Here is a 55,176-nt window from a genome sequence, read left to right as displayed (position 1 = left end):
CCCGCGCGACGCCTCGTCCTCGCCTCGCGGTCCCCCGCCCGGCTCGCGCTGCTGCGGCAGGCCGGACTGGCCCCCGCGGTGATCGTCAGCGGCGTCGACGAGGACGCGCTCGACGCGCCCACGCCCGCCGAGTTGGCCCGGGTGCTGGCGGAGGCGAAGGCCTCGGCCGTGGCGGCGCGGCCGGAGGCGGCCGGGGCGCTGGTGATCGGCTGCGACTCGGTGCTGGAGCTGGACGGCGCGGCCCTGGGCAAGCCCGCGGACGCCGAGGAGGCCACGGCGCGCTGGAAGGCGATGCGCGGGCGCTCGGGAGTGCTGCGCACGGGGCACTGCCTGATCGACACCGCCGGCGGCGCCCGCAGGTCCGCGACCGCCGGGACGACGGTGCGCTTCGGGGAGCCGACGGACGCCGAGATCGCCGCCTACGTCGCCTCCGGCGAACCGCTGCACGTCGCGGGCGCGTTCACGCTGGACGGGCTCTCCGGCCCCTTCGTGGACGGCATCGACGGGGACCACGGCAACGTACTGGGCCTCTCGCTCCCGCTGCTGCGCGGGCTGCTGGCCGAGCTGGGCGTCGGCATCACGGAGCTGTGGGCCTGACCGGACCTGTGAGCCCGACCGGCTCCGCGGCCCGCGGGCGGAGCTCAGGCGGGCGAGAGCCGCTCGCCGCCACCGGCCTCGCCGGGGCCGGAACCGCCGCTGCCGGAGCCGCTGCCGGTCGCCGCACCGCGGGCGCCGTCCGGGCCGGCAGCACCGTCCGGCCCGTAGGAGACCAGCGACCAGACGAGCAGCCCGAGCACCAGCATCATGAAGGCGAACGCCGCCCAGCCCACCAGCCCGACGGCGAGGGCCCCCAGCAGCCCGTGCACCACGGCGACGCCGATGAGCAGGAGGCGCGGGAAGCGCCCCGGGGGCCGGTCCCGCAGGGCCGTCCGCGTCAACACGACCGCGCACAGCAGCAGAAAGACGCCGAAGAGCGCGCCCGCGACGACCGCGGCCAGCGTCATCGCGCGCGGCTGGAGACCGGCGAGGGACATCTGCTGGTCGTCCACGACCATGCCGAGGAAGACATGCAGGAGCACGATGCCGATCGCCTCGAGAGCCAGCACCGCCGCGCCGAGCGCGGCCACGGACCTCCGGGCCACCGGCCCTCACCCCCTCGTTGCGCGCGCTTCCTTGGCAGGCCGCACGCTACTCACGGGTAAAGCTTGGGGCAAGAGGAGGACCGGAATGCAAAATTATTGACTGCCGTTCGTAGGGTCCCCACAAATATCGGTGAATTGACCGTTACGAGTTGGACAGAGACCTTAACCACATCCGCGATCGGCGGGCAGCTCACAAATCCCGGCGTACCTTTGGGTGACAAGGGATTACGGGGTGCGGCAGCACCCGGAGCACACTCCGAGTGGGCAAGCTCACGCCCGTGGGCGGCTCGGTGTGTGGTGTCACCACTACCTAAACTCACCTTGTTTCGAGGAGGGAGTCATCGTGCGCAAGGTGCTCATCGCCAACCGTGGCGAGATCGCTGTCCGGGTTGCCCGTGCTTGCCGGGACGCCGGGATCGCCAGCGTCGCGGTCTACGCCGAGCCGGACCGGGACGCGCTGCATGTTCGGGTCGCGGACGAGGCATACGCACTGGGCGGTGACACTCCGGCCACCAGCTACCTGGATGTCACCAAGGTGCTGAGTGCCGCCGCCGACTCCGGCGCGGACGCCCTGCATCCGGGCTACGGATTCCTTTCGGAGAACGCCGAGTTCGCCCAGGCTGTCTTGGACGCCGGGCTCGTGTGGATCGGCCCGCCGCCGCAGGCCATCCGGGACCTGGGCGACAAGGTGGCGGCCCGGCACATCGCGCAGCGCGCCGGCGCCCCGCTCGTCGCGGGCACCAAGGACCCGGTGAAGGGGGCCGAGGAGGTCGTCGTCTTCGCCGAGGAGCACGGCCTGCCGATCGCCATCAAGGCGGCCTTCGGCGGCGGCGGGCGCGGCCTGAAGGTGGCCCGCGAACTCGCCGAGGTGCCGGAGCTGTACGACTCGGCGGTGCGCGAGGCGGTCGCCGCCTTCGGGCGCGGCGAGTGCTTCGTCGAGCGCTACCTGGACCGCCCCCGCCACGTGGAGACGCAGTGCCTGGCCGACCAGCACGGCAACGTCGTGGTGGTCTCCACCCGTGACTGCTCGCTCCAGCGGCGGCACCAGAAGCTGGTGGAGGAGGCTCCCGCGCCCTTCCTGAGCGCCGAGCAGAACGCGGAGCTGTACCGCGCGTCCAAGGCCATCCTCAAGGAGGCGGGCTACGTCGGCGCGGGCACCTGCGAGTTCCTCGTCGGGCAGGACGGCACCATCTCCTTCCTGGAGGTCAACACGCGGCTCCAGGTGGAGCACCCGGTCACCGAGGAGGTCACCGGAATCGACCTGGTCCGCGAGATGTTCCGCATCGCCGACGGCGAGGTGCTGGGCTACGAGGACCCCGTACTGCGCGGCCACTCCTTCGAGTTCCGCATCAACGGCGAGGACCCGGGGCGCAACTTCCTGCCCGCGCCGGGCACCGTCACCTCCTTCGTCCCGCCCACCGGGCCCGGCGTACGGCTGGACGCGGGCGTCGAGAGCGGCTCGGTCATCGGCCCGGCCTGGGATTCGCTGCTCGCCAAGCTGATCGTCACCGGGGCCACCCGCGAGCAGGCGCTCCAGCGTGCCGCGCGGGCGCTGGGCGAGTTCACCGTCGAGGGCATGGCCACGGCCATCCCCTTCCACCAGGCCGTCGTCGCCGACCCGGCGTTCACCGACGCCCCGTTCCGCGTGCACACCCGGTGGATCGAGACCGAGTTCGTCAACGAGATCAAGCCCTTCGCCGCTCCCGGGGCGGAGGAGGACGAGGGCGCGGGCGCCCGGGAGGTCGTCGTCGTCGAGGTCGGCGGCAAGCGGCTCGAGGTGTCGCTGCCCTCCTCGCTGGGCGTCTCATCCGCGCAGCCCGCCCTGGGCGGCAAGAAGCCCAAGCGCAAGGCCGTGAAGAAGGGCGGCGGCGGCGCGTCGGGCGACGCGCTGGCGTCACCGATGCAGGGCACCATCGTCAAGATCGCGGTGGAGGAGGGCCAGCGGGTCGAGGAGGGCGAACTCGTCGTCGTGCTGGAGGCGATGAAGATGGAGCAGCCGCTGAACGCGCACCGCTCCGGCACGGTCAAGAGCCTGGCGGCGGAGGTGGGCGGCTCGCTGTCGGCGGGGTCGGTCATCTGCGAGATCAAGGACTGAGGCCCGGGGGGCGCCCGCCGGGTGCCCCGCCTGGTACACGCGCCGTGCGGCGGCACTTCTGCCTGCCGCACGGCACGGCACGGCACGGCGCGGTGCGGCGCGGTGCGCTTCCTTAGCGCGGCGTGGCGCTCTGCCGCGCGCCCGGGTCAGCTCTGCTGGTCCCGTACGGGCGGGCGGGCGGCGCGCGCGGCCCCGTCGGCCCGGGCCAGCCGCCGCAGCGCGGCCATCGCCGCGTCACCCAGCACGGTGCCCAGCACCGCGCCCTCGACCCGGCCCGCCGGGCTCTTGCGCCGCCCGGCCACCGCCACCTCGGCGGCGGCCAACTCCTCGGCGGCGGCGGCGTACTGGTCCAGCAGCCCGAGCAGGTCCTCCTGCTCCAGGTCACGGAGGGCCGCCACCACCTGGACCAGCGGCTCCCAGCCCGGGCTCCTCGGCCGCACCCGCCAGCCCCGGGCCCGCACCAGTTCGGCCACCTCGGCCTCGGCGCGGGCGTGCTCCGCCTGCTCGCCGTACCGCCGCTGGTGACCGCCGTGGTCGGCGCCCGCCCGCGCGACGGCACCGGGCACTCCGGACGCACCGGGCACGCCGTGCGCCGCGTCCCCGTCCGCACCCGCCCCGTCCAGCTGCGCCGTCACCGCCCGCGCGGCGGCGACGGACAGGCCGCCGACCTCCAGCAGGGCGCGGATCAGCTTGAGACGGCGGACGTGCGCGTCGGCGTACCGCACCTGGTTCGGCCGGGTGCGCTCGCCGGCCGGCAGCAGTCCCTCACGGAGGTAGTACTTGATCGTCGGAACCGGTACCCCGGTACGGCCGGCCAGTTCTCCGATGCGCATCGCAGCAGCATAGGGGCTGTTGTCCCGCGATTCCCAGACATCGACCAGGGGCATCCGGGCTGGGCCGTGCCGGCGGAATATTCACGGATCGGCCCGCAGAGGGAGTCAGGCGCTGGGGTCCCTCCGCCGCGGACAGGGGAGGGATCGCGAGGCGCGAGGACAGGCCCACGCCCTACGGCCCGCGGGGAAGGAGCCGCTCCTCCGTCGCGACCGCGACCGCGCCCGCGCGGGTGTCCACGCCGAGCTTCTCGTAGATCCGGCCCAGGTGCGTCTTGACGGTCGCCTCGCTGATGAACAGCGCGCGGGCGATGTCCCGGTTGCCCAGGCCGCGCCCGAGCTGGCCCAGGATGTCCAGCTCGCGGGCGGTGAGCGTGGGGCGCGGGCTGCGCATCCGCGCCATGACCCGGCTGGCGACGGGCGGCGAGAGCGTCGTACGCCCCTGGGCCGCCGCGTGGATCGCGGCGAACAGCTCCTCGGGCCGCTCGGCCTTCAGCAGGTAGCCGGTCGCGCCCGCCTCGATGGCCCGGGTGATGTCGGCGTCGGTGTCGTACGTGGTCAGCACCAGGACGTGCGGGCCGCCGGGCGGGCCGGTGAGCAGGCGGGTGGCCTCGACGCCGTCCATGCCCTCGCCCAGCTGGAGATCCATCAGGACGACGTCCGGCCGCACCTTGCCCGCCAGCGCGACGGCCTCCGCGCCGCTGCCCGCCTCGCCGACCACCTCGATGCCCCGCTCGCTGCCGAGCAGCGCCAGCAGCCCGGCGCGGACGACCGCGTGATCGTCGCAGAGCAGGACGCGGACCGGGGGCGCGGCGGGCTGCCTCGTCATGAGCGGGTCTCCCTCGTCTCCGGCCTCTCCGAGCTGTCCAGGGGGATCGCGGCGGACAGGACCGTGCCCTCACCCGGCCCCGACTCCAGGGTCAGGGTGCCGCCCAGCTGCCGCGCCCGCACCCGCGCCGCGGGCAGCCCGTGCCCGCGCACCCCGCCCGGCCCGGCGGCGCGGACGGACCCGGCGGGGACCGGCCCGGCACCGGCCGCCCCGGTGTCGAAGCCGCGGCCGTCGTCGGCGATGTCGAGCACCACCTGGTCGTCCAGGTGCGTGAGGGTGAGGGCGGCGTGCGAGGCGCCGGCGTGCTCCCGTACGTTCGCCAGCGCGCCCTGGGCGATGCGCAGCAGTGCCGACTGCACCACGTCGGGCAGCGGCGGCGCGCCGCCGGGCGGCGCCTCGGCGTGGAAGCGGACCTCCAGGCCGGGCGTGCTCTCGCGGGCGGCCAGCGTGCGCAGCGCGGCGGCGAGGCCGCCGGGCACGGCCAGGTCGGCGGGCGCCAGGCCCTGCACGAAGCGCCGCGCCTCCGCGAGGTTCCGCTCGGCGATCCCCTCCGCCGTACGGAGGTGGCCGCGGGCCTTGGGCCGGTCGGACTCCCACACCCGGTCGGCGGCCTGGAGCAGCATCTGCTGGCTGGACAGGCCCTGCGCCAGGGTGTCGTGGATCTCCATCGCGAGCCGCTGCCGCTCGGCGAGGGTGCCCTCGCGGCGCTCGGTGGCGGCGAGGTCGCGCCGGGTGCGGATGAGGTCGTCGATGAGTGCCCGCTGCCGGGCCGCCTGCCGCTGCATCCGCACGAAGACGGCGGTGGCCACGGCGGCGACGGCGGGCGGCGCGAGCAGCAGGTTGGGGTCGAATCCGCCCCGGGAGAGCTGGAGCTGCGCCGTGACGACGAACGCGGTCAGCAGCGCGACCAGCGCCAGCGCGGCACGGTGCGGGAGCGTCTGGAGCCCGGTGTAGAAAAGCGGCACGGCGCACCAGGCGAAGCTGGGGGCGAGCAGCACCAGCACCACCCACACCGCGACCACCACCGCCAGCCAGACCAGCCTGCGCGGGGTCGCCCGGGAGCCGAGCGCGGGGCCCAGCACGTACAGCAGGACCAGGACGACGGAGAGGGCGACGATCCACGGAGTGCGGGGCTCGCCGGGGTGCCGCAGCAGGAAGCGCGCCAGGGACGCGGCGAGCAGCAGGAAGAACGCGCTGTGCATCACGGCGGCGAGCCGGCGGGCGTCCGGGTCGGGGGTCGGGACGAGCCCGTCACCACCCTCCGCCGCCTGCCGCTGGTCCCGCACGGTCACTCTCCCTCGCTCGTCCCGCCTGCCGCGCCTGCCTCACCGGTGGGCGGACGTGCCCGGTCCGGTCCCGACGGGGACCGGTGGAACCGGTGGAACCGGTGGAACCGGGAAACCACTGCCATTGTCGCCCGGCCCCCGCCGACGCGCCGTCATCCGATCGGCTGACCCCCCGCTCGCCCGATCCGCTCCCCATCGGCAGCCGGTGCGGCGACGCCCCGCACCCCGCCGCGGGCCGAGGATCGGTGGAGCAGGCCGCACCGGCCGCACCCGGACCGCACCCCGGCTGAGCCGTATCCCCGGCTGAGCCGCACCCCCAAGGAGCACCCTCATGAAGAGCATGAAGCAGCTGTCCGTCCGCACCCGCCTGCTGACCGGGGGCGTCGCCCTCGCCGCACTCGGCGCGGGCACCTTCGGCGCCGTGACCGCGAACGCGGACTCCCCGGCCGCAGGCGCGCAGAGCACCGCCGCCGCCAAGGGCGGGCCGGGCAAGGGCGGCGCGGGCAAGCAGGACCTGCGCCAGTCCAGCCACCTGACCGTGTCCGCCGCCACCGAGGCGGCGCAGGCCGCGCTCGACGCCGCGCAGCAGGAGGACCAGCGCGTCGCCGTCTCCGTCGTGGACCGCGACGGCAACACGATCGTCACCCTGCGCGGCGACGGCGCCGGACCGCAGGCCCCCGCGTCGGCCGAGCGCAAGGCGTACACGGCCGTCGCCTGGAACGCCCCCACCTCCGAGCTGGCCGAGCGCCTCAAGCAGGCCCCCAACCTCAAGGACATCCCCGGCACGCTCTTCCTGGCGGGCGGCGCCCCCGTCACCGCGAAGGACGCACCGGTCGCGGGCATTGGCGTCGCGGGCGCCCCGAGCGGCACCCTGGACGAGAAGTTCGCCCAGGCGGGAGTCGACGCACTGGGCCGCTGACCGTCCGCCCCCCGGCTCACGCCCGGGGCGGTGCCCCGACGGACACCGCCCCGGGCGTGGACCCCGCACGAGACCGAGGACGCCATGCCCGCCCCCCGCCACACCGACGGCCCTGATCCGGAGCTGCTCGACGCCGCACACCGAGGCGACACCGAAGCCGTACGGGCCGCGCTCGCCGCGGGCGCCCGTACCGAAGCGCGTGACGCGCAGCGCCGTACGCCGCTGCTGCTCGCCGTGCTGGGCGACCACGTCGCCGCCGCCACGGCCCTGGTCGCGGCCGGAGCCGACGCCGACGCGCAGGACGAGCGCGCCGACAGCCCCTGGCTGGCGACCGGCGTCACCGGCAGCGTCACCATGATGCGCGCGCTGCTCCCGGCGCGCCCCGACCTCACGCTCCGCAACCGCTACGGGGGCGTCTCGGTGATCCCGGCCGCCGAGCGCGGCCACGTCGCGTACGTACGGGCCGTGCTGGCGGAGACGGACATCGACGTGGACCACGTCAACCGGCTCGGCTGGACCGCTCTGCTGGAGGCCGTGATCCTCGGCGACGGCGGCCGGGACCATCAGGAGATCGTCCGGCTGCTGCTGGCGGCGGGCGCCGATCCGGGGCTGCCGGACGGCGACGGAGTCACCGCGCTCCAGCACGCAGACCGGCGCGGGTTCTGGGGGATGGCCGAGCTGCTGCGCGCGGCGGAGGACGGGGGCGCGACGGCGGGCGGCCCGGCGACCGGACCGGCGGGCGAGCCGTGAGCCCGGCGGCCCCGCGAAGGCACCCCCGGCGCCGGGCGGCACGCGCGGCGGCGCTGGCGGCGGCCGTGGCGGCGCTGGCCGCCGGCTGCACCTCCGGCGGTGGCACCTCCGGCAGCGGCACCGACGGTGACGGCGGCCGTACGGCCCGCGCCCCCACCCCGTCCAGCACCGCCCCCACCCCCGAAGGGGCGCTGCTCGTCGCCGACTTCGGCGCGGACACCGTCACCTTCGTCGACCCGGGCGGTAAGTCCGGGCGCGGCGGCGGCCCGATCGCCTCGGTAGAGGTGGGCACCGCGCCGTACGGGCTGGCCGTCGACGCCGACGGGCTGGCCTGGGTGGCGACCGCCGAGGGCGTGGCCGTCGTGGACACGCGCACGCGTGAGCGCCTCGCCCGCATCCCGTACCGGACGGACTCCGGGCCCGCCACGACCGGTGAGTACCGCGGCGGCGGGATGGGCATCGCCCTCGCGCCGGACGGCGACCACCTCTACGTGGGCGTCAACGTGCCAGGTGAGCGGGGCACGTTGGAGGTCATCGACACGGCGGAGCGGAAGGTCGTACGCACCGTGCCCGTCGGCCGGCGCCCGTTCGACGTCGACGTGTCACAGGACGGCTCCGAGGCGTACGCGACCGGCCACGACTCCTTCGACGTCACCGTCGTCGGCCTGGGCAAGCACGGCAATGCGGACCCGGGCAGCGCCCCCGGGCCGCGCCGGGTGGAGGTCGCGCCGTACGGCACCGAGGGCGGGCTCGGCTCCTGGCTCAAGCCGCACTACGCCGCCGTACGGCCCTCGGACGGCAAGCTGCTGCTGCCCTTCGAGGGTGAGCGGCTCGTCGTCCTCGATCCGCGCACGGGCCGGTCGGTCATCGAGCCGATGACCGCCGACACGCACCAGCACGGTGCGGTCACCACGGACGACGGGCGGCTGTTCGTCGTCGGCACCGGACCCATCGACCCGGCGGAGGACGAGGGACCGTCGCTGACCGTACGGCAGCCCGGCGGCGCGGAGCGGCGCTACCCGCTGGACGGGCCGCACGAGGACGTGGCCGTCTCCGCGGACGGCGGCACCGCGTACGTGACCGGCGGGTTCACCCGGGACGGCTTCTGGAACGGGATCACCGTCATCGACCTGGAGAGCGGCTCGACGCAGCGCCTCGCGGCGGGCGAACGGCCCCTGGGCGTCGCCGTGCTGGGCGGTCGCGCCTGACGCGCGTCCCCCCGGCCCTGCGGGAGACCCCGCTCCCCGGCCCGGCAACATCCACACGAGAGGCCCTGGGCGCCACGCACCGGACGGCACCCGCTCCCGGGCCCGGACCACCCGACTGCCCCTCAGCGGTACGCCTCCGGCAGCGCCGACGGCGGCGGCGGCGCGCTGCGCAGCTGCGGCGGGCCCGGGGCACCGCCCACGCCGCCCATACCGCCCGCACCGCCCACGCCGCGCGGCGGCCGGTTGCGCCGCTGGCCCGGCAGCGGGCCGTCCCGGCGGGCGTGCCCGGTGCCGCCCTGACCGCCCGGACCCCCTTGCCCACTCGGACCACCCGGCCCGCCCGGCCCGCCCGGCCCGCCGCCCGCGTGGCCCGGCACCGCGAAGTTGATGTGCACGCCCTGGTCGGCCAGCGCCTGCAACTCCGCGGACGCGCGGGTGTCGTGGGGCGGCGGCTCGTCGGTGACCAGCCGCGTCATCACCTCGGCAGGCACCGTCTGGAACATCGTGTCGGTGCCCAGCTTCGTGTGGTCGGCCAGGACGACGACCTCGGCCGCGGCCTGCACCAGGGCCCGGTCGACGCTCGCGGAGAGCATGTTGGAGGTGGAGAGGCCGCGTTCGGCGGTGAGCCCGCTGCCGGAGAGGAAGGCGCGGGAGACCCGCAGCCCCTGGAGGGACTGCTCCGCCCCGCTGCCGACGAGCGCGTAGTTCGTGCCGCGCAGGGTGCCGCCGGTCATCACCACCTCGACCCGGTTGGCGTGCGCCAGCGCCTGCGCGACCAGCAGGGAGTTGGTGACCACGGTCAGCCCGGCCACCCGGGCCAGCCGCCGGGCCAGCTCCTGGGTGGTCGTACCGGCGCCGACGACGACGGCCTCGCCCTCTCTGACCAGCCCCGCGGCCACATCGGCGATGGCGGTCTTCTCGGCGGTCGCGGCGAGGGACTTCTGCGGGAAGCCGGACTCCCGGGAGAAGCCCCCGGGCAGCACCGCGCCGCCGTGCCGGCGGTCGAGCAGCCCCTCGGCCTCGAGCGCCCGCACGTCGCGTCTGACGGTCACTTCGGAGGTCTGGACGACTCGGGCGAGCTCCCGGAGCGATACGGCTCCATTGGCCCGGACCATTTCAAGGATCAATTGGCGACGTTCTGCAGCGAACACGGAACTGACAGTAACCCCGACGACCGTCTGCTTTCACGTGCTTGCGGCAAATATCGGAAATTGTTCACACTCCGCGCCGCCAAGTGGTATAAGGCTGCCCGGAGTCGGCACGGCCCATGCGGCGCCGCGCGGCACTACCGCTGCTCGTCCTCCTTGCGGTTGTGCAACTGCCGGGCCACCTCGGCGATCGAGCCCGTCAGCGAGGGGTACACCGTGAACGCCTTGGCGATCTGCTCCACCGTCAGGCTGTTGTCCACGGCGATCGAGATCGGGTGGATCAGCTCACTCGCACGGGGGGCGACGATCACGCCGCCCACCACGATGCCGGTGCCGGGGCGGCAGAAGAGCTTGACGAAGCCGTCCCGGATGCCCTGCATCTTCGCGCGCGGGTTGCGCAGCAGCGGCAGCTTGACGACGCGGGCGTCGATCCGGCCCTCGTCCACGTCGGACTGCGAGTAGCCGACGGTCGCGATCTCGGGGTCGGTGAAGATGTTCGCCGAGACGGTCTTGAGGTTGAGCGGGGCCACCGTCTCGCCCAGGAAGTGGTACATCGCGATCCGGCCCTGCATCGCCGCGACCGAGGCCAGCGCGAAGATACCGGTGCAGTCGCCCGCCGCGTAGACGCCGGGGGCGGAGGTGCGGGAGACCTTGTCCGTCCAGATGTGGCCGGACTCGTGCAGCCGCACGCCGGCCTCCTCCAGCCCCATGTCGCTGGTGTTCGGCACCGCGCCGACGGCGACCAGGCAGTGCGAACCGCCTATCGTGCGGCCGTCGTTGAGCGTGACCTCGACCCGGTCGCCGACCCGCTTCGCGGAGGCGGCACGGGAGCGCGCCATGACGTTCATCCCGCGCCGCCGGAAGACGTCCTCCAGTACGGCCGCCGCGTCCGGGTCCTCGCCGGGCAGCACCCGGTCCCGCGAGGAGACGAGGGTGACCTGCGAGCCCAGCGCCTGGTACGCGCCCGCGAACTCCGCGCCGGTGACGCCGGAACCGACGACGATCAGCTCCTCGGGCAGCTCGTCCAGGTCGTAGAGCTGCGTCCAGTTCAGGATGCGCTCGCCGTCCGGACGGGCGTCCGGGATCTCGCGCGGGTGCCCGCCGGTGGCGACGAGCACCGCGTCCGCCGTCAGCCGCTCCTCGCTGCCGTCAGCCGCGCGCACCACCACCTCGCGCGAGCCGTCCGGCCCCTGGTGCGGCTCCACCCGGCCGCGCCCGCGCATCACGCGGGCGCCCGCACGGGTGACGGAGGCGGTGATGTCGTGCGACTGGGCCAGTGCGAGGCGCTTGACCCGGCGGTTGACCTTGCCGAGGTCGACGCCGACGACCCGGGCCGCCTGCTCCAGCGGCGGGGTGTCGTCCTCGATCCGGATGCCCAGCTCCTCGTGCGAGGAGTCGAAGTTCGTCATCACCTCGGCCGTCGCGATCAGCGTCTTGGAAGGCACGCAGTCGGTGAGCACCGACGCACCGCCCAGACCGTCGCAGTCCACGACGGTCACCTCCGCCTTGAGCTGCGCGGCCACCAGCGCCGCCTCATAGCCGCCGGGCCCACCACCGATGATCACGATCCGAGTCACGTGCTCCAGTGTCTCGCACCCGGGCCGCGCACGTACGGGCGCCCCTGCCACGCCCCTCCCACGCGCCCGCCGCGCGCCCGCCGAGCACCCGCCGCGCGCCCTCCCGTGCCTGGCCGGAGCGCATCCCCGCGCCCTCCCGCCCCCGGCGCACGGCCGCGCTCGCGACACACCGAGGCTCGCGGGGCACTCCCGTACCCTCGACTCATGTCGCTCTACGCCGCCTACGCCGGCTCCCTCGACGCGCGGCTGATGTCACGCCGCGCACCGCACTCGCCGCTGCGCGGCACCGGCTGGCTGGACGGCTGGCGGCTCACCTTCGGCGGCGAGCACATGGGGTGGGAGGGCGCGCTGGTGACGGTGGTCGAGGCACCGCGCTCACAGGTCTTCGTGGCTCTCTACGACGTCGCGCCGATGGACGAGGAGGCGCTGGATCGCTGGGAGGGCGTCGGCCTCGACATCTACCGGCGGATGCGGATGCGGGTGCACACCCTGGACGGTGACGAGCCCGCCTGGTGCTACGTGCTGAACGGGTACGAGGGCGGCCTCCCCTCCGCCCGCTACCTGGGCGAGATCGCCGACGCGGCGGAGTCGGCGGGCGCCCCGCACGACTACGTGATGGAACTGCGCAAGCGCCCCTGCTGACCTGCCGCCCCGCCGCCCCGCCGAGTGCCGCCCGGAGCGCACCTGTGGGGGAAATGCGCCGGGAACGTGGCGGGAACCTGTGGTTTCCCAGGTACGGACCGATACGCACCGACCACCGTCTACGCGCGTAGGCACAATCAGGCTAGGCTCGAACCGTGAACGCATCTCCTGCTCCGGACCACGCTGACGACGGCCGTTCCCCGGCCCACACCCCGAAGGCGCCGCCCCCGGGCGCGCGCGGGGAGACCCCGGTCCCCCGCGCCCCCGAGGAGTCGCAGCCCGCGCGCCCCGCCGAGGCGGCGGAGGCGGCCGGAGCCGCGGCAGCGCGGCTGCGCGAGCTGACCGGCGTGGAGAGCCACGACGTCGCGCTCGTGATGGGCTCCGGCTGGGTCCCCGCCGCCGAGGCCCTCGGCGCGCCCGAGCGGGAGTTCCCGGTCACCGACCTGCCCGGCTTCCCCGCGCCGACGGTGGCCGGGCACGCGGGCACCGTCCGCTCCTACCAGCTCGGCGAGAAGCGCGCGCTGGTCTTCCTCGGCCGTACGCACTACTACGAGGGCCGCGGCGTGGCCGCCGTCGCGCACGGCGTCCGTACGGCCGTCGCCGCCGGATGCAAGACCCTCGTGCTCACCAACGGCTGCGGCGGCCTCCGGCCGGGCATGCGCCCCGGCCAGCCGGTCCTCATCCGGGACCACATCAACCTGACGGCCGCCTCCCCCATCGAGGGCTCCCGCTTCGTCGACCTGACCGACCTCTACTCGCCGCGCCTGCGCGCCCTGTGCCAGGAGATCGACGACTCGCTGGAGGAGGGCGTGTACGTCCAGTTCACCGGGCCGCACTACGAGACGCCCGCCGAGATCGGCATGGTCCGGGCAATGGGCGGCGACCTGGTGGGGATGTCCACCGTGCTGGAGGCCATCGCCGCGCGCGAGGCGGGCGCCGAGGTGCTCGGCATCTCGCTGGTGACAAACCTGGCGGCGGGCATGACCGGCGAGCCCCTCAGCCACGAGGAGGTCCTCCAGGCGGGGCGGGACTCGGCCAGCCGCATGGGTTCTCTGCTCGCCCGCGTGCTGGGCCGGATCTGACGGGCACCCTTCCCAAGGAGGCTGCGTCCCCCGCAAGCGGGCCGCCGCCCCGTCCGCCCGTCTGCCCGCCCGCCCGTTCTTCGAGAGGCAGGAACCGTGCCCCAGCACCCCACCGCGAGCGCCCCCTCCCCCCGCGAGCTGACCGCGCGGGCCCGCGACTGGCTGGCCGAGGACCCCGACCCGGAGACGCGGGAGGAGCTGGCCAAGCTGATCGAGACGGCCGACCCCGACGAGCTGGCGGCCCGCTTCTCGGGCACCCTCCAGTTCGGTACGGCCGGGCTGCGCGGCGAGCTGGGCGCCGGCCCGATGCGGATGAACCGCGCGGTCGTCATCCGGGCCGCCGCCGGGCTGGCCGGGTACCTGCGGTCCGCAGGGCACGCCGGCGGGCTGGTCGTCATCGGCTACGACGCGCGCCACAAGAGCGCCGACTTCGCCCGCGACACCGCCGCCGTGCTCACCGGCGCGGGCCTGCGCGCGGCCCTGCTGCCACGCCCGCTGCCCACGCCCGTGCTGGCGTACGCCGTGCGCCATGCGGGCGCCGTCGCGGGCGTCACCGTCACCGCCAGCCACAACCCCCCGCGCGACAACGGCTACAAGGTCTACCTCGGCGACGGCGCCCAGATCGCCACCCCCGCCGACGTGGAGATCGCCGCCGAGATCGCCGCCGTCGGCCCGCTCGCCGGGGTGCCGCGCCCCGAGGAGGGCTGGGAGACGCTGGGCGAGGAGATCGTCGACTCCTACCTGGCCCGTACGGGCTCGGTGCTCACCGAGGGCGCCCCGCGCGACGTACGCGTGGTGCACACGGCGCTGCACGGCGTCGGCTGGCGCACGGTGCACGACGCGTTCGTACGGGCGGGCTTCCCGGCCCCCGTCGCCGTACCCGAGCAGGCCGAGCCCGACCCGGACTTCCCCACCGTCGCCTTCCCCAACCCGGAGGAGCCCGGCGCCATGGACCTCGCCTTCGCGACGGCCCGCGCCACCTCCCCCGACCTGGTCATCGCCAACGACCCGGACGCGGACCGCTGCGCGGTCGCCGTCCCCGACCCGGACGCCGAGGCGGGCTGGCGCATGCTGCGCGGGGACGAGGTGGGCGCGCTGCTGGCCACCCACCTCGTGCACAAGCACGCCCGCGGCACCTTCGCGACCACGATCGTCTCCTCCTCCCTGCTGGCCCGCATCACCGAGGCCGCCCGGCTGCCGTACGCGGAGACGCTGACGGGCTTCAAGTGGCTCACCCGCACCGACGGCCTCCGGTACGCCTACGAGGAGGCGCTCGGCTACTGCGCCGACCCCGAGGGCGTACGCGACAAGGACGGCGTCACCGCCGCACTGCTGATCGCCGAACTCGCCGCCGAGCTGCGCCTGGCCGGCCGTACGCTGAGCGACCTGCTGGACGACCTCGCGGTGGAGTACGGCGTGCACGCCACCGACCAGCTCTCGGTGCGCGTCGAGGACCTCTCGCTGATCACGGCGGCGATGGACCGGCTGCGCGCCACCCCGCCCGCCGAGCTGGCCGGGCTCCCGGTCACCGCCGCCGACGACCTGGCCCGCGGCTCCGCCGCGCTGCCCCCGACGGACGGGCTGCGCTACCGGCTGGGCGAGGGCGCGGCGCGCGTGGTGATCCGGCCGAGCGGGACGGAGCCGAAGCTGAAGTGCTACCTGGAGGCGGTCGTCCCGGTTCCGGACGCGACGTCCCTCCCGGCGGCCCGGGCCGAGGCCGCACGCGTCCTGGCCGCACTGGCCCGGGACGTGAGCGCGGCGGCGGGCATCTGAGCACTCCGCACGCCGGTACGTTGCGTGGCAGCAGGGTCACGGCCATGCGCAGGTGGCGCGACGCACCGCGGATCGACGTCGCGCCCCTGCGCGCCGAGGCCGCCGCTTTCCACGGCGACGAGGACCGGACCAGCGACGAGGCAGACCAGGGGACAGGGGCAGACCCGGTCGACAGAGGAGGCTCCAGTGTCCAAGCTGCTGGTTGAAGTCGACGACGAGGCTCTGGAAGCGGCCGCCGCAATACTGGGCACCACGACGAAGAAGGACACCGTGAACTCCGCCCTGGCGGAGGTCGCGAAGCGCCATTCCCGGGCGCTGGCGCTGGCCGAGCTGCGTGAGATGGGCGCGCAGGGCGACTTCGACCTGCGGCTGGACAAGCGGGCATACCGGCGTTGACACCGATGGCCTACCTGGCCGACACCTCAGCTGGCGTCCGGCTCCTGCTGCACGAGCCCCGGACGGCGTCGAGCGGCGCGCGCATGCCGTGCAGGAGATGCTGACCCGGCAAGGCGAGCACCGCTCCGCCGGTGCCGTCGATCTGCTCGTGTCGGAACGGCCGAGCTGAGTGGACTGACGCTGCGCGTGCTCCCGGGCGCGTCAGCGACCCAGCACGTCAGCGCCGCAGCGCCTCAGCGCGTCGCGTACAGCACCGCCAGCCCGATCGCGCCCAGCACGGCCGGGACCAGCAGCTCGTACGCCCAGCGGACCACGACCGGGCCGGGGGTGCTCGGCGCTTCGCCGTCCTCGCCGTGCCGCAGGACCAGCTCGCGCAACTCGTCGATCGCCTGGTCGGAGGTGGCGCGCCGCTCGGCCATGTCGGCCTCCGGGGTGACGGCCTGCTTGCCGAAGCCCAGGAACCCGTTGCGCGGCGGCTGCCCGGCCTGGACCCGCTCGTTGTGCCGGTGTACGCCCTTGCGGGCGCGCAGCGAGACGGGGATCGACCACAGCTGGTACTTGGTGCCGTCCGCGATCACCTCGCTGGTGTACCCGGCCTGGAGCGACTCGACCGAGGTCCACGGCACCGTGATCGTACGGAACGGGTTGCGCACGCGCAGCCGCTCCGTCCCCGCGAACACGGCGGGCCGCAGCGTGAAGGCGGCCACCAGGGGGACGAAGCAGCACAGCCCGGCCAGGGCGACCCACGGGGTGCGGCCGCTGCCGTTGAAGACCGCGTCGAAGCCGAGCCACGCGGCGAGGCCGAGCAGCGCGACGCCGCTGGCGATGGCGGACGGCGACCGGAAGCAGCGGTCGGGGTACTTCGGCGCGTCACCGGCACCGGCTGCCGCCGCCCCGGCGCCGCCGCCGGTGGACGCGGCGGCCTTGCCTGCCTTGGCGGCCGTGCCCGTCTTGCCCGGCTCAGCGGCTTTGGCGGCCTTGGCGGCCTTGGCGGCCTTGGCGGCCTTGGCAGCCTTGCCCTTCGCGCCACCGCCCCCAGCCGTCGCGCCGCCGCCGACCGTCGCGCCGCCCGCGCGAGCCGCGCCGTCCGGGCGCGCAGCGCCCTTCGTGGCCTCCCGCTGCTCTTTCTGCTCGCTCGTCATGAGGCTGATTGTGCCCGACCGTCCGTTTGCCGGACATTGCGGTCCGGCATCGATCCGCGGGTGTGCGCTACAGAGGACGCTACGCGTGTAGATATGCTCAGCTGGTGACCATGCCTGCTGAGTACCCTGCGCCCCCCGTGCCCCCGCCGGCGGTGCCCCCGTCGGCGGACGTGACCGCTTCCGACGCCTCGTTGCGCCGCTTCCTGCACGGACTGCCCGGTGTCGACGCGGTGGGGCTCGAGGCCCGCGCGGCGGCCCTGGGCACCCGTTCGATCAAGACCACGGCCAAGGCGTACGCCATCGACCTGGCCATCTCGATGATCGACCTGACCACGCTGGAGGGTGCGGACACCCCGGGCAAGGTCCGGTCGCTGTGCGCCAAGGGCATCAGCCCCGACCCCACCGACCGCACCGCGCCGCAGGTCGCGGCGATCTGCGTGTACCCGGACATGGCGGCCACCGCGAAGGCCGCGCTGGCCGGTTCCGGCGTGCGGGTGGCGTCCGTGGCGACGGCCTTCCCCGCGGGCCGGGCCGCGCTGCCGGTCAAGCTCGCCGACACCCGGGACGCGGTGGCGGCCGGGGCCGACGAGGTGGACATGGTCATCGACCGCGGCGCCTTCCTCTCCGGCCGCTACCTCAAGGTCCTGGAGGAGATCCGGGCGGTGCGGGAGGCGTGCGTACGTCCCGACGGCCCGGACGCGCACCTCAAGGTGATCTTCGAGAACGGCGAGCTGGCGACGTACGACAACATCCGCCGCGCCTCCTGGCTGGCGATGCTCGCGGGCGCCGACTTCATCAAGACCTCCACCGGCAAGGTCGCCGTGAACGCCACCCCGCCCAACACCCTGCTGATGCTGGAGGCGGTACGCGACTTCCGCGCCGCGACCGGCACGCAGGTGGGCGTGAAGCCCGCGGGCGGCATCCGCACCTCCAAGGACGCGATCAAGTACCTGGTGATGGTCAACGAGACGCTGGGCGCGGACTGGCTGAGCCCCGAGTGGTTCCGCTTCGGCGCCTCCAGCCTCCTCAACGATTTGCTGATGCAGCGTCAGAAGCTCAGCTCAGGCCGCTACTCCGGCCCCGACTACGTGACGGTGGACTGATCACGATGACCCCCGACACCCCGCCCGCCACGCCCGCCGCCCGCGTCCCCGCCCCGCCCGGCGGCCTGTTCGCGTACGCGCCCGCGCCCGAGTCCCGCACGGTCGTGGACATCGCGCCGAGCTACGGCCACTTCATCGACGGCGAGTTCCGCGAGGCGAGCGACGGCAAGGTCTTCAAGACCGTCGCCCCCGCCTCCGAGGAGGTGCTCGCCGAGGTCGCCCAGGCCGGCCCGGAGGACGTCGACGCGGCCGTGCGCGCTGCCCGCAAGGCGTTCGCCGCGTGGTCCGCGCTGCCCGGCGCCGAACGCGCCAAGTACCTCTTCCGCATCGCCCGCATCCTCCAGGAGCGCTCCCGCGAGCTGGCGGTACTGGAGACGCTGGACAACGGCAAGCCGATCCGCGAGACGCGCGACGCCGATCTCCCCCTGGTCGCCGCGCACTTCTTCTACTACGCGGGCTGGGCCGACAAGCTCGCCCACGCGGGGTACGGCGCCGACCCCCGGCCGCTGGGCGTGGCGGCCCAGGTCATCCCCTGGAACTTCCCGCTGCTGATGCTCGCCTGGAAGGTCGCCCCGGCGCTGGCCACCGGCAACACCGTCGTCCTCAAGCCCGCCGAGACCACCCCCCTGTCCGCGCTCTTCTTCGCGGACATCTGCCGCCAGGCCGGGCTGCCCAAGGGCGTCGTCAACATCATCACCGGCGACGGCTCGGCCGGTGCCGCGCTGGTGGCGCACGAGGGCGTGGACAAGGTGGCGTTCACCGGGTCCACCGCCGTCGGCAAGGAGATCGCCCGTACGGTCGCGGGCACCCGCAAGAAGCTGACGCTGGAGTTGGGCGGCAAGGGCGCGAACATCGTGTTCGACGACGCGCCGCTGGACCAGGCCGTCGAAGGCATCGTCAACGGCGTCTACTTCAACCAGGGCCAGGTGTGCTGCGCGGGCTCGCGGCTGCTCGTCCAGGAGTCCGTGCAGGAGGAGGTGCTGGACGCGCTCAAGCGGCGCCTGTCCACCCTCCGCGTGGGCGACCCGCTGGACAAGAACACCGACGTCGGCGCGATCAACTCCGCCGAACAGCTGACCCGGATCACCGAACTGGCGGCGGCCGGCGACGCGGAGGGCGCCGAGCGCTGGTCCCCGGCGTGCGAACTCCCCACCTCCGGCTACTGGTTCGCCCCCACCGTCTTCACGAACGTCACCCAGGCGCACCGGATCGCGCGCGAGGAGATCTTCGGCCCGGTCCTCTCCGTCCTCTCCTTCCGCACCCCCGACGAGGCGGTGGCGAAGGCCAACAACACGCCGTACGGACTCTCCGCGGGCATCTGGACGGAGAAGGGCTCGCGCATCCTGAAGGTGGCGCAGCAGCTGCGCGCCGGCGTCGTCTGGTCCAACACGTTCAACAAGTTCGACCCGACGTCGCCGTTCGGCGGCTACCAGGAGTCGGGCTTCGGCCGCGAGGGCGGCCGGCACGGTCTGGAGGCGTACCTCGATGTCTGACAGCACGGCGCGGCTGAGCGTCCTGAAGACCTACAAGCTCTACGTCGGGGGCAAGTTCCCCCGCTCGGAGAGCGGACGGGTGTACGAGGTGACCGACTCCAAGGGGAAGTGGCTGGCCAACGCCCCGCGTGCGTCCCGCAAGGACGCGCGGGACGCGGTGTCGGCGGCGCGCAAGGCGTTCGGCGGCTGGTCGGGCGCGACGGCGTACAACAGGGGCCAGATCCTCTACCGGATCGCGGAGATGCTGGAGGGGCGCCGGGAGCAGTTCGCGGCCGAGGTCGCCGCCGCGGAGGGCCTGTCCCGGTCGAAGTCGGCGGCGCGGGTGGACGCGGCGGTGGACCGCTGGGTCTGGTACGCGGGCTGGTCGGACAAGGTCGCCCAGGTCGCGGGCGGGGCCAACCCGGTGGCGGGCCCGTTCTTCAACCTCTCCTCCCCCGAGCCGACCGGCGTGGTGGCCGTACTGGCACCGCAGGAGTCGTCCTTCCTCGGCCTGGTCTCCGTGCTCGCCCCGGTGATCGTCACCGGCAACACGGCGGTGCTGGTCACCTCCCAGCAGCGCCCGCTGCCCGCGCTCGCGCTCGCCGAGGTGCTGGCGACCTCGGACCTGCCGGGCGGCGTGGTCAACGTGCTCTCGGGCCGTACGGCGGAGCTGGCCGCGCCGCTGGCCGCGCACCGGGACGTCAACGCGATCGACCTGGCGGGCGCCGCGGGGGATCCTGACCTGGCGACGGAGCTGGAGGCCGCGGCGGCGGACAACCTCAAGCGCACCCTGCGCCCCTCCGCCGCCCAGGACTGGGCGGCCGACCCGGGCACCGGGCGGATGCTGCCGTTCCTGGAGACGAAGACGGTCTGGCACCCCGTCGGCATGTGACGCGCCCCGTGGCGGATCGCGGCCACCGCATGGCCGCGATCCGCCACGATCCTGCACAGCACCACGGGCACCACGGGCACCACGGGCACCGCCGAGGCGTCAGCCGGGCCGCAGCTCGCTCAGCGAGGCGCCCTCGGCCAGCGGGCCGGTGACCAGCGCGGTGCTGACCGGCTTGAAGTCGGCGACCTGGGTGCCGACCTCGTTGTTCAACGGGTCCACCCCGGTCTTGGCCAGCGGGTTGAGCTGGTGCTTCCTGAGGGTGTCGAGCGACGCCGCCGCATCGCCGCCCAGACTCCTGGGCGCGCCCTCGGCCGACCCGGCGGACGGGGCGCCCTGGGCCGGCGGCGCGGGCGCGGCTGCCGCCGCACCGCCCGCGACGGCGACGGCCGCGCCGGCCACCGAGACCGTGAGCCCCGCGCGCAACAGCGCGAGCGGGCGCCAGGGCTCCTTCCTGCGGGCGTGACGCGGGCCTGATCTCACCATTCCACCTGCCGGATTCGTTGCGTGTAGTCGTACGGACACCGAGGGTAGCGCCTCGGTGGCGGGTAGCGTCCCCTCATCCCGCTTCGGGTGGCTCTCCGCGCACACATCCGATATGCGTGCCTATGCTGAGTCCACGAAGCGCCACATCGAGGTGCCGATGGATACGCCTGTCGCCAAACCGCGCGCCACCGCTGCCACCGCTGCCACCGACGAGTCCGAACCGGCGGTGGAGTGGGCGGCCGTCACGGCGCAGCGGCTCCTGTCGTGCACGGAGACCGCCGAGCTGCTCGACGCCGTACTGGACGCCTGCCTGGCCGCGCTCGGCAGCACCCACGGCGCGGTCTACCTGCGCCAGGACGACCGCAGGCTGCGGCTGGCGACCAGCCGGGGCTACGGGCCCGAGCTGTTCGAGCGCCTCCACTCCCTCCCCGCCGACGCCGAGCTGCCCACGGCCCGCGCCGTCCGCGAGCGGGCGCCCGTCATCGGCACCGCCGAAGAGTACGCCTGGGGCTGCGCGGAGGCCGAGGAGCACCGCGCGGACACCGGCTTCGCCAGCTGGCCGCTGCTGATCGACGGCACGGCGCTGGGCAGCGTGCTGGTCCGTACGGTTGCCGGGCAGCCGGACGACGCCGAACGCGCGCGGCTGGACCTGCTCACCGGCGTCGGCGCGCACCGGCTCGAACACCTGCTGTCGCACGGCGAGCCGGTCAGCACCACGAACGCCCGGCTCGGGCAGACCGTGCGGATGGTCGACAGCCGCTCGCGGACGGCCCGGTTCGAACTCGCCGTCGCGGGCGCGGACATCGGCTTCTTCGACTGGCACTTCGACTCCGGCCGGGTCGTCTGGGACGAGAAGCTGTGCCAGCTCTGCGGCATCGATCCGCAGCACTTCGACGAACGGATCGAGACGTTCTACCGCATCCTGCACCCCGAGGACCGGCACGTCATCGACACCGCGCTCGCCGGCGGGCTGGACTCCGGCACCTTCCTGGCCTCCTTCCGGGTCACCCGCCCGAACGACGGCACCGTGCGCTGGATGCGGGCCAAGGCACAGGTCTTCACCGACCGGCGCGGCCGCCCCCAGGGCATCCTGGGCATCGTCCAGGACCGCACCGAGGAACACCGGCGCGAGACGCGGGACGCGGCGCTGCGCGAGTTCATCCTCAGCGTGACGCGCGGCATCGTGGGCGCGCTCTCCACCCAGGACGTGGTGGACACCGCCGCGAACGCCGTCCTGCCGCCCCTCGGCGCGCACCGGCTGGTGGTGTACGTACGGGAGGACCAGCACCTGGTGCCCGCCGGTACGCACGGCTACGCGGAGCGCGACCTGCCCGTGCTGCGCGAGGCCGCCAGGCTCATCAGCGAGGACCGCGACCTGTGGGCCACGCTGCTGGCGCAGCCGGTCTTCGTCCCCTCCCGCGAGGAGTACCGGTCCCTGCTCGGCCGCGAGTTCCCCCTGCTTTCGGGCCAACACGCCTGGGCGGGGCTGCCGCTGGAGTCCGACGAGGGCCGGATCGGCCTCTGCGTCATCAGCTTCGCCCAGCCGCACGAGTTCAGCGCGGACGACCGTACGCTGTGCGTCGCGGCGGCCGGCGTACTGGCCCAGGCCCTGGGCCGGGCCCGCGTACTGGACCGGCGTCGACGGCAGTTGACGGAACTCCAGCGCATGATGCTGCCGCGCCGGATACCCGAACTCCCCGGCCTCGACCTCGCCGTGCGCTACCTGCCCAGCCCGGAAGGGCTGGAGGTCGGCGGCGACTGGTACGACGTGGTGCCCGCACCGGACGGCCGGGTCGTCCTCGTCATCGGCGACGTACAGGGGCACAGCGTCAAGGCCGCCGCCGTCATGGGCCACCTGCGCGTCGCCATGCAGGCGTACGCGGCCGAGGGCCTCGGCCCCGGCGCGCTGCTCTGGCGGGCGGGGCGCATCCTCGCGGAGCTGGACACGGAGCGCTTCGCGACCTGCCTGGTCGTCGAGGTCGCCGCCGACCGGGGCCTGCTGCGCGTCGCCCGCGCCGGGCACCTCCCCCCGCTGCTGCGCGAACCGGGCGGCGGCGTACGCGAACTGGACGTACCGGTCGGGCTGCCGCTGGGCAGCTTCGCGGACTCCTACGCGGTGACCGAGCACCGGCTGGACCCGGGCGCCACGCTGCTGCTGTACACCGACGGCCTGGTGGAGCGCCCGGACGAGGACATCGACCACTCGGTACGCGCCCTCTCCCGGCGCTTCGACCACCTGAGCCGCCCGCACGGCGAACTCGCCACCCTGGCCGAGCGCCTGGCCACCCCGGCGGACCGCCGCGCCGCCGACGACATCGCCCTCCTCCTCCTACGCCGCCACCCCGCCCCCGGCCGGTGAGCAGACCCGCGACGCACGGCGGCACCGACGCCGGAACGTGCCGGAGAAACTCCGGACGGTAGTGTGCGCGATGGCTCCGACCGATCAGCTGGGCAGGCCGAGCCGGAACCAGACCGCCTTGCCCTGGCCCGGGGCGTGGCGGCAGACGCCCCATTCGGTCGCCTGGAGGGCGATGAGCAGGAGGCCGCGGCCGTGCTCCTGCGACTCGTCGGCGGGGGCGGATCGGGGGCCGGGGGCGACAGGGAGGCCCGGGGCGGTGTCCTGGACGAGGACGTGCAGTTCGCCGTCGCGCGTCCAGCCCGCGCGGAACGCGACGGGCGCGGGGGTGAGGCTGGCGGCCGAGGCGACGATTGCGTTGGTCACGGCCTCGGAGGTCAACAGGACCGCGGTCTCGATGAGTTCGTGCCGCCCTGGCACGACGCTCCGCATGCCCGTACGCACCGCGTCCCGCGCGTTGCGCACCCAGACGGGATCGGGCGGGAAGGTGAGGCTGACGTCGTTGACGGCAGGGCGCGTGAGGGCAGGGCACATGGGGGGCTCCTCATGATCTGACCCGGCCGACGGCTCTGTCGCCACACCTGCGCGCGCGCTCACGCCGGTCCGGGGGTAAGACTCCGAACGCTAAGGTCATTTCGGGGTACAGGTACAACCATGTTGCCAAGATTCACTCGATGGAGTGGCGCCTGCCGCGTTCACCGGACGGCTGCCGCCAGTCAGTAGGGAAGTTGAGGCATGGGCCTACGAGTGAACCCGAGTCAGCGACAGCGCCGCCTGGGCCAGGAGTTGCGACGGCTGCGTGAGAAGGCCGGCCTGTCGGCCGCCGAGGCCGGTGAGCGGGTGGGCATCCGCAGGAACCACATGAGTGACGTGGAGGCGGGGCGCACCCACATCCCGGAGGAGAAGGTGCGCACACTCCTCGCGTTCTACGGCTGCGCGGGTTCGCAACTGGCCGACGCGCTGGCCGTCATGACCCGTTCCACCGGCAAGGGCTGGTGGTCGGAGTACCGGCGGCACACCGGCGATCGCCTCCGTGATCTCGCCGAGCTGGAGTCGACGGCCACCTCCCACGCCGACTTCCAGTGGATGTACGTGCCCGGCCTGCTCCAGACCGCCGACTACATGCGCGCCCTGTTCGCGAACAGCGAGCCCCCGCTGCCTGCCGAGGACCTCGAACGGTTCGTCGAGTTCCGGTTGCGCCGTCAGGCCGTGCTCACCGAGGAGCCGCTGCCGCGCTACCAGGCCGTGATCCACGAAGCGGCCTTCCACATGCGCTTCGTGGACCGAAGAATCATGCGCGAGCAGCTCGACTACCTTGTGGAGGTGTGTCAATTCCCCAATGTGACGGTGCAGTTGCTCCCCTTCCGCGCCGAGGTCGCGGCAGGGCCCGGGGCGCCGTTCACCGTCTTCGGCGCGGCGGCCACCGAGCTACGCACCGTCCACCTGGAGCATCCCGCGGCCTCCACCTTCCTGGGCGACCAGGAATCCGTGGCACGGTTCACGGCCGCGTTCCAGCGCCTCGGTACCGTGGCCCATGACCCCCTCGACCCGGCGGAGTTGCACGACGACAGCACGTACCGGCTCGTGCAGCACCTGCTGTACATCCTGTAGGAGGACGCACGTGCCCGAGTCCGGCTGGCAGAAGTCCAGCTACAGCAGCAGCGACCCCAACAGCGCGTGCGTCGAGCTGGCGCTCGCGCCGGACGGCGGTGTGCGGCTCCGGGAGAGTGACGCACCCGGGACCGTGCTGGCCGGGATGCCGGAGGCGTACCGCGTGCTGTTCGCGTACCTCAAGCGGGAGGCGCACGTGGGGCGGGGGTGAATCCTTTCGTGCGGTGCGGGTCTCTCATAGCCGTGTCGGCAGAGTGCCGGTACGGGGAGAGGAGGCCGTCGTGGTCGTAGGTGTGATCGTCGCCGTCGGAGCGGTGCTGGTGTGCCTGTGTGCTGTCGCGGTGCTGCGCGGGCGGGGCCGGTCCCGTGGCTGAGACCGGCTGGCCCGGAGAGGAGTTGGTCGTCGCTGCGCGGGGTGGTGACCTGGAGTCGATCGCCGCGCTGGTGTCCGGCTCGCACCGGCACGTACGCGGGTTCGCGCACTCGCTCTGCGCCTCGCCCGAGGACGCCGAGGACGCGGCGCAGGAGGCGCTGATCATCCTCTACCGCAAGATCGGGACGCTGCGGGCCTCGGCCGCGCTGGCATCGTGGATGTTCCGCATCGTGCGCAACGAGTGCCTGCGGCGGTCCCGGAGCGCCCTACGCCACCGCCCGGCGTACGGCGGCCCGGCCGACGAAGCCAAGGGGGCCGCCGCGCCGTCGGCGGAGGCGGAGGCGCTGCGGCGGCTGGAGGCCGAGCGGGTGGCGCGGGCCATCGCCGCGCTGCCCGCCGAGCAGCGGCAGGTGCTGATCATGCGGGACGTGCAGGGCTGGAGCGGGCGGCTGGCCGCCGACGCGCTCGGCCTCAGCGTCCCCGCGATGAAGTCGCGCCTGCACCGGGCGCGCGCGACCGTCCAGCGGGTGCTGCGCGAGCAGCCCGACCCACTGCGGGGAGGCGAGGGGCGGTGAGTGCGCAGCGGAGTTTCGCCAGCAGCTCGCTGCCCCGGCATCTGGTGCGCGGGGTGCTGGGCTTCGGTGCGCTGATCGCCTCGGTCGCTCTCCTCACGGCGGTCGGGCCATGGAGCCTGCTGCTGGCACCGGCCGGGCTGGTCGCCCTGCGCGGGTGTCCGGCCTGCTGGGTCCTCGGGCTGCGGGAGACCCTCTCGCGGGGGCGCCTGGAGCGCACCTGCGTGGACGGCCGCTGCGAGCTGAGACCGGTGAGCAGGGTCTGACCCCACCCCCACACCCACCCCGCCTGGCGCACGCGCGAGCCGCACGTCACGGGCCGCACCGGCTGCTGTCTCCGGTGCGGCCCGTCCCGTGGCGGCGCCCCCGCCGCCGGGCGCGTTCCGCCGCGTTGCGCAGGCAACCGCCGTAGGTCCGGATGGCGTCGCGTAAGGGCAGGAAGCCCGGGACGAGACGCACGCAGCGAACGGAACATCGTTCCGCCTCCGCACGTAACAGCTCCCCCGTACATTTCTGATCACTCGACGTGAACGAGCTTGCAGGAGGCTGCGGTTGACCGAGGGCAAGGGCCACGGCGCGGACCTGAGCCGGGCGGGGCGTTTGACAGGCAACCCTTTGGTTGCCAATCTGTTACACGAGAGGTGGAGCATGGACGCGGTGTTCAAGGCACTCGGCGATGCGAGCCGCAGGCGGCTGCTGGACAGACTCAATGCGCGTAACGGGCAGAGCCTGCGGGAGCTGTGCGAGGGCCTGGAGATGAGCAGACAGGCGGTGAGCAAGCACCTCGCGGTGCTGGCGGCGGCCGATCTGATCACCGCCGTACGCCACGGGCGCCGCAAGCTCCACTACCTCAACCCCGTGCCCCTCCACGAGATAGCGGACCGCTGGATAGGCCAGTACGAGCACGGCCGCCTGGACGCGCTCACCGCACTCAGACATTCGCTGGAAGGAACGACGATGAGCAAACCCGAGTTCGTCTACGTCACCTACATCCAGACCACCGCGGACAAGCTGTACACCGCGCTGACCGACCCCGAGCTGATCCGGATCTACTTCGGCGGCACCGGTCCCGAGTCGACCTGGGAGGTGGGCACCCCGGTCCGCTGGAAGTCCGCGCCCGAGGGCGGGTTCGAGGAGCTGGGCCAGCGCGTGCTGGAAGCCGAGCCGGGCAAGCGGCTGGCGTACACCTGGCACACCCTCCAGCCGATGCACCAGGAGATGCTGGGGCTCACGGCCGAGGAGTTCGCGCTCGCGCGCACCGAGCGGTCGCGGGTCGCCTTCGACATCGAGGAGGCCGAGGTGCCGGAGCTGGGCGTCAAACTGACCCTCACGCACGACGGGTTCGACCGGCCCGACAGCAGGATGCTGGCGAGCGTCAGCGGCGGCTGGGTCATGATCCTCTCCGCCCTCAAGACCCTGCTGGAGGGCGGCAGGCCGGTTTCCGCGCAGTAGTCCGCGACCGGGGCGGGGGCATTGGCGGCGGGATGCGCGAGAATCGTCTCCCGTGAACCCACGTGCCGCCCGCCCCGACAGCGACAGTGACAGCGACAGCACCGCGCCGACGGCCCCCGCGGCCCGCGTGGTCCTGCTGACCGGCCCCTCCGGCTCCGGCAAGTCCCGGCTCGCCGCCCGCGCCCGCCTGCCGGTGCTGCGGCTGGACGACTTCTACAAGGAGGGGGACGACCCCACGCTCCCCCTCCTGCCCGGCGGCGCCGCGGACTGGGACGACCCGGCCTCCTGGGACGCGGACGCGGCGGTGGCAGCCGTGGCCGCGCTGTGTACGCGGGGGCGGGCGAGCGTGCCGGTCTACGACATCGCGGCCAACGCCCGCACCGGCGAGGCGGAGCTGACGCTCGACGGGGCGCCGCTGTTCGTCGCCGAGGGGATCTTCGCGGCGGACATCGCCGCGCGCTGCACGGCGCTCGGTCTGCTCGCGGACGTCATCTGCCTGCGCGGGCGGCCCTTCACCACCTTCCGGCGGCGGCTGCTGCGGGACGTGCGCGAGGGGCGCAAGTCCGTGCCGTTCCTGGTACGCCGGGGCTGGGGGCTGATGCGGTCGGAGGGTGCGATCGTGCAGCGGCACCGGGCGCTGGGCGCGTACCCGTGCGCACGGGACGAGGCGATGGGGCGGATCGCCGGGCTGGCGACGGGCACCGCCGCACCCCGGCCGGCGGCGCGGACGTGAGGCCCGCGGCCCTGGCGTGACGCACCCGGCCCGGCGTGCGGCACCCGGCCCGGGAGCCCGGACCGCACAGGAAAGAGCGGGCCCCGCCGAACCCCCCGGCCGGCCGGACCCGCTGCTCTCCCTTGCGCCCCCGTTCCCCCGTCTCCCCCGTTCCCCCACCCGCGCCTCGGGCACCGCCGGTCACCCGGCGGCGTCCGGGCTCAGGCGACCAGTTCGCCGAAGGACTCTTCCTGGTCCTGGCCGAAGCTGAGCACGTCGTCGTCGCGAAGGCGGCGGAGCGAGCGCCAGATGCTGCTCTTCACGGTGCCGACGCTGATGTTCAGGATGTCCGCGATCTCCGGGTCCGTACGGCCCTCGTAGTAGCGCAGGACGAGCATGGTGCGCTGCGTCTCCGGGAGCCGCGCGAGCGCCTGCCACAGGACGGCGCGCAGTTCGGTGCCGCGCATCGCGTCGTGGTCGGCGGAGGGCGTCTCGGGCAGCTCCTCCGTCGGGTACTCGTTCAGCTTGCGCCGACGCCAGGCGCTGATGTGCAGGTTCGTCATGGTCCGCCGGAGATATCCGCCTACGGCGGCCTTGTCCGTGATGCGGTCCCAGGCGCGGTAGGTGGAGAAGAGCGCGCTCTGGAGCAGGTCCTCGGCCTCGAAGCGGTCCCCGGTCAGGTGGTAGGCGGTGGCGTACAGGGAGGCGCGGCGCTCACGTACGTAGGCGGTGAACTCCGCCTCCGACGCGTTCTCACGCGGCTCCCCCGAGCCCTCCCTGTACTCGCCCTTCCCCCGTGTTCCCCCCTGGGCCTCGCCCCCGAGTCCCCCGATTCCCCCGAGGCCCTCCACTGCGGCTATGTGTGATGGCCGCTTGCGCCCGGTGCCGCGAGCGCACCCCCGCCCGCCCACAGCACCGGACTTCTCCGCGACACGGGCAGCGGGAACCGCCGGGGTGTGCAGACGCGTGTGAATAACTGCGCTGGTGGTGGTGCTGTGCAGTGTGTTCATCTCGCGCCCCCCTCGTGGACCCGGCCCGTCGTCGGCTTGCTGGGGAAAACATTGCCGGGCCAGTTTCATCACCGGGTTCCCCATCTGTCACAGGGCTGTCACAGGCACAATCGTCCCGTTCCGCGCCCGCGCGGAGGCTTGTCCCGCCCTCGCGGTCGAAGTCGGAGGGGGGCATGAGACAGAATGGCGCGCGTGGCTTTTCTGTTGCTGATCGAGGATGACGACGCTGTCCGTACCGCCCTGGAGATGAGCCTGACCCGCCAGGGCCACCGCGTGGTGACCGCCGCGTCCGGTGAGGACGGGCTCAAACTGCTGCGCGAACAGCGTCCCGACCTGATCGTGCTGGACGTGATGCTGCCCGGCATCGACGGCTTCGAGGTGTGCCGCCGCATCCGGCGCACCGACCAGCTCCCGATCATCCTGCTGACCGCGCGCAGCGACGACATCGACGTGGTCGTGGGCCTGGAGTCGGGCGCCGACGACTACGTCGTCAAGCCCGTGCAGGGCCGGGTGCTCGACGCCCGTATCCGCGCGGTCATGCGGCGCGGGGAGCGGGAGGCCAACGACTCGGCGTCGTTCGGCTCGCTGGTCATCGACCGTTCCGCGATGACGGTGACCAAGAACGGCGAAGACCTGCAGCTGACACCCACCGAGCTGCGACTGCTGCTGGAGCTGAGCAGGCGGCCCGGCCAGGCGCTCTCCCGGCAGCAGCTGCTGCGGCTGGTGTGGGAGCACGACTACCTGGGGGACTCGCGGCTGGTCGACGCCTGCGTGCAGCGGCTGCGGGCGAAGGTCGAGGACGTGCCGTCGTCGCCCACTCTGATCCGCACGGTGCGCGGTGTCGGCTACCGGCTGGACGCGCCCTCGTGAGCGACGCGTACGGAGCGGGCGGGGCCCCCGGGGAGACGGACGGGACCGCGCGGTGAGCGACGCCCCGCCCGGCCGCCTGCGTGACCGGGTGGCGGGCATACTGCCCACCCTGCGGCTGCGGCTCGTCGTCGTCTTCGCGCTGGTGGCCCTGACGGCGGCGGTCTCGGCCAGCGGCATCGCGTACTGGCTCAACCGCGACGCGGTGCTGACCCGCACGCAGAACGCCGCGCTCAACGACTTCCGCAAGACCATGGAGGACAACGCCGGCCAGCTGCCCCGCCGGTTCGACTGCGACCAGCTGCGCGAGGCGGCGGTGCGGATGGCCAACTCCACCCAGAGCTACGAGGTCGTGCTGCTGGGCGAGGGGCGGGACGGGCGGCCCTGCGCGGTCGCCTCCGACGCGCGCGACTTCACCATGCAGGACGTGCCCGCCGCGCTGCGCGACGTGGTGGACGAGAAACGCTCGGTCGGGGACGGGAACAAGCACCCGTACCACCTGTACTGGCAGCGGATCACCCGCGACGAGGAGCCGCTGCTGATCGGCGGCGGCAAGCTGATCGGCGAGCAGCCGACACCCACGGGCTACATGCTCAAGTCGCTCGCCCCCGAGCGCGACGACCTCAACTCGCTGGCGTGGTCGCTCAGCATCGCCACCGGCCTGGCGCTGATCGGCGCGATGCTGCTGGCGCAGGCCGCGGCCACGACCGTGCTGCGCCCGGTGCGGCGGCTGGGGGACGCGGCCCGGCGGCTGGGCGAGGGCAAGCTCGACACCCGGCTGAAGGTCTCCGGTACGGACGAACTCGCCGAACTGTCACGGACGTTCAACCGGACCGCCGAGGCGCTGGAGAGCCGCGTCGCGGAGCTGAGCGCCCGCGAGTCCTCCTCGCGGCGCTTCGTCGCGGACATGTCGCACGAGCTGCGGACACCGCTCACCGCCATCTCGGCGGTCACCGAGGTGCTGGAGGAGGAGCAGGACAACCTCGACCCGATGATCGCGCCCGCGGTGGGCCTGGTGGTGAGCGAGACCCGGCGGCTGGGCGACCTGGTGGAGAACCTGATGGAGGTCACCCGCTTCGACGCGGGGACCGCCAAGCTGGTGGTCGACGCGGTCGACGTCGCCGACCAGGTGACCGCCTGCATCGACGCGCGGGCCTGGCTGGACGCGGTGGAGCTGGACGCGGACCGGGGCATCGTGGCGACGCTCGACCCGCGCCGCCTCGACGTCATCCTGGCCAACCTCATCGGGAACGCGCTCAAGCACGGCGGGTCCCCCGTACGGGTGTCGGTGCGTACGGAGCGGGCCGCCCACGGCGTGGACGAGCTGCTCATCGAGGTTGCCGACCACGGACCCGGCATCCCGCAGGACGTGCTGCCGCACGTCTTCGACCGCTTCTACAAGGCGAGCGCGTCCCGGCCGCGCTCGGAGGGCAGCGGCCTGGGGCTGTCGATCGCGCTGGAGAACGCGCACATCCACGGCGGCGAGATCACCGCGCACAACAGCGCGGAGGCCGAGCACGGGGCGGTGTTCACCCTGCGGCTGCCGCGCGACGCGAGCGGGCTGGCCGCGGCGGGCGGGAGCCGGGACCAGGACGGCGGGCTGGCGGGCGATCCGGACGCGGCCGGTGCGGACGACGATCCGGACGGCGCGGGCAGCGCGGACGGCGCCGGTGGCCCCGCCCAGGACGGCGGCGAAGGCCGCCGGGGCTGGCTGGGCCGGGGCCGCGGCGGCCGGAAGCGCGGCCGGAGCGGCGAGCGGAATCAGCGTGGCCAGCGGGACGTGCGTGACGACAAGGGGAACGACAGATGAGTCCGCGCCGCATACGCCTCGCGGCCCTCACCGCGAGCGTGATCACGCTCGGCACGGCGATATCCGGCTGCGGTATCCGCTCGACCTCCGTCCCGGTGGACGCCGGTGCCGCGCCCTCCCGGGTGGCGTGCGTCGTGCCGGGCAGTGACAGCGTCTCGGTGCCGGACGGCGCCACCGTACGCGTCTTCCTGGTGTGCGGCTCCCGGGTGGCCCCGGTCGAGCGCACCGTACAGCTTCCGGAGAACCGGATGTCCTTCGCCCGCGCCCTGCTCGACGAGTTGCAGGAGCAGCCGGGGTCCGACGAGCGCTCGGCGGGCTTCGAGAGCGCGGTACCGCGCGAACTCGAGGTCACCGCGGGCAGCGGCCGCGACCCCGGGCGCGCCCTCCGCCTGAACATCCCCCTGGACGAACTGCCGTCCTTCGCGCTCGCCCAGCTGGTCTGCACGTACACGGAGAACGGCGCGTCCGGCGACGACGGCTCGGTCGTCCTGGGCGGCCCGGCCGGGCCCGACGCGAAGCCGCTCCAGCGCTTCGAGTGCGGCACGGCCCTGCGCGGCAGCCCCGAGGCCGCCGCGACGGCGGGAGCCCCGGTCTGAGGCTGCCCCGCGACGGCGCACACCGCCGTACGGGAGCCCGCACCGCCGTACGCGAGCCCGGGCCGCCGGGCCCGCCGTGCAGCGGCTCACACCGCCAAGCGGAACCGCGGCAGGCCGTGTCCGCGTCCTTCACCGCGTGCAGCGTCATGGCCCCAGCGCCGTCTTCGTATCCCGTATCCGCACAGCAGGAGCCGTCCTGCTCATCGGGCACCTCCTCATCGTCGGTCTGCTGACGCTGCGTCCACGCTCGGTGGCGTGGGTGTCACCTGCCAACCTGCATCCGTTCGACAGCATCCGGGCCGATCTCGCCGCCGGGCCGCGGGCGATGCTGGAGGGCATCGGGGGCGAGCTGCTGCTGCTCGCCCCGCTGGGCGTGCTGCTGCCGCTGCTCACCTGCCGACTGCACCGGGGGCTGGTACGCAGCGGCGCCCAGATGGTCGTGGCGGGCACCCTGATCTCGCTCCTGGTCGAGCTGCTCCAGAGCGGAGTGCCCGGACACGTGGTGAACGTCGACGCCGCGATGCTCAACGCGGCGGGGGTGCCGCTGGCCCACGTGCTGTTCTACCCGCCGCTGCGGGCGGCGCTGCGGCGCGCGGCGGCGCGGCGGGGAGTGACGGAGCCGACGGCCGGGAACCGTGCGGCGCGGGCGAGGGGGCGCGACGCGGCGGGGCCGCACAGGGAGCAGACCCGGGTCGGTCTGCGGGAGGAGAGCCCGCAGGGGGCGACCCCGAGACCTTCCAGGGTCGGCATCGCACCCTAGCCCGACGCCGCCGCACTCGGTGCCCTCCTACGGTGGAGTCATCCGAACACGACGGCACAAGCGAAGGAGCCACCTCATGTCCACCGCACTGGCCCGCCCCCGCGACGGCCGCATGATCGGCGGTGTCTGCGCCGGGCTCGCCCGCCGCTTCGGCATCAAGCCGAACACGATGCGGGCGATCTTCCTGGTCTCCTGCCTGCTGCCGGGGCCGCAGTTCCTGCTCTACCTCGGCCTGTGGATCTTCCTGCCGAACGGCGGCGAGCGCAGCGCCTGGTGACGGCGCGCGGCGGGGCCGCCCACGCCGAACGGCCCGGCCCCGCCGGGCCGACCGGTCAGCGGTCGGACGGCGGAGCCGGGCCGGTCACGCGGCGCGGCGCGGTGGGGCCCGGTGGCCCCGGTGGGGCTGGAGGCTACGCGGCGCCGGGGGCCGCGCTGTTCGCCGTGACCTGGTTGACCACCGGCACCCCGCCGAGCAGGGCCGTCGCGTTCTCGCTGGACAGGTTGCCCAGGGTGGACGGCCTGTTCTCGCCGTTCGCCCGCGTGGTGGGCAGGGCGCCCTGGCCCTTCGTCAGCTGCCCGACGGCGCCGTCCTGACCGAACACCTGCTGCATCGCGGGCGCCTCGATCACGCTTCCGGAGGCGCCTTCCACCGCGCCGGGGAGACCGGCCGCCGAGGCGGCGCCCGAGCCGGCGACCGCGAAGGCGGCACCGAGGGCGGTCACACCGAGTGTCTTGATCGTTCCCTGCTTCATCAGTACTACGTCCTCATTCGTGGGGGCTTGCGAGCACAGCCCGGCGAACGTAGCCACAGACCTCGCCCGGCCACAAACACCCCGTACGGACCTGACGGACGTGTCACGGCGGTGGCCGGGCGTACCGCCGCCGCCTCGCGCGCCCCTCGGTGCGACGGCGAACCGCTGGTCACCGCCGGTCCGGCGGGCGCGACACGGCGGGGCCGCCCGGCCTGAGCCTCCGCGCGGTCCGGCCCGGCCGCCCCGTTGATCATGGCGAGACGTTCATCGAAAGGGATGAACGCGGACCTCAGCGCGTTGACGAGCCGCGCAGCGGGGCGCAGTGCTTGTAGGATCATCCACCTGACCTGCGAGTTCTTCCCCCAGGAGCTGACGGCGTGACCGAATGGCGCGACTGCACGGCGTTCTTCTTCCCCCGGCGCCCGGAGCGCGAGGAGGACTGGCTCCACGAGACCACCCGGCACCACAGCTTCCTGACCACCGGCCACGGCAGCGGCCTGCCCGGCGGCGCGGAGGCGCACCAGTGGGCCGGCCTGCCGGTGCGGCTCCAGGCGATCCACACCCGGGAGTGCGCGGTCCTGGCGATCAGCTACTACCACGCGGAGTTCGCGTCGCACCTCGCCGATGCGCCCGCGGCCTGGGAGCGGTTCTGCACGTCGTTCGCCGGCGCCTGCCTCGCGCTGGACCCGCTGGCCGCAGTGGCCTTCGGCATCCCCTCCGACGACCTGGCGCACGACGTCGGCAGATACGGCCCGGCGATCTTTGCGGGAGACGGAGACTGGCTGCGGGCTCAGACGTACGAGCTGCTGTACGTGGGCAGAGAACTGGCCGGCGCCGCTGCACCGGGCGGCTCCTCCCCCGACGAGCCGCCCGGACGCTCCCTGGCCAACGGCGGAAGGGTGACGGCGGGGGATTCCGGGCGCGGCCTGCCCCTGCCGTAAGGGGTCCCGGCCCCTCCGCCGTCCTGCCCCGGCAGCCCTGCGGCAGGCCAGCCACATTGCCGGGTCCGCGTGCCTCCCCGGCGGGCGGGCTCCGGCGGCTGTGTGTCCGGACGGGTCTTTCTACGCGCGTAGGCGCTAGAGTGCGTGAATGACGAGCGAGGCCAGAATCCCCACCCCCGACCAGATCCGCCGCGCCCCCAAGGTGCTGCTCCACGACCACCTCGACGGCGGCCCCCGCCCCGGCACCCTGATCGAACTGGCCCGCGAGACGGGCTACGAAGGGCTTCCGGAGACCGAGGCCGACAAGCTCGGCAGCTGGTTCCGCGAGGCCGCCGACTCCGGATCGCTGGAGCGCTACCTCGAGACGTTCGCCCACACCTGCGCCGTCATGCAGACCCGTGACGCGCTGTTCCGGGTGGCCGCCGAGTGCGCCGAGGACCTCGCTGAGGACGGCGTCGTCTACGCCGAGATCCGCTACGCCCCCGAGCAGCACCTCGAAGGCGGGCTGACCCTCGAAGAGGTCGTCGAGGCCGTCAACGCAGGCTTCCGCGAGGGCGAGCGCGTCGCACGCGCTAACGGCCACCGCATCCGCGTCGGCGCCCTCCTCACCGCGATGCGGCACGCCGCCCGCGCGCTGGAGATCGCCGAACTCGCCAACGGTTACCGCGACCAGGGCGTCGTCGGCTTCGACATCGCGGGCGCCGAGGCCGGGTTCCCGCCCACCCGCCACCTCGACGCGTTCGAGTACCTCAAGCGCGAGAACAACCACTTCACCATCCACGCGGGCGAGGCGTTCGGCCTGCCGTCGATCTGGCAGGCGCTCCAGTGGTGCGGCGCCGACCGGCTCGGCCACGGCGTGCGGATCATCGACGACATCGAGGTCGCCGAGGACGGCTCGGTCACCCTCGGCCGCCTCGCCTCCTACGTACGGGACAAGCGCGTCCCGCTGGAGATGTGCCCGACCTCCAACCTCCAGACCGGCGCCGCCGCCTCGTACGCCGAGCACCCGATCGGGCTGCTGCGCAGGCTGCGGTTCCGGGTGACGGTCAACACCGACAACAGGCTGATGTCCGGCACGTCGATGAGCCGCGAGTTCGGGCATCTCGCCGAGGCCTTCCGCTACACGCTCTCCGATTTCGAGTGGCTCACGGTGAACGCGCTCAAGTCGGCCTTCATCCCGTTCGACGAGCGGCTCGCCATGATCAACGAGGTGATCAAGCCCGGCTACGCCGAACTGCGGGCCGAGTGGATCTTCGCCGCGTCGGAGAGCTGAGCGTCGGCCGGTCCGGGGAGGCCGCACCCGCCCCGCGCGGACGCGGGGCGAGCAGGTGCGACGCCCGCGCTACGCCTCGCAGACCGGCGGCGCCTTCGCGTCCAGGCCCAGCAGGTCGAAGTAGCTCTGGCCGAGCGCGATGTCGCGGAACGCCGCGTCGTCCAGGTACTGGTTGATGCGGCTGGTGACCTCCAACTCCTCCTTGTAGACGGCGAAGTTCTTGTTCCCCGAGGCGACGAAGTCCGTGCCCGGGATGACCCGCTCCGACACCTCGTCGAAGAAGTCGACGTACTGCTTGCGGGCGGCGGGCTTGGAGAAGTAGAGGTCGTCCAGCACGCGCCAGCTGATGTCGAGGAAGAGGCGGGGGTGCTGCCGGGTGAGCCGTTCCAGGATCGCGATGTGCTCGGCGGGGTCCATGGTCGACAACTCCTTCGACATGCCCATGTGCGCCCACACGATCTTGTTCTCCGGGTACGCCCGCAGCACCTCCTCCATCAAAGGCAGGAAGGCGACCGGGTCGTCGTCGTTGCCCAGGTCGGAGTGGATGGTCAACGGGATGTCCCGCGCGCGCAGTTCGGCCATGAACGGCGCCCACTCCCGGATGTCCTCCAGCGTCGCGGGCTCGTGGTCGTTGCCCAGCAGCGCCTGCTTGACGAGGTTGACCTCGCCCATCCAGCTGAACCTGCCCGGGTATTCCTCCTCCAGCAACCGCATGCGGTCCAGGACCCCTTCGGGGCGGGCCAGGTCGGGGAAGGTCATGGACAGCGCCAGTTCGACGTCCTCCGGCTGGTGCTCCAGCATGGCGCGGGCGTTGGCGAAGTCGTTCCGCATGCTCGGGGTGACCTTGGTGCCGGGGCAGTCCAGGTAGTACGTGCAGTCGGAGTCCACCGGCAGCGTCTGCCCGATGCCGTAGACGTTGGCGTAGCGCACACCGGTACGGCTGAGGTAGCCCGTGACCTCTTCGAACGGAAGCGCGGGTCCGCCGAACGGCCGGAAGTGCAGATGGCTGTCGACCACCGAGGTGTACGGCCGCGTCTCCCGGTCGTAGCAGTCGTCCTCGGGTGCCCCCGACCCCGCGGCGGGGGCGGCTGTCACGGCCATCGCGACGAAGGCGGCGGCGGCCACCACGGTCCCACGCTTCATGTCTTCCTCCACTGGTTCCGCCGGGCGGGACCGGGGCCTGGCGGACGTGCCGGATCGCCGCGTCACGCCGGGGCCGCTCGCCGCGCCGGCGCACGTACACCTGAACGGGAGTCAGAGATAGCCCGGCAGGCGGCCGGCAGGGCGGGGCGCGCTCCGGAACGCGCGGAATTCCCCCGAACAAGCCGAATCTTGCGCTGTCCGGGCGTATCCCCGCCCGGCCCCCGCTTCGATACGCAATGGTGATCGCACGCCACATTCCACCCCCCGCGCCTTCTGCCATCGTGGCGTCATGGCTCAGCAAGCGTTGCCGGAGCGACTGCCGGACCGGGAAGCCAGGTTGGGAAGACCGCTGGGGGGCAGCCGTTCCCTCCAGGGGGTCGTGCTGCTGCTCCCGGGCGGCTCGCCGCAGAGCGTGCGCCGGCGCTCGGCGCTCTCCGCCCTGGCGGCCCGGCCGCTGGCGCGCAGGCTGGCGCGCGCGGGGCGGGAGGCGTCGCTGGTGACGCACGTGCTGCACTACCGCTACCACGGCTGGAACGGCGAGGCCGCGCACCCGGTGGCCGACACCTCGTGGGCGGTGGACGAAGTCGTACGGCGCTACGGCGACGTCCCGGTGTGTCTGATCGGCACCGACCTGGGCGCCCGCGCGGCGCTGCGCGCGGGCGGGCATCCGGCCGTCAGCGCGGTGCTGGCCCTCGCGCCCTGGCTGCCCGTGCCCGGCGGTGACGACGGCCAGGGCCCGGAGCCCGTACGGCAGTTGTCCGGGCGGCAGGTGCTGATCGTGCACGGTACGGACGACGCGTACACCGACCCGGAGCTGTCCTACCGGCTGGCGGAACGGGCCAAGAAGATCAACGCGCGGGTCTGCCGCTTCGAGGTCCACTCGGACGGACACCGGCTGCGCCAGCACCGGGACGAAGTACTCGCACTGGCCGTGGACTTCACCCTCGGCGTCCTCGGCGGCCAGGACTTCTCCCGCCCTCTGACCGACGCGATGGCGGCCCCGCCGCCGCTCGGCCTGCGGATGCCGCTGGCCAGCGGCTTCGGCCGCACGCTGGGGCGCTGAACGGCTGGCGACCCGGCTGGTGACCGGCTGGTGACCGCGTCGTGGAACGTCCCGCAAACCAGCCCGCCCGCCGGAGCCGCGCGAGAGAGGACACACCATGCCCCGTCACCGCACGGCAGGCGCGGCCCCGCTCGCCGCCCTCCTCACCGCTCTGCTCGCCGCCCTGCTGCTGGCCGGCTGCTCGCTCGACCAGGGCCCGGCCGGAAGGGTCACCGACAAGGACCTCCGCGGCTCCGCCATGGGCGGCTCGTTCCTGTACTACCTGACGGTCCGCACCGAGGAGGGCGAGAACGCCACGTTCCGGGTCAGCGAACTGGACTACGACCGCTGCTACAAGGGCTCCGCCTACCCCGCCTGCACCAAGCGGACGGACCGGGCGCGGCAACGGCCCGCGCACCTCCTCCCCCGCTTCAGCCCGCCCCCGGGCGCGAGTCCAGCAGATGGCCCCGGCGGCCCAGCAGGAAGCGCTTGAACGCCGCCACCGGCGGGGTGTCCGGACGGTCCGCCGCCCAGGCGAGGCCGATCTCGCGGACCGCGCGCGGCGCCGTGACCGTCAACTCGTGCACCCCCGGGCGCGGGATCGCCGGCGGCGGCAGCAGCGCCACCCCCAGCCCCGCCGCGACCAGGCCGCGGATGGTCTCCGCCTCCTCCCCCTCGAAGGCGATCCGCGGCCGGAACCCGGCCTGTGCGCACATCTCCTCCAGGATGCGCCGCATCCCGTAGCCGGGCTCCAAGGTGACGAACGGTTCGTCGGCCGCCTCGGCGAGCCGGATGCGCCGCCGGGCGGCGAGGGGGTGGTCGTCCGGTACGACCAGCCGCAGCCGCTGCTCGTCCAGGCGGCGCACGACCAGGTCGGCGGCGTCGGGCATGGGCGAGGTGAGGCAGAGGTCCAACTCGCCCGCGCGCAGGCGCTCCAGCATCGCCTCGCCGTACGTCTGCACCAGGGCGAACCGCACCCGCGGATGCTCGGCGCGGAAGGCCCGGATCAGACCGGGCACGGTCTCCCAGCCGAGCGTGTGCAGGAAGCCGAACGCGACCTTCCCCGTGGCCGGGTCGGCGTCGGAGCGTACGGACTCGGCGGCCTGCTCCACGGCGGCGAGCGCGCGTTCGGCGGAGGCGAGGAAGGTGCGCCCGGCCGGGGTGAGCGAGACGGTACGCCCGTGGCGGGCGAAGAGGGCCACCCCGAGGTCCTCCTCGAGCCGGGTGAGGGCGCGGCTCAGCGTCGACTGCGGGACGCCCAGCTCGTGCGCGGCGCGGGTGACGTGCTCGTGGCGGGCGACGGCCGCGAAGTGGGCCAGGCGCGGGGTGAGCGCGAGGCCCCAGTCGGATGTCACGGTCGTGTCATTCCCTTCTCGGTCCGGTGACACGGACTCCCCTCAACTGCACTGATGCGGGAGTGGAACGATTCTCGCAGTTCTGTGCATTGGACGCATGAAGCGGGCCGCCGTACGTTCGACGCATGCCCTCCGCTGATACCGAGGCGCCCCCGACACCTGTGGGCGCCGCCTCCGCCGTCTCCACCTCCTCCACGCCCGCGCCAGCCTCCGGGTCCGCCTCCGGTTCCGGCGCCGACCCCGAGTCCGGCAAGCTGCGGCCGGGTGAGCCCGGCTACCGCCGGATGAGCCTGGCCCTCTTCGCCGCCGGGCTGGCCGCCTTCGGCCTCCTCTACTCCACCCAGGCCCTGCTGCCCGCCCTCTCGGCGGACCTCGGCGCGACCGCCGACCAGGCCAGCTGGACGGTCTCCGGCGCCACCTTGGGCCTGGCCCTGGCGGTGCTGCCGCTGAGCGCGCTCTCCGAGCGGTTCGGCCGCCGCCGGATGATGACCGTCTCGCTGTCGGCCGCCGTCGCGCTCGCGCTGCTGCTGCCCCTCGCCCCCTCGCTGGGCTGGCTGATCGCGCTGCGCGTCCTCCAGGGCGCCGCCCTCGCGGGCATCCCCGCTTCCGCGATGGCCTACCTGTCCGAGGAGGTGCGGGCCAGGGCGCTGGTGGGCGCGGTCGGCCTGTTCGTCGCGGGCAACAGCATCGGCGGCATGAGCGGCCGCATCCTCACCGGCTGGGTCAGCCAGGGCTGGGGCTGGCGCGCCGCGCTCGGCTCGGTCGCGCTCACCTCGCTGCTGGCCGCCGTCGCGTTCTGCCTGCTGGCGCCCCGGGCCCGGAACTTCACGCCGTCGGCGGCCGGTCCCCGCGCGCTGGCCCGTACCGTACGCGCGCATCTGTCCGACGCGCTGCTCCTGCGGCTGTACGCGATCGGGCTGCTGTTCATGACCGTCTTCGGGGCGGTCTACACGGTGATCGGCTACCGGCTGGTCGGCGACACCTTCGGGCTGTCCCAGGGGCTGGCCGGCTCGGTCTTCGTGATCTACCTGGTGGGCACGGTCTCCTCCGCGCTGGCCGGTCGCCTCAACGCCCGGCTCGGGCGGCGCGGCGCGCTCTACCTGGCCATCGGCACCACGGCGGCGGGACTGCTGCTCACCCTCGCGGACAGCCTGGCGGCGGTCGTCGCCGGACTGGTGCTGATCACTGGCGGCTTCTTCGCCGGACACGCGGTCGCCTCCGGCGCGGTGAGCCGTACGGCGACGACGGGGCGCGCGCAGGCGGCGGCGCTCTACCAGATGGCGTACTACCTGGGCAGTTCCCTGGGCGGCGCGGTGGGCGCGCTCGCCTACCGGGCGGCAGGCTGGGGGGCGACGGCGGGCTTCGCGCTGGCCGCGCTGGCGCTGGCGGCGGGTGTGACGCTGTACGCGACACGCCGCGCGGCCTCCGCCCGGCGGGCGGTGGCGATGGGGGCTTGCTGAGCGGCGGGCGGATGCCGACCGAGGCACCCACCCGGCGGTCAGCCCCGGTGGGGGAGCATTGCGGTGTCGATCTTCACCTCGAACGGCTCGGGCAGCGTGAGCACCCCGCCGTACTCGACCGACTGGAGCACCCGGTACGTGCCGCCTTCCGGCTCCCCGAAAAGCGTCGCGGTGGGCTTGCCGGTGTGCCAGGGGTCGAGCAGCAGATAGAGCGGGACCCCTGCCTGGGCATAGCCGTGCGCCTTGCTGATCCGGTCGTGGTTGGCATTGCTCGGTGAGGTGATCTCGACGACGAGCAGGGCTTCCTCGGCGGGAGCGGTGTTGCCTGGGGCCTCCAGCACGACCCGGGGCATCACCAGAAGGTCAGGGATGTACAGACCACCCCTCCCCGGGATAATCACCCCCTGCGTCTGAAAAACGCCGCAGTCCGCAGGCTTCGCCTGGTACAGCAGTTCATGGACCGCGTCAGCTGTGATGTTGTGAGCGTTGGAAGGCGGTGGTGTCACGGTGACGATCCCCTCGATGATCTCCACCTTGCTGCCCTCGGGCCAGTCCTCCTCTTCCCAGAAGCGGACGAGGCTGTCCCAGTCGTAGCCGTTGTCCGGCACGTGGTCGACGGGGAGTGCGGTCATGGCGGTCTCCTCTATCGGTGCGTCACCGAGTCCATCATGCCGAACCCCTCCCGACCCGGTCCAGCGCCATCGTTCACCCGGACGGGGAACCCGCAGGTCAGCAGGAACGTTCAGGTGGTTGCGGAGGGGTGATCCCGCGCACGCGCCGAGGGGGTGGGGCCGGTGCCGGTGTACCTGCGGCTGGAAGCCGAGGACCTGGCGCGCTGCCGGTTCGCCGTCTCGCCGCTGTGCGAGACGCACGAGGCGGTCCGCACCCTGACCCGCCGCGAGCGGCACGGCTACCACCAGCCCTGGCTGCGCCGGACGCGTACGGCGCTCGCGGGCCTGGACCTCTCCCCGCTCCAGCTGCTGATGCCCGTCACCGGCGGGTACACCCCCGACTTCCTCGGCCCGCCGCCGGAGGCGCCGTTCGCCTCGGCCCAGGGGTTCGCCGAGGAGCTGGCGCGGGTGCGGGCGACGGACGCCGGCACCGCGCACCGGGAGCTGGCCCGTTCGCTCGCCTGCACGCCGGGGGCCGCCGAGTCGGCGGCGGGCCGGGCGATGCTCGCCGATCCGGCCGCCGCCGTGCAGCGGCTCGCGGACGTGACCGCGCGCGCCTGGCACGCGCTGGTCGAGCCGGACTGGCCCGCGCTGCGGGCGCTGCTGGAGGCCGATGTCGGCTACCGCACACGGCAGTTGGCCGCCGGTGGCCTGGAGGCGCTCTTCAGCGACCTCCACCCGGACGTGACCTGGGCGGACCAGACGCTGACCGTACGCGGCCGGAGCGCGTTCCGCCTGCGGCAGGACGTGGGCGGCCGGGGCGTGCTGCTGCTGCCGAGCGTCTTCGTCTGGCCGGACGTGGTCAGCGGGTTCGCCCCGCCGTGGCAGCCGACGGTGCTCTATCCGGCCCGTGGCATGGCCGAGCTGTGGCAGCGGCCCCCCGCCGCGCCGCCGGACACCCTGGTGCGGTTGCTGGGCCCCAACCGCGCGGCGCTCCTGGGCGGCCTGGACGAGCCCGCCTCCACGACGGTGCTCGCCCGGCGCTACGGCCTCGCGCTGTCCTCCGTCTCGGCCCACCTGCGCACGCTGCGCGACGCGGGCCTGCTCACCGCCCGCCGCCAGGGCCACCAGGTGCTCTACGCCCGCACACCGCTGGGGCACGCCCTGCTGGGCGGGGCGTGACGGGGCCGCGCGTGGACCGGCCCGCGCACCGCGCGTTCACTCGGTGCGGCCGACATGCAGCACCACGACGGTGACGGTGGAGTCAGCGACCTCGTACATCACCCGGAACCTGCCCGCCCGCATCCGCCGCAGATCCTGCGAGCCGTACGTCACCGTGCCCGGCGGCCGAGGGTCATCCGCCAACTGATCGACGGCGTCGAAGAGTCGTCGGAGTCCGTCCGGGTCGTCCTTGAGGTAGCGGCTGGCGGCCTGGGTGGCCTGCCACCGCCAGACGACCTCGTACCTCACTCACGCTCCAGGCCGAGTTGCGCACGCACTTCGTCGTGGGGGACGAACCTGGCTGTGCCGTCGGCCAGCTCTGCACGGTACTCCGCCACCGCCAGCGCGTCTTCCAGATCCTCCAGCTCCTGGGGGTTTATCAACACGGCCGCCGGATGCCCGTGATCCGTGATGGTGATGCGCTCCCGCGAGTGCGAGGTCCGGCGGACGAGCGTGCCGAAACGAGCACGCGCCTCAGTCATGGCATAACTGTCACTCATGCACGGTAGTGTACAGAAATTCATGCTTCACGCGATGCGGTCCAGGACGATGGAGCGGCGCGGGACGGGGCGGGAGCCGACGGCGTACGCGTCGGTGAGGGCGGCCAGCGCGTAGTCGAACTTCTCGGGGGTGTCCGTGTGCAGGGTCAGCAGCGGCTGCCCCTCGGTCACCTCCTCGCCCGGCTTGGCGTGGATCTCGACGCCCGCGCCCGCCTGCACCGGGTCCTCCTTGCGGGCGCGGCCCGCGCCGAGCCGCCAGGCCGCGACGCCGACGGCGTACGCGTCCAGGCGGGCGAGCGTGCCGGTGGCGGGCGCGGGCAGCGTGTGCCGTTCGCGGGCCTGCGGCAGCGGCGCGTCGGGGTCGCCGCCCTGGGCGGTGATCATGCGGCGCCAGTGGTCCATCGCGGAGCCGTCGGCGAGCGCCTTGGCCGGGTCGGCGTCAGGCAGTCCGGCTGCGGACAGCATCTCGCGGGCGAGCGCGAGGGTCAGTTCGACGACATCGTCCGGGCCGCCGCCGGCCAGCACGTCGAGCGACTCGCGCACCTCCAGCGCGTTGCCCGCGGTGCGGCCGAGCGGGGCGGACATGTCGGTGAGCAGCGCGACGGTGGGCACGCCGTGGTCGTTGCCGAGGCCGACCATCGTGGCGGCGAGTTCGCGGGCGTCCTCCAGGTTCTTCATGAAGGCGCCGGAGCCGACCTTGACGTCCAGCACCAGCGAGCCGGTGCCCTCGGCGATCTTCTTGCTCATGATGGAGCTGGCGATGAGCGGGATGGACTCGACCGTGCCGGTCACGTCGCGCAGCGCGTACAGCTTCCGGTCGGCGGGGGCGAGCCCGTCACCGGCGGCGCAGATCACCGCTCCGGCGGCCTCCAGGGTGGCCAGCAGCTCCGGGTTGGTCAGGGTCGCGCGCCAGCCGGGGATCGCCTCCAGCTTGTCGAGCGTGCCGCCGGTGTGGCCCAGGCCGCGCCCGGACAGCTGCGGTACGGCGGCGCCGCAGGCGGCGACCAGCGGGGCCAGCGGCAGCGTGATCTTGTCGCCGACGCCGCCGGTGGAGTGCTTGTCGGCGGTGGGGCGGGAGAGCGAGGAGAAGTCCATCCGCTCGCCGGAGGCGATCATCGCGGCCGTCCAGCGGGAGATCTCCGCGCGGGACATGCCGTTGAGGAGGATGGCCATCGCGAGTGCCGACATCTGCTCGTCGGCGACGGTGCCCCGGGTGTAGGCGTCCACGACCCAGTCGATCTGCGCGTCGGTGAGGGCGTGGCCGTCGCGCTTGGCGCGGATGACGGAGATGACGTCCATGGGTGTGCTGTCCTCCGGGTACGGGTGGGTCGTGCGGGTGATGCAGGTGGTGCGGGTCGTACGGGGTCCGGCCGGCCGCGCGCCGCGCTCAGCGGGCGAGGTCGGCCGGGCCGAAGGCGTCCGGCAGCAGTTCGGCGAGCGGGCGGACGCCGCGGGCGGTGTCCATCAGCAGCCCCGGCCCGCCGTGCTCCCACAGCAGCTGGCGGCAGCGCCCGCACGGCATCAGCCGCTCGCCGTGCCGGTCGCAGCAGGTGAAGGCGGTCAGCGTGCCGCCGCCGGTGGCGAACAGCGCGGAGATCAGGCCGCATTCGGCGCACAGGGCGACGCCGTAGGCCGCGTTCTCCACGTTGCAGCCGCCGACCACGCGCCCGCCGTCCACGAGCGCCGCCGCGCCCACCGGGAAGCCGGAGTACGGGGCGTACGCCCGGGACATCTGCTCCCGGGCGTGCGCCCGCAGCGCCGCCCAGTCGACCGCGGCGGCGTCCGCCGCAGCGTCCGCGCGGCCGTCCGGCGGCGGTGTGCCGGTCATGTGCTCTGACCTCTTCGGTAGGGTTTTCCGATGGCCTTGGGCGTCCGCAGCCGCTGCGCCGCCAGGCACAGCACCAGCAGCGTGGTGAGGTACGGGCTCGCCTCGACCAGCTCCATCGGCACCGTGTCCGTCAGCGCGTACCAGATCGTGATCAGTACGGCCGTCGCGAACGCGATCATCGCCGGGAGCCGGGCCCCGGCCCGCAGCTTCCACAGCCCGTACCCGACCAGCAGCACCGCGGCGACGAGCAGCAGCGCGTGGATGGTGGGGCCGCCGCCGCGCAGCTGGGAGGCGTCCATGAAGCCGAACAGCCCGGCGCCCATGGCGACTCCGCCGGGCCGCCAGTTGCCGAAGATCATCGTGGCCAGGCCGATGTAGCCGCGACCGCCGGTCTGGTTCTCCTGGTAGTGGTGCACGTAGATGGCCAGGAAGGCGCCGCCGAGCCCGGCGAGCGCGCCGGAGGTGAGGACGGCGGCGTACTTGTACTTGTAGACGTTGACGCCGAGCGACTCGGCGGCCGTCGGGTTCTCGCCGCAGGAGCGCAGCCGAAGGCCGAAGGAGGAGCGCCAGAGCACGAAGAACGTGCCGATGAAGAGGGAGATGGCCAGCAGCGTCACCCAGGACACGTTGGCGACCCCGGCCCGCGCGATGCCCGCGGTGTCCGAGACGAGGAACCAGTTGTGCTTCTCGATGTCGCCCAGCCAGTCACCGAGCCAGGGCACGGTGAACGTCGGCATGTCGTCGATCGGCGGGGACTGCTTGTCGTTGCCGCCCGCCGCGGCGGCCTCGCTGCCGGGGGCGCCGAACCAGAGCTTGGCGAAGAACTTCACCAGGCCCAGGGCCAGGATGTTGATCGCGACACCGGAGACGATGTGGTCGACCCCGAAGGTGACGGTCGCTATGGCGTGGATGAGTCCGCCGAGCGCGCCGCCCAGGATGCCCGCGGCCACCGCGGCCCACGGCCCGTACTGCCAGCCGAGCCAGCCTGCCGCGAAGGTGCCGAGCATCATCATGCCTTCGAGGCCGATGTTGATGACGCCCGCCCGCTCCGCCCACAGGCCGCCCAGACCGGCCAGGCCGATGGGTACGGCCCAGCCCAGCGCGGCCGAGTACTGGCCGGAGCTGGTGAGGTTGTCGACGTCGGTGATGGCGCGCAGCACGGAGAGGAAGAGCAGCGCGCCCGCGATCAGCAGCAGCACCTTGGGGTAGGTCAGCCTGCGGCGCCCGCCCCTGGCGGCGCCCGGCGGCTGCTTGCCGCCGCTGCTCAGCGCGCCCTGAATCCTGGCCGAGATGTGCGTACTCATGCGGACACCCCCGCCTTGTCGTTCGTGCCGTTGCCGTTGCCCTTGCCGCCGCGGGCCAGCGCGGCCAGCTCCTCGCCGACCTTGCGCTGCTGACCGCGCAGCCGGTAGCGCCGCACGATCTCGTAGGCGACGACGACGCACAGCACGATGACGCCCTTCATCACCTCGACGATCTCCTGGGCGTAGCCCTCGAACTCGAGCTGGATGCCGGTGCGGTCCAGGAAGCCCCACAGCAGGGCGGCCAGGGCCATGCCCACCGGGTGGTTGCGGCCCAGCAGGGCGAGGGCGATGCCGGTGAAGCCGATACCGGCGGGGAAGTCGTTGCCGTAGTTGTACGAGGTGCCCAGCAGGGCGGGCATGCCCACCAGACCGGCGGCGGCGCCCGAGAGCACCATGGAGGTGATCACCATGCGCTTGACGCTGACCCCGCTGGCCTCGGCCGCGGGCTCCGAGTGGCCCACGGCGCGCAGGTCGAAGCCGAACCGCGTCCGGTTGATCACGAACCAGTAGATGACGCCGACGAGCGCCGCGACGACGACGAACCCCCCGATCGGCTCGGGGTTGGTCGGGAAGGTGAAGAAGTGGCTGGACTCCGGGATGTCCGGGGTGTGGAAGATGTTCCCGTCCTTCTCGGCCAGCCGTCCTTCCTGGAGGAAGTAGCCGATCAGGGAGCCCGCGGTGAAGTTCAGCATGATCGTGGTGATGACCTCGCTGACCCCGCGGGTCGCCTTGAGCACGCCGGCGATCCCCGCCCAGATCGCGCCCACGAGCATCGCCACGATGATGATCACGGGGATCTGGAGGAAGCCCGGCAGCGTCAGCGCACCGCCGACGACGGCCGCGAAGAAGGCCGCGATGCGGTACTGGCCGTCGACGCCGATGTTGAAGAGGTTCATCCGGAAGCCGATGGCGACGGCCAGCGCGGACAGGTAGTACGGGACGGCCTTGTCGATGATCCAGACCTGGCTGTCGCTCTTGGACCCGAACTCGATCATCACCTGGTAGGCGTGGAGCGGGTCGTCGCCGGTGGCGAGGATGATCGCCGAGGTGATCACGATCGCGGCGACGATCGCCAGCAGAGGCGGTGTCAGGGCGCGCTCCGCCGAGACGCGGGCCCGGCTCAGCCGCTTCGAGAGCGTCTCCGTCATCGGGGGCCGCCTCCTTCTCCGTGCCCGCGGTCGCGCGCGTCCTGGGGTCCGCGGTCGCGCGCGTCCTCGTGTTCGAGATGGCCGCTCGCGGCGCCGGTCATGGCCGAGCCCAACTCCTCCGGGGTGATGGTGGCGGGGTCCGCGTCCGCGACCAGCCGGCCCCGGTACATCACCCGCAGGGTGTCCGAGAGCCCGATCAGCTCGTCCAGGTCGGCGGAGATCAGCAGCACCGCCAGACCCTCCCGGCGGGCCTCGCGGATCTGGTCCCAGATCTGTGCCTGGGCGCCGACGTCCACGCCCCGGGTGGGGTGCGCGGCGATCAGCAGCTTGGGGTGGTGGCTCATCTCCCGGCCGACGATCAGCTTCTGCTGGTTGCCGCCCGACAGGCTGGCCGCGGTGACCTCGATGCCGGGCGTACGGACGTCGTACTCGGCCACGATCCGCTCGGTGTCGGCGCGCGCGGCACCCGGGTCGAGGATGCGGCCCCGGCTGTTGGGCGCCTCGGTGACGTGCCCGAGCATGCGGTTCTCCCACAGCGGGGCCTCCAGCAGCAGCCCGTGCCGGTGGCGGTCCTCGGGGATGTAGCCGATGCCCTCCTCGCGCCGCCTGCGGGTGGGGGCGTGCGAGAGGTCCCGGCCGTCCAGCGTGATGGTGCCGCCGTCCGGGTCGCGCATGCCCATCACGGCCTCGACCAGTTCGGCCTGGCCGTTGCCCTCGACCCCGGCCACACCCAGCACCTCGCCCTTGTGGATGACCAGCGAGATGCCGTCCAGCACCGTACGGACGGCGCCGTCCTGGTCGGTGGCCGAGAGGTGCAGGTCCTCGACGGTGAGCATCGCGGTGTCCGTGACCGTCGAGTCGCGGGTCTCGGGCGAGGGCAGCTCGCTGCCGACCATCAGCTCGGCGAGCTGCTTGGGCGTGGTGTCGGCGGGGTGCACCGAGGCGACGGTCGTGCCGCGCCGTATGACGGTGATGTCGTCGGCGACCGAGAGCACCTCGCCCAGCTTGTGCGAGATGAACAGGACGGTCAGGCCCTCGGCCTTCAGCTCGCGCAGGTTGTCGAAGAGCGCGTCGACCTCCTGGGGCACCAGGACGGCGGTCGGCTCGTCCAGGATCAGGGTGCGCGCGCCCCGGTAGAGCACCTTGAGGATCTCCACCCGCTGCCGGTCGGCGACGCCGAGGTCCTCGACGAGCACGTCCGGGCGGACGGCCAGCGCGTACGCGTCCGACAGCTCCACGATCCGCTTGCGGGCCCGGCCGCCGATGCCGTGCAGCCGCTCGGCGCCCAGGACGACGTTCTCCTGGACGGTGAGGTTGTCGGCGAGCATGAAGTGCTGGTGCACCATGCCGATGCCGCGGGCGATGGCGGCGCCGGGGCTGCCGAACGTCACCTGCTGCCCGTCGACGCTGATGGTGCCCTCGTCCGGCTGCTGCATGCCGTAGAGGATCTTCATCAGGGTCGACTTCCCGGCACCGTTCTCCCCGACGAGGGCGTGCACGCTGCCACGCCGGACGGTGATGTCGACGTCGTGGTTGGCCACGACGCCGGGGAACCGTTTGGTGATGCCGCGCAGCTCGACGGCAGGGGCACCGCCGGCGGCACCGGCAGCGCTGTGCGCGCTGTCCGCCGGCGGGCTGCTGCTGGACGCTTTGATGACGCACTCTCCTCGGGGCTGAAGGAGGGGGGCCGGGCACCTGGGACGGGAGCCGGTGATCCCGGATCTGTGGCGAAGGCGACGCTATCGCGCCGTGGGGGGCACTACGCGCGTAGTGTCCGGCCGGAGTTCGGGCCGGGAGAGGCGGGAAGCGGGCCCGGTACGAAGGAGCGCGCTCCTTCGTACCGGGCCCGGCGGTCCGTCCCGCCGGGGGTCAGCCCTTGGGGCTCTCGTCGACCTTGACCGTGCCGTCGACGATCTTCTTCTGGGCCTCTTCGATCTTCGGCATGATGTCGTCGATGAAGCCGCCGGACTTCGACAGGGAGACGCCGTCCTCCTTGAGCGTGTAGGCGTTGGTGCCGGTGAGCGGCTTGCCGTCCTCCACGCTCTTGATCAGGTCGAAGACCGCGACGTCGACGTTCTTGACGACGGACGTCAGGATCGCGTTCTTGTACTTCGCCAGACCGGGCTGCTGGTACTGGTCGGAGTCGACGCCGATCGCCCAGGCGCCCTTCTTCTGGCTGATCGCCTCGATCGAGCCCGCACCGGACTGGCCGGCGGCGGTGTAGATCACGTCGACGCCCCGGTCGAGCATCCCCTTCGCCTTCTCCTTCGCGGCGGCGGGGTCGTTGAAGCCCTTGTCGTTGTTGGGGTACAGGTACTGCGAGGTCACCTGGATCTTCGGGTTGGTGTCCTTGGCGCCCTGGACGAAGCCCGCTTCGAACTTCTGGATGAGCGCGTTGTTCACACCCCCGATGAAGCCGACCTTGTCGCTCTTGGACTTCAGCGCCGCGGCCACTCCGGCGAGGTAGGAGCCCTCGTGCTCGGAGAAGACGATGCTGTCGATGTTCTTGCCCTCGGCCACGGAGTCGACCACCGCGAAGGTGGTGTCCGGGAACTCCTTGGCCACCTTCGTGATCGACTTGCCGTAGCTGAAGCCGACACCGACGACCGGGTTGTAACCGGCCTTGGCGAGCGAGGTGAGCCGCTGCTCGCGGTCCGCCTCGGTCTCGTTGTTCGCCGCGGTCATCATCTTGACGTCGACGCCCAGTTCCTTCTCCGCCTTGTCGGCGCCGCGGGCAGCCGATTCGTTGAAGGAGTGGTCGTCCCGTCCGCCGACGTCGAAGGCCAGGCCGACACCCTTGTCCTTCTTGTCGTTCGACTCGGTAGAGCTCTCACCACAGGCCGTGGCCGTGAGTGCGAGGGCCGCGGTGGCGCTGACCACGGCTGCAAGCTTGGATACCCGACGCAAGAGGACGTCCCCTTCGACTCTCGGAAGCGCCTCTTCCGGCGCTGGTTCGGCTTCAGATTAACGCGCGTAGATTCCAGGTAAAGACGCACACCGGCGCCGTTACCGGATCGGTGTTAACCCGGCGTGTCACGCACACTTCCAGCGGGCAGCGCGCACGTGGCTCCGCGCGGCCCTCGCCGGGGGCGCGGCGCGGGCCGCCGCAGTGCCCCATCCCCCGGGGAGCAACCCCCGGACCCCCGGCCGGACACCCTCCCCCTACCAGCGCCCCGCATCCAGCAGCGCCGCCGCGGTGCCCCATCCCCCGGGGAGCAACCCCCGGACCCCCGGCCGGACACCCTCCCCCTACCAGCGCCCCGCATCCAGCAGCGCCGCCGCGGTGAACAGTTCGACGCCCACCTTGATCGCACTCTCGTCCGCGTCGAAGTCCCCCTGGTGCAGGTCGCACGCCGTCCGCTCGCCGGGCGGGCGGACGCCGAGCCGGGCCATCGCGCCGGGCACGTGCTCCAGGTACCAGGAGAAGTCCTCCCCGCCCAGGCTCTGCTCCGTGTTCTCGATGGCGTGCGGGCCGCTGCGCGCCGTCATCGCGTCGTGCAGCAGCTGGGTCGCACCGGGCTCGTTGACGACGGGCGGCACCCCGCGTACGTAGTTGATCTCCGTCTTCGCCCGGTGCAGGGCCGCGATCTCGTCGATCGCCGCGTGCACCAGGTCGGGTGCCTGCCGCCAGGCGGCGATGTCCAGGCAGCGGAGCGTGCCCGACAGCTCCGCCCGCTGCGGGATGACGTTGCACGCGTGGCCCGAGGCGATCCTCCCCCAGGTGAGCGAGAGTCCGGCACGGGTGTCCACCCGGCGCGAGAGCAGCGCGGGCACCTCGGTGGCCAGCTGCGCCGCGGCGGCGACCAGGTCGGTGGTCAGGTGCGGGCGCGCGGTGTGGCCGCCCGCGCCGGTCAGCGCCACCTCCAGGCGGTCGCAGGCGGCCGTGATCGGCCCCTGCCGCAGGCCGATCCGGCCCGCGTCCACCCGCGGGTCGCAGTGGACGGCGAGGATGCGGCCGACGCCGTCGAGCACCCCGCACTCGATCACCTCGGGGGCGCCGCCGGGCAGCACCTCCTCGGCGGGCTGGAAGAGCAGCCGTACGGGCCGCGGCAGCAGTCCCTGGCGGGCCAGGTCGGCGAGGACCACGCCGGCGCCGAGGACGATGGCAGTGTGCAGGTCGTGGCCGCAGGCGTGGGCGCGGTCGGCGACGGTGGAGCGGTAGGGGACGTTCTTGGTGTCCGGGATGGGCAGCGCGTCGATGTCGGCGCGCAGCGCGAGCGCGTCCCCGGCGCCGACGGGGCCGCCGATGTCGCAGACGAGCCCGGTGCCCAGCTCCAGCACCCGGGGGCGCAGCCCCGCCCGTTCGAGTCTTTCCTTGATCGCCGCGGTCGTACGGAACTCCTGGTTGCCCAGTTCGGGATGCATGTGGAGGTCCCGCCGGAATGCGGTCAACTCGGCGCGCAGGGGCTCCGGCAGCGCACCGGGCAGTGGGGGTTCGCCGGCGGACGCAGCCTCCGGCTCCGGCGACAGGAGTTGGTTCATGACCGGAGCCTAGGCCCAGCGAGTCGGCAACTGACAGTAGTTCCCGGAAAGTTCAGCCCCACAGGGGACCAATAAATACGCATCGCGGTGGTTGTGACAGCACAGAGTTGGGTATAGCTTTCCGCCCCGCCCCGTCCCGCGAAGCCTCTCGCGCCTCCCCGACGCCGCCAGGTTCCGCCGGTCAGCGCGCCGGACCCGCCGCCTGCGCGGGGTTTCCGGCGACTTTCCGGACGTACGAGTCCGCGACGGAGAGGCGTTCGCCGTCCTGCCCGCGCGCGTGGAGTTCGGGGATGGCCCGGCCCCGGCCGTCGACGAGGGTGGAGTGCGGCTCGTCCGGGGTGAAGGCGTGGCGCTCGCCCCACTGGCGGAGGGCGACGACGGCCGTGAAGAGGTCGCGCCCGGCCTCGGTGAGGCGGTAGTCGTGCCGCCTGCCGTCGGCGGCGGCCCGCTTGTCGAGGATGCCGTGCTCGACAAGCCTGCGGAGCCGGTCGGTGAGGATGTTGCGGGCGATCCCCAGCCCCTGCCGGAACTCGGTGAAGGCCGTCGCCCCGTCCATCGCGTCCCGGACGATCAGCAGGCTCCACCGGTCGCCCACCAGGTCGACGGCGCGGGCGACCGGGCAGGCCGGGTCGGTCCAGGTGCTTTCGGTGGTGAGCGCGACGTCCACGGGACCCCTCCAGGTGAGTTGCAATCTGAAACCAGTATGTCCTACCTCGCACGACCGCAGATCAGTTGCATTTTGCAACCTATCGCCTCATCACCGCGCACCTGCTGCTCACCGCGCTCGGTGCGGCGACGACCGCACTCGCACCCGGCGGCGCCGTCGCCCTCGCGGGCCTGGCCGTGGCCGGACTGTTCGCCGTGGTCGTGCAGACCGCGGTGGCCTACGTCGCCGCCGTCTCCCCGCCCGGCGAACGGGGCCGCGACATCGGAGCGGTCACCTCGGGCGTCGTCGTCGGCATCCTCGGCATACGGGTGCTCGCCGGGGCGGTGACCGAACTGACGCACTGGCGCGTGGTCTACCTCCTGCTCGCCGGGCTCTGCGTACTGCTCGCGCTCGCCGCCGGCGCGCTCACCACCACCTGGGCCTACGGCAGCAGCGCGGGCTGGACGGGCGTCAGCCTGCTCGGCGCCGCGTACGCCGCACTCGCGCTCCTGGCCGCGACCTGGACCCAGAGCCGCGCGGCGGACGGCCGTCCGTTACCCCGCTCCGTGTCGCGTGACGGCCATCGGGTGGCCCCTTCCGTACACGATCAGCGCCGCCCGCGAAGGACCGCCGACCGCGCGCGGCCAGCGGGGCCCGTCTCCGGCTCCCGTTTCCGGCGCGACGCCCCTGGGCGATCTCGAACTGCCCTTCCTCGACGAGGAGGAGCACCCGTCCTCCGGTGTCTACCGGCACGAGCACACCCGGCGGTGGAGCGCGCTGGCCGACGGCGCCGACGGGTTCATCGTGGTCACCCCGGAGTACAACTACGGGATGCCCGCGACCCTGAAGAACGCGCTCGACTACCTCAACCGCGAGTGGGCGTGGAAGCCGATCGGCTTCGTCAGCTACGGCAACACCTCGGCGGGCACGCGCTCGGTCCAGCACGCCAAGCAGGTCGTGACCACGCTGCGGCTGGTGCCGTTGGGCTCCACGGTCGCGATCCGCATCGCCGAGGCGACGGAGGACGGGCGGGTACGTGCGGACGCCGCCCTCGACCGCGCGGCCGTCGGCGTCCTGGACGAACTGGTCCGGGTCGCCCACGCCCTGCGCCCGATGCGCGAGCTGAACCGTGCGGAGACGCTGCCCGGCCCCTGCCCGGGTCGTGCGTGCGGCGACTGGTCCCCGACGATGCGCCGGAGGTCAACGTGCTCCAGCGCTGCTGCTGGGTGGACGAGGCCCTCGCCAACGACACCCTGGCGATCCCGGCCCTGCACGAGTCGCTGGACGAGGTCCGCGCGTGGCTCGCGGACTGGCATGCCACCGGGCTGTGGCGGGACGGCCCGCCTCACCAAGGACGCTCAGCTGACGTCTTCGCCCGCACTCGCGTGAACTCCGCACCGGCCTGCCGGCCGGGGTGGCCGGGCTGGCCGGGGAGCACCACGCCGAGGACGGCCGGACGGAGGTCGGGTCACGCGCTGGGGAGGACCTGCTGCCACGGGGTGTCGAGACCGGCGTCGGCCGGCTCGACGAAGGTGCCGGGGATCTCCTGGGCGATGGTCTTGATCATGATCTCGAAATTGTCGGCCGTCAGGTGTGCGTGCCAGACGGCCAGGATGCCGAGGAGCGTGTCGACGGAGTCCTCGTACCGCACGTCGAACCGCAGGCGCGCGCCGCTCGACACGTCCACGAGGGTGAGGAGCAGCGACCTGTCGTTGAGGCTCTGGAAGATCGACGTCCGCATGTGCCCGTTGTCCGCGACGAACTCCGGGACCTCCGATTCCCGGCTGCAGGTCGTCTGCTGCCAGCCTGCGGCTGTCAGGTACTCGGTGATGGTCTTGCTGACCTCTTCGAAGCCTTCGAAGGCCATGGCGGCTTCTCCTCGTTCTGTTCGCGGTTCAGTGCGCCGGGGAGCCTGCACGCACGACGGTGCACCGGTGCGGATCAGGATAAGGGCGGTGCGGACGGGTCGAGTTGCGGGTACGCGGCACGCCGGAGCGGCCAGGAGCCGGGGTCTCCCCCGGCACGGCTACGGCACGTCCGCGCGGCGCTCACCCCGTCGGGCGGGCTGCCACCCCGGTGGTGGGGGTGGTGTGCCAGGGGCGGCGGATGAGTTCGCGGTAGGTGGTGTGGGTGGGGAGGCGTCCGGTGTGTTCTATGGCCCAGCGTTGGGCGGCGGTGAAGTCCGTATAGCCGGCGGAGGTTTTGGCGCAGATGGTGCACTGCATGGCGTGGGTGACGGGTTCGGCGTCCGGTCGGTGGTCTGGGGTGCAGTGCCACTGGCGTGGGGGCTCTGCGGCTGGTGGTGCGGGGCTGTCCAGGGGGACGTTGACCAGGAGGCGGTAGGTGATGCCGCCCTCGAAGAAGAGCAGCTTGTCTCCGCCGGGCAGTGCGCGGAGGTTGAGTACGACGCGCGGGGCGCCGTAGACCCGCACGGTGTCCCCGATGTGCACCGTCTGCGCCGTCACGACGGCTTCGGGCCGCCGCGTCACCGCGCGTCCCCCTCTTCCAGAAACCCGAGCAGGACACCGCAGTCGGTGGTCAGCAAGAAGACATGCGCGTGCGCGATCACCGGTGTGGTCGCG

At 73.4% G+C, this 55,176-nt stretch carries 56 protein-coding genes and 3 pseudogenes (1 of these 59 only partly in view); 33 read left to right on the top strand and 26 right to left on the bottom strand.

Features of this window, described 5'->3' with window-relative positions; all coding sequences use genetic code 11:
* On the top strand, window positions 1-597 hold the 3' portion of the coding sequence (locus H299_RS0106530) for a Maf family nucleotide pyrophosphatase (protein WP_051262187.1). Its footprint begins 42 nt before the window's first position; only the last 597 of its 639 coding nucleotides appear in the window; the start codon falls outside the window, past its left edge; it ends in the stop codon at window positions 595-597.
* A gap of 44 nt (window positions 598-641) precedes the next feature.
* On the opposite strand, the gene H299_RS32545 is transcribed toward H299_RS0106530, so the two are convergent.
* Window positions 642-1,142, bottom strand: a complete 501-nt coding sequence (locus H299_RS32545; RefSeq protein ID WP_078512517.1) for a hypothetical protein — start codon at window positions 1,140-1,142, stop codon at window positions 642-644.
* 343 nt (window positions 1,143-1,485) lie between these two features.
* On the opposite strand from H299_RS32545, the gene H299_RS0106520 reads away from it, so the two are divergent.
* Window positions 1,486-3,237: an ATP-binding protein gene (locus tag H299_RS0106520; protein WP_027747754.1), complete on the top strand. Its 1,752-nt coding sequence runs from the start codon at window positions 1,486-1,488 to the stop codon at window positions 3,235-3,237.
* Between the two features lie 146 nt (window positions 3,238-3,383).
* Here H299_RS0106520 and H299_RS32540 read toward each other — a convergent pair whose 3' ends face one another.
* The 3 genes from H299_RS32540 to H299_RS32535 all read right to left on the bottom strand — a co-directional run bounded on the left by H299_RS32540 (window position 3,384) and on the right by H299_RS32535 (window position 6,182).
* Entirely contained in the window at window positions 3,384-4,070 is a 687-nt protein-coding gene (locus H299_RS32540) for a MerR family transcriptional regulator (protein WP_051262186.1), read from the bottom strand.
* A 172-nt stretch (window positions 4,071-4,242) separates the two neighbouring features.
* Complete coding sequence (locus tag H299_RS0106510; protein WP_027747753.1) at window positions 4,243-4,896, bottom strand: response regulator transcription factor; 654 nt, start codon at window positions 4,894-4,896, stop codon at window positions 4,243-4,245.
* Window positions 4,893-6,182, bottom strand: a complete 1,290-nt coding sequence (locus H299_RS32535) for a sensor histidine kinase (protein ID WP_037758208.1) — start codon at window positions 6,180-6,182, stop codon at window positions 4,893-4,895. Before H299_RS32535 ends, H299_RS0106510 begins: the two co-directional genes overlap by 4 nt.
* Window positions 6,183-6,522: 340 nt before the next feature.
* Between H299_RS32535 and H299_RS0106500 the strand changes: the two genes are divergently transcribed.
* The 3 genes from H299_RS0106500 to H299_RS0106490 all read left to right on the top strand — a co-directional run bounded on the left by H299_RS0106500 (window position 6,523) and on the right by H299_RS0106490 (window position 9,059).
* Window positions 6,523-7,101 (top strand): heme-binding protein, encoded by a 579-nt coding sequence (locus H299_RS0106500; RefSeq protein WP_027747752.1) that lies wholly within the window; start codon window positions 6,523-6,525, stop codon window positions 7,099-7,101.
* Window positions 7,102-7,185: 84 nt separating this feature from the next.
* Window positions 7,186-7,851, top strand: a complete 666-nt coding sequence (locus H299_RS0106495; protein WP_027747751.1) for an ankyrin repeat domain-containing protein — start codon at window positions 7,186-7,188, stop codon at window positions 7,849-7,851.
* Complete coding sequence (locus tag H299_RS0106490; protein ID WP_027747750.1) at window positions 7,848-9,059, top strand: YncE family protein; 1,212 nt, start codon at window positions 7,848-7,850, stop codon at window positions 9,057-9,059. Before H299_RS0106495 ends, H299_RS0106490 begins: the two co-directional genes overlap by 4 nt.
* 122 nt (window positions 9,060-9,181) lie before the next feature.
* Here the strand turns inward: H299_RS0106490 and H299_RS0106485 are convergent, their stop codons facing one another.
* Window positions 9,182-10,210, bottom strand: coding sequence for a DeoR/GlpR family DNA-binding transcription regulator (locus tag H299_RS0106485; protein WP_078512516.1), 1,029 nt, complete (start codon window positions 10,208-10,210; stop codon window positions 9,182-9,184).
* Window positions 10,211-10,344: 134 nt separating this feature from the next.
* Window positions 10,345-11,793 carry an NAD(P)H-quinone dehydrogenase gene (locus tag H299_RS0106480; protein ID WP_027747748.1) on the bottom strand — a complete coding sequence of 483 codons (1,449 nt, stop codon included), beginning with the start codon at window positions 11,791-11,793 and terminating at the stop codon, window positions 10,345-10,347.
* 195 nt (window positions 11,794-11,988) lie between these two features.
* On the opposite strand from H299_RS0106480, the gene H299_RS0106475 reads away from it, so the two are divergent.
* The 5 genes and pseudogenes from H299_RS0106475 to H299_RS40245 all read left to right on the top strand — a co-directional run.
* Complete coding sequence (locus H299_RS0106475; protein ID WP_027747747.1) at window positions 11,989-12,426, top strand: gamma-glutamylcyclotransferase family protein; 438 nt, start codon at window positions 11,989-11,991, stop codon at window positions 12,424-12,426.
* Between the two features lie 155 nt (window positions 12,427-12,581).
* Window positions 12,582-13,508 (top strand): purine-nucleoside phosphorylase, encoded by a 927-nt coding sequence (locus H299_RS32530; protein ID WP_078512515.1) that lies wholly within the window; start codon window positions 12,582-12,584, stop codon window positions 13,506-13,508.
* A 96-nt stretch (window positions 13,509-13,604) separates the two neighbouring features.
* Complete coding sequence (locus H299_RS0106465; RefSeq protein WP_051262185.1) at window positions 13,605-15,281, top strand: phospho-sugar mutase; 1,677 nt, start codon at window positions 13,605-13,607, stop codon at window positions 15,279-15,281.
* 186 nt (window positions 15,282-15,467) lie between these two features.
* Window positions 15,468-15,677 (top strand): type II toxin-antitoxin system VapB family antitoxin, encoded by a 210-nt coding sequence (locus tag H299_RS0106460; RefSeq protein ID WP_027747745.1) that lies wholly within the window; start codon window positions 15,468-15,470, stop codon window positions 15,675-15,677.
* Between the two features lie 58 nt (window positions 15,678-15,735).
* Window positions 15,736-15,860 (top strand): annotated as a pseudogene (locus H299_RS40245) (PIN domain nuclease); the annotation flags it as partial.
* Between the two features lie 50 nt (window positions 15,861-15,910).
* Here H299_RS40245 and H299_RS32525 read toward each other — a convergent pair.
* Window positions 15,911-16,819 carry a PH domain-containing protein gene (locus H299_RS32525; RefSeq protein WP_106965736.1) on the bottom strand — a complete coding sequence of 303 codons (909 nt, stop codon included), beginning with the start codon at window positions 16,817-16,819 and terminating at the stop codon, window positions 15,911-15,913.
* A 110-nt stretch (window positions 16,820-16,929) separates the two neighbouring features.
* Here H299_RS32525 and deoC point away from each other — a divergent pair, with 110 nt between their 5' ends.
* From deoC to H299_RS0106435, 3 genes are read left to right on the top strand one after another with little or no spacing between them, the layout of a single operon-like run.
* The gene (gene deoC, locus H299_RS0106445) at window positions 16,930-17,922 is read left to right on the top strand and encodes a deoxyribose-phosphate aldolase (protein ID WP_051262184.1); all 993 of its coding nucleotides are present in this window, start codon (window positions 16,930-16,932) and stop codon (window positions 17,920-17,922) included.
* A 5-nt stretch (window positions 17,923-17,927) separates the two neighbouring features.
* Window positions 17,928-19,415, top strand: coding sequence for an aldehyde dehydrogenase family protein (locus H299_RS0106440; protein ID WP_078512513.1), 1,488 nt, complete (start codon window positions 17,928-17,930; stop codon window positions 19,413-19,415).
* Entirely contained in the window at window positions 19,408-20,286 is an 879-nt protein-coding gene (locus H299_RS0106435; protein WP_027747742.1) for an aldehyde dehydrogenase family protein, read from the top strand. Before H299_RS0106440 ends, H299_RS0106435 begins: the two co-directional genes overlap by 8 nt.
* Window positions 20,287-20,385: 99 nt before the next feature.
* Here H299_RS0106435 and H299_RS0106430 read toward each other — a convergent pair whose 3' ends face one another.
* Window positions 20,386-20,769, bottom strand: coding sequence for a hypothetical protein (locus H299_RS0106430; RefSeq protein WP_027747741.1), 384 nt, complete (start codon window positions 20,767-20,769; stop codon window positions 20,386-20,388).
* A 112-nt stretch (window positions 20,770-20,881) separates the two neighbouring features.
* Between H299_RS0106430 and H299_RS32520 the strand changes: the two genes are divergently transcribed.
* The gene (locus H299_RS32520; RefSeq protein ID WP_051262183.1) at window positions 20,882-23,128 is read left to right on the top strand and encodes a SpoIIE family protein phosphatase; all 2,247 of its coding nucleotides are present in this window, start codon (window positions 20,882-20,884) and stop codon (window positions 23,126-23,128) included.
* Window positions 23,129-23,212: 84 nt separating this feature from the next.
* On the opposite strand, the gene H299_RS0106420 is transcribed toward H299_RS32520, so the two are convergent.
* Window positions 23,213-23,659, bottom strand: coding sequence for an ATP-binding protein (locus H299_RS0106420; RefSeq protein ID WP_027747740.1), 447 nt, complete (start codon window positions 23,657-23,659; stop codon window positions 23,213-23,215).
* A 201-nt stretch (window positions 23,660-23,860) separates the two neighbouring features.
* Between H299_RS0106420 and H299_RS0106415 the strand changes: the two genes are divergently transcribed.
* The 6 genes from H299_RS0106415 (at window position 23,861) to H299_RS32515 (ending at window position 27,866) form a co-directional block, all read left to right on the top strand.
* Window positions 23,861-24,736 carry a Scr1 family TA system antitoxin-like transcriptional regulator gene (locus H299_RS0106415; RefSeq protein ID WP_027747739.1) on the top strand — a complete coding sequence of 292 codons (876 nt, stop codon included), beginning with the start codon at window positions 23,861-23,863 and terminating at the stop codon, window positions 24,734-24,736.
* 10 nt (window positions 24,737-24,746) lie between these two features.
* Window positions 24,747-24,947 (top strand): DUF397 domain-containing protein, encoded by a 201-nt coding sequence (locus H299_RS0106410; protein ID WP_027747738.1) that lies wholly within the window; start codon window positions 24,747-24,749, stop codon window positions 24,945-24,947.
* A gap of 155 nt (window positions 24,948-25,102) precedes the next feature.
* Window positions 25,103-25,684 carry an RNA polymerase sigma factor gene (locus H299_RS0106405; protein WP_027747737.1) on the top strand — a complete coding sequence of 194 codons (582 nt, stop codon included), beginning with the start codon at window positions 25,103-25,105 and terminating at the stop codon, window positions 25,682-25,684.
* Entirely contained in the window at window positions 25,681-25,947 is a 267-nt protein-coding gene (locus H299_RS0106400) for a hypothetical protein (protein WP_027747736.1), read from the top strand. Before H299_RS0106405 ends, H299_RS0106400 begins: the two co-directional genes overlap by 4 nt.
* Window positions 25,948-26,329: 382 nt before the next feature.
* On the top strand, window positions 26,330-27,133 hold the full coding sequence (locus H299_RS0106395; RefSeq protein ID WP_027747735.1) for a metalloregulator ArsR/SmtB family transcription factor: 804 nt from the start codon (window positions 26,330-26,332) through the stop codon (window positions 27,131-27,133).
* Window positions 27,134-27,185: 52 nt separating this feature from the next.
* A complete protein-coding gene (locus H299_RS32515) occupies window positions 27,186-27,866 on the top strand; it encodes a uridine kinase family protein (RefSeq protein ID WP_486587171.1) in 681 nt (226 codons plus the stop codon).
* 200 nt (window positions 27,867-28,066) lie between these two features.
* On the opposite strand, the gene H299_RS0106385 is transcribed toward H299_RS32515, so the two are convergent.
* Entirely contained in the window at window positions 28,067-28,855 is a 789-nt protein-coding gene (locus H299_RS0106385; RefSeq protein ID WP_027747734.1) for a SigE family RNA polymerase sigma factor, read from the bottom strand.
* A 192-nt stretch (window positions 28,856-29,047) separates the two neighbouring features.
* Between H299_RS0106385 and afsQ1 the strand changes: the two genes are divergently transcribed.
* The 5 genes from afsQ1 (at window position 29,048) to H299_RS0106360 (ending at window position 33,165) form a co-directional block, all read left to right on the top strand.
* Entirely contained in the window at window positions 29,048-29,725 is a 678-nt protein-coding gene (gene afsQ1, locus H299_RS0106380) for a two-component system response regulator AfsQ1 (protein WP_199782402.1), read from the top strand.
* Between the two features lie 52 nt (window positions 29,726-29,777).
* Window positions 29,778-31,532, top strand: a complete 1,755-nt coding sequence (locus tag H299_RS32510; protein ID WP_051262182.1) for a sensor histidine kinase — start codon at window positions 29,778-29,780, stop codon at window positions 31,530-31,532.
* Window positions 31,529-32,128 carry a hypothetical protein gene (locus H299_RS32505; protein ID WP_486587170.1) on the top strand — a complete coding sequence of 200 codons (600 nt, stop codon included), beginning with the start codon at window positions 31,529-31,531 and terminating at the stop codon, window positions 32,126-32,128. The genes H299_RS32510 and H299_RS32505 overlap by 4 nt, the downstream gene beginning before the upstream one ends.
* Before the next feature lie 136 nt (window positions 32,129-32,264).
* Complete coding sequence (locus H299_RS0106365; RefSeq protein WP_027747732.1) at window positions 32,265-32,888, top strand: VanZ family protein; 624 nt, start codon at window positions 32,265-32,267, stop codon at window positions 32,886-32,888.
* A 76-nt stretch (window positions 32,889-32,964) separates the two neighbouring features.
* Window positions 32,965-33,165: a PspC domain-containing protein gene (locus H299_RS0106360; RefSeq protein WP_027747731.1), complete on the top strand. Its 201-nt coding sequence runs from the start codon at window positions 32,965-32,967 to the stop codon at window positions 33,163-33,165.
* Between the two features lie 133 nt (window positions 33,166-33,298).
* Here the strand turns inward: H299_RS0106360 and H299_RS37395 are convergent, their stop codons facing one another.
* Window positions 33,299-33,640, bottom strand: a complete 342-nt coding sequence (locus H299_RS37395; protein ID WP_051262181.1) for a hypothetical protein — start codon at window positions 33,638-33,640, stop codon at window positions 33,299-33,301.
* Between the two features lie 377 nt (window positions 33,641-34,017).
* On the opposite strand from H299_RS37395, the gene H299_RS0106345 reads away from it, so the two are divergent.
* Window positions 34,018-34,581 (top strand): hypothetical protein, encoded by a 564-nt coding sequence (locus H299_RS0106345; RefSeq protein ID WP_027747730.1) that lies wholly within the window; start codon window positions 34,018-34,020, stop codon window positions 34,579-34,581.
* A 148-nt stretch (window positions 34,582-34,729) separates the two neighbouring features.
* The gene (locus H299_RS0106340; RefSeq protein WP_027747729.1) at window positions 34,730-35,854 is read left to right on the top strand and encodes an adenosine deaminase; all 1,125 of its coding nucleotides are present in this window, start codon (window positions 34,730-34,732) and stop codon (window positions 35,852-35,854) included.
* A gap of 69 nt (window positions 35,855-35,923) precedes the next feature.
* Here H299_RS0106340 and H299_RS0106335 read toward each other — a convergent pair whose 3' ends face one another.
* Window positions 35,924-36,997, bottom strand: coding sequence for an amidohydrolase family protein (locus tag H299_RS0106335; RefSeq protein WP_027747728.1), 1,074 nt, complete (start codon window positions 36,995-36,997; stop codon window positions 35,924-35,926).
* A 289-nt stretch (window positions 36,998-37,286) separates the two neighbouring features.
* On the opposite strand from H299_RS0106335, the gene H299_RS0106330 reads away from it, so the two are divergent.
* Window positions 37,287-38,060, top strand: a complete 774-nt coding sequence (locus H299_RS0106330; RefSeq protein WP_027747727.1) for an alpha/beta hydrolase — start codon at window positions 37,287-37,289, stop codon at window positions 38,058-38,060.
* Between the two features lie 97 nt (window positions 38,061-38,157).
* On the top strand, window positions 38,158-38,532 hold the full coding sequence (locus H299_RS32495) for a hypothetical protein (protein WP_199782401.1): 375 nt from the start codon (window positions 38,158-38,160) through the stop codon (window positions 38,530-38,532).
* Here the strand turns inward: H299_RS32495 and H299_RS0106320 are convergent.
* Complete coding sequence (locus tag H299_RS0106320) at window positions 38,471-39,427, bottom strand: LysR family transcriptional regulator (protein ID WP_027747726.1); 957 nt, start codon at window positions 39,425-39,427, stop codon at window positions 38,471-38,473. The genes H299_RS32495 and H299_RS0106320 overlap by 62 nt on opposite strands.
* A gap of 92 nt (window positions 39,428-39,519) precedes the next feature.
* On the opposite strand from H299_RS0106320, the gene H299_RS0106315 reads away from it, so the two are divergent.
* A complete protein-coding gene (locus H299_RS0106315) occupies window positions 39,520-40,854 on the top strand; it encodes an MFS transporter (protein ID WP_027747725.1) in 1,335 nt (444 codons plus the stop codon).
* Between the two features lie 38 nt (window positions 40,855-40,892).
* Here the strand turns inward: H299_RS0106315 and H299_RS0106310 are convergent, their stop codons facing one another.
* Complete coding sequence (locus H299_RS0106310; protein WP_027747724.1) at window positions 40,893-41,486, bottom strand: Uma2 family endonuclease; 594 nt, start codon at window positions 41,484-41,486, stop codon at window positions 40,893-40,895.
* A 162-nt stretch (window positions 41,487-41,648) separates the two neighbouring features.
* Here H299_RS0106310 and H299_RS0106305 point away from each other — a divergent pair, with 162 nt between their 5' ends.
* Window positions 41,649-42,647: a DUF5937 family protein gene (locus H299_RS0106305; protein WP_027747723.1), complete on the top strand. Its 999-nt coding sequence runs from the start codon at window positions 41,649-41,651 to the stop codon at window positions 42,645-42,647.
* Between the two features lie 36 nt (window positions 42,648-42,683).
* Here H299_RS0106305 and H299_RS0106300 read toward each other — a convergent pair whose 3' ends face one another.
* The 10 genes from H299_RS0106300 to H299_RS32480 all read right to left on the bottom strand — a co-directional run bounded on the left by H299_RS0106300 (window position 42,684) and on the right by H299_RS32480 (window position 52,615).
* Window positions 42,684-42,935: a type II toxin-antitoxin system RelE/ParE family toxin gene (locus H299_RS0106300; RefSeq protein WP_027747722.1), complete on the bottom strand. Its 252-nt coding sequence runs from the start codon at window positions 42,933-42,935 to the stop codon at window positions 42,684-42,686.
* Entirely contained in the window at window positions 42,932-43,186 is a 255-nt protein-coding gene (locus tag H299_RS0106295) for a type II toxin-antitoxin system Phd/YefM family antitoxin (protein WP_027747721.1), read from the bottom strand. The genes H299_RS0106300 and H299_RS0106295 overlap by 4 nt, the downstream gene beginning before the upstream one ends.
* Window positions 43,187-43,213: 27 nt before the next feature.
* Complete coding sequence (locus tag H299_RS0106290) at window positions 43,214-44,485, bottom strand: thymidine phosphorylase (protein WP_027747720.1); 1,272 nt, start codon at window positions 44,483-44,485, stop codon at window positions 43,214-43,216.
* Window positions 44,486-44,573: 88 nt separating this feature from the next.
* Window positions 44,574-45,014: a cytidine deaminase gene (locus H299_RS0106285; protein ID WP_051262180.1), complete on the bottom strand. Its 441-nt coding sequence runs from the start codon at window positions 45,012-45,014 to the stop codon at window positions 44,574-44,576.
* The gene (locus tag H299_RS0106280; protein ID WP_027747718.1) at window positions 45,011-46,318 is read right to left on the bottom strand and encodes an ABC transporter permease; all 1,308 of its coding nucleotides are present in this window, start codon (window positions 46,316-46,318) and stop codon (window positions 45,011-45,013) included. Before H299_RS0106280 ends, H299_RS0106285 begins: the two co-directional genes overlap by 4 nt.
* Window positions 46,315-47,466 carry an ABC transporter permease gene (locus H299_RS32490; RefSeq protein WP_051262179.1) on the bottom strand — a complete coding sequence of 384 codons (1,152 nt, stop codon included), beginning with the start codon at window positions 47,464-47,466 and terminating at the stop codon, window positions 46,315-46,317. Before H299_RS32490 ends, H299_RS0106280 begins: the two co-directional genes overlap by 4 nt.
* Window positions 47,463-49,007: an ABC transporter ATP-binding protein gene (locus H299_RS32485; protein ID WP_051262178.1), complete on the bottom strand. Its 1,545-nt coding sequence runs from the start codon at window positions 49,005-49,007 to the stop codon at window positions 47,463-47,465. The genes H299_RS32490 and H299_RS32485 overlap by 4 nt, the downstream gene beginning before the upstream one ends.
* Before the next feature lie 328 nt (window positions 49,008-49,335).
* Window positions 49,336-50,373 (bottom strand): BMP family ABC transporter substrate-binding protein, encoded by a 1,038-nt coding sequence (locus H299_RS0106265; RefSeq protein ID WP_027747717.1) that lies wholly within the window; start codon window positions 50,371-50,373, stop codon window positions 49,336-49,338.
* A 342-nt stretch (window positions 50,374-50,715) separates the two neighbouring features.
* Window positions 50,716-51,948 carry an amidohydrolase gene (locus tag H299_RS0106260; RefSeq protein WP_106965735.1) on the bottom strand — a complete coding sequence of 411 codons (1,233 nt, stop codon included), beginning with the start codon at window positions 51,946-51,948 and terminating at the stop codon, window positions 50,716-50,718.
* 181 nt (window positions 51,949-52,129) lie between these two features.
* Window positions 52,130-52,615, bottom strand: coding sequence for a winged helix-turn-helix transcriptional regulator (locus H299_RS32480; RefSeq protein ID WP_051262177.1), 486 nt, complete (start codon window positions 52,613-52,615; stop codon window positions 52,130-52,132).
* Between the two features lie 65 nt (window positions 52,616-52,680).
* Between H299_RS32480 and H299_RS40240 the strand changes: the two are divergent.
* Window positions 52,681-52,953 (top strand): annotated as a pseudogene (locus tag H299_RS40240) (MFS transporter); the annotation flags it as partial.
* 328 nt (window positions 52,954-53,281) lie between these two features.
* Window positions 53,282-53,934 (top strand): annotated as a pseudogene (locus H299_RS32475) (NADPH-dependent FMN reductase); the annotation flags it as partial.
* Window positions 53,935-54,062: 128 nt separating this feature from the next.
* On the opposite strand, the gene H299_RS0106240 reads toward H299_RS32475, so the two are convergent.
* Both H299_RS0106240 and H299_RS40235 read right to left on the bottom strand, forming a co-directional pair.
* Entirely contained in the window at window positions 54,063-54,461 is a 399-nt protein-coding gene (locus H299_RS0106240; RefSeq protein ID WP_027747714.1) for a hypothetical protein, read from the bottom strand.
* Window positions 54,462-54,642: 181 nt separating this feature from the next.
* Window positions 54,643-55,083 carry a DUF7848 domain-containing protein gene (locus H299_RS40235; protein ID WP_037758074.1) on the bottom strand — a complete coding sequence of 147 codons (441 nt, stop codon included), beginning with the start codon at window positions 55,081-55,083 and terminating at the stop codon, window positions 54,643-54,645.
* Between the last annotated feature and the right edge of the window lie 93 nt (window positions 55,084-55,176).

The organism is Streptomyces sp. CNH287, from assembly GCF_000424825.1.
This window is presented reverse-complemented; position numbering and strand designations above follow the sequence as displayed.

What these genes read in the sequence shown, in the direction of transcription:
- H299_RS32540 (WP_051262186.1), bottom strand. Translation starts at nt 4,070, where the DNA reads ATGCGCATCGGAGAACTGGCCGGCCGTACCGGGGTACCGGTTCCGACG.
- H299_RS0106510 (WP_027747753.1), bottom strand. Translation starts at nt 4,896, where the DNA reads ATGACGAGGCAGCCCGCCGCGCCCCCGGTCCGCGTCCTGCTCTGCGAC.
- H299_RS0106500 (WP_027747752.1), top strand. Translation starts at nt 6,523, where the DNA reads ATGAAGCAGCTGTCCGTCCGCACCCGCCTGCTGACCGGGGGCGTCGCC.
- H299_RS0106495 (WP_027747751.1), top strand. Translation starts at nt 7,186, where the DNA reads ATGCCCGCCCCCCGCCACACCGACGGCCCTGATCCGGAGCTGCTCGAC.
- H299_RS0106475 (WP_027747747.1), top strand. Translation starts at nt 11,989, where the DNA reads ATGTCGCTCTACGCCGCCTACGCCGGCTCCCTCGACGCGCGGCTGATG.
- H299_RS32525 (WP_106965736.1), bottom strand. Translation starts at nt 16,819, where the DNA reads ATGACGAGCGAGCAGAAAGAGCAGCGGGAGGCCACGAAGGGCGCTGCG.
- deoC (WP_051262184.1), top strand. Translation starts at nt 16,930, where the DNA reads ATGCCTGCTGAGTACCCTGCGCCCCCCGTGCCCCCGCCGGCGGTGCCC.
- H299_RS0106440 (WP_078512513.1), top strand. Translation starts at nt 17,928, where the DNA reads ATGACCCCCGACACCCCGCCCGCCACGCCCGCCGCCCGCGTCCCCGCC.
- H299_RS0106435 (WP_027747742.1), top strand. Translation starts at nt 19,408, where the DNA reads ATGTCTGACAGCACGGCGCGGCTGAGCGTCCTGAAGACCTACAAGCTC.
- H299_RS0106430 (WP_027747741.1), bottom strand. Translation starts at nt 20,769, where the DNA reads ATGGTGAGATCAGGCCCGCGTCACGCCCGCAGGAAGGAGCCCTGGCGC.
- H299_RS32520 (WP_051262183.1), top strand. Translation starts at nt 20,882, where the DNA reads ATGCGTGCCTATGCTGAGTCCACGAAGCGCCACATCGAGGTGCCGATG.
- H299_RS0106420 (WP_027747740.1), bottom strand. Translation starts at nt 23,659, where the DNA reads ATGTGCCCTGCCCTCACGCGCCCTGCCGTCAACGACGTCAGCCTCACC.
- H299_RS0106415 (WP_027747739.1), top strand. Translation starts at nt 23,861, where the DNA reads ATGGGCCTACGAGTGAACCCGAGTCAGCGACAGCGCCGCCTGGGCCAG.
- H299_RS0106395 (WP_027747735.1), top strand. Translation starts at nt 26,330, where the DNA reads ATGGACGCGGTGTTCAAGGCACTCGGCGATGCGAGCCGCAGGCGGCTG.
- H299_RS0106385 (WP_027747734.1), bottom strand. Translation starts at nt 28,855, where the DNA reads ATGAACACACTGCACAGCACCACCACCAGCGCAGTTATTCACACGCGT.
- H299_RS32505 (WP_486587170.1), top strand. Translation starts at nt 31,529, where the DNA reads ATGAGTCCGCGCCGCATACGCCTCGCGGCCCTCACCGCGAGCGTGATC.
- H299_RS0106360 (WP_027747731.1), top strand. Translation starts at nt 32,965, where the DNA reads ATGTCCACCGCACTGGCCCGCCCCCGCGACGGCCGCATGATCGGCGGT.
- H299_RS37395 (WP_051262181.1), bottom strand. Translation starts at nt 33,640, where the DNA reads ATGAAGCAGGGAACGATCAAGACACTCGGTGTGACCGCCCTCGGTGCC.
- H299_RS0106340 (WP_027747729.1), top strand. Translation starts at nt 34,730, where the DNA reads ATGACGAGCGAGGCCAGAATCCCCACCCCCGACCAGATCCGCCGCGCC.
- H299_RS0106335 (WP_027747728.1), bottom strand. Translation starts at nt 36,997, where the DNA reads ATGAAGCGTGGGACCGTGGTGGCCGCCGCCGCCTTCGTCGCGATGGCC.
- H299_RS0106330 (WP_027747727.1), top strand. Translation starts at nt 37,287, where the DNA reads ATGGCTCAGCAAGCGTTGCCGGAGCGACTGCCGGACCGGGAAGCCAGG.
- H299_RS32495 (WP_199782401.1), top strand. Translation starts at nt 38,158, where the DNA reads ATGCCCCGTCACCGCACGGCAGGCGCGGCCCCGCTCGCCGCCCTCCTC.
- H299_RS0106315 (WP_027747725.1), top strand. Translation starts at nt 39,520, where the DNA reads ATGCCCTCCGCTGATACCGAGGCGCCCCCGACACCTGTGGGCGCCGCC.
- H299_RS0106310 (WP_027747724.1), bottom strand. Translation starts at nt 41,486, where the DNA reads ATGACCGCACTCCCCGTCGACCACGTGCCGGACAACGGCTACGACTGG.
- H299_RS0106295 (WP_027747721.1), bottom strand. Translation starts at nt 43,186, where the DNA reads ATGAGTGACAGTTATGCCATGACTGAGGCGCGTGCTCGTTTCGGCACG.
- H299_RS0106290 (WP_027747720.1), bottom strand. Translation starts at nt 44,485, where the DNA reads ATGGACGTCATCTCCGTCATCCGCGCCAAGCGCGACGGCCACGCCCTC.
- H299_RS0106285 (WP_051262180.1), bottom strand. Translation starts at nt 45,014, where the DNA reads ATGACCGGCACACCGCCGCCGGACGGCCGCGCGGACGCTGCGGCGGAC.
- H299_RS0106280 (WP_027747718.1), bottom strand. Translation starts at nt 46,318, where the DNA reads ATGAGTACGCACATCTCGGCCAGGATTCAGGGCGCGCTGAGCAGCGGC.
- H299_RS32490 (WP_051262179.1), bottom strand. Translation starts at nt 47,466, where the DNA reads ATGACGGAGACGCTCTCGAAGCGGCTGAGCCGGGCCCGCGTCTCGGCG.
- H299_RS0106260 (WP_106965735.1), bottom strand. Translation starts at nt 51,948, where the DNA reads ATGAACCAACTCCTGTCGCCGGAGCCGGAGGCTGCGTCCGCCGGCGAA.
- H299_RS0106240 (WP_027747714.1), bottom strand. Translation starts at nt 54,461, where the DNA reads ATGGCCTTCGAAGGCTTCGAAGAGGTCAGCAAGACCATCACCGAGTAC.